Consider the following 57671-nt stretch of genomic DNA (forward strand, 5'->3'; position numbering starts at 1 on the left):
CGTGATGACGGTGACCGCGCCAAGGCCCGCACCACCGGCAACACCGATGATCCCGGGCTCTGCCAGGGGATTCCGCGCGACGGCCTGGATCAACGCGCCCGCGAGCGCGAGCGAGGCGCCGGCCACCAACGCGGCCACCACGCGGGGCGCCCGGTTCTCCATGACGTTCGTGACGATCGGGCCCGCCTGGCCGGTGACCCAGTTGAGCAGGTCACCCATCAGCAGCTTCGCGTCCCCGAGCAGGACCGAGCCGACGACCACGCCGGCCGCGACGACCACGAGTCCGCCCACCAGCAACCGGAACCGGGTGCCGGTCACGCCGCCGCGTACGGTGGCGGCGGGTGGCTCGGTTCCGGCGGACACACGGACGTTGCGTGCCAGCACGATGAGGAAGATCGCGCCGAGAATGGTCGTCACCACGCCCGTCGGCACCTCGAGCGCGCCCTGCGAGCCGATCACCGCACGCAGCAACACATCCGCGCCGAGCAGCAGCGCGACCCCGGTGGCGGCGGACACCGGGACGAGCGCCGCGTGCCGGTGCAGGCCGGGCACGTGACTGGCCAGCAGACGGACCAGCGCCGGCGCGGCGAGGCCGACGAAGCCGATCGGGCCGGCGAGCGTCACCGCCGACGCCGCCATCAGCACGGCCAGCGTGATCGCCGCGAAACGGATCCGTCCAACGTGGACACCGAGTGTGCGTGCGTGGTCGTCGCCCAGGTACACGAGGTCCAGCCGTCGCGACATGGCGAGCAGCAGCACGAGTGCCCCGCCGACGAGGGGCGCGAACGTGACCACGCCGCCGAGTCCGTTCTGCCCCAACGAACCCGCGCCCCATGCGAACAGGCCGCGGGTTTCGTTGGAGAACAGCAGGATCAGTATGTGGGTCAGCGCGATCATCGCGAGCGCGATCGCGGTGCCGGCCAGCACCAGCCGCACGACTCCCGTGCCGCCGGTGCCGGACAGCGTGAGCACCAGCACCGCCGCGCCGAGCCCACCGACGAACGCGACGCCGGCCGCCCCGAGCAGCGGGAGCGAGATCCCGAACGCGGCGACCGTGACCAGCGCGAGGTGTGCGCCCGCGTCGACGGCGAGCGTGTCCGGCGACGCCATGATGTTGCGGGACACCGACTGCAGCACCGCGCCCGCGACGCCGAGCGCGACGCCGACGAGCAGCGCGGCGAGCAGCCGGGGGAGCCGGGACTCGATGACGACCGCCGCGGTGCCGTCCGTGCCGGCGCCCGTGATCAGCCGCAGCACGTCCAGCGCGTTCGTGCTCGACGTGCCCTGCGTGAGGTGCACGGCCGAGCCGAGCGCGATCAGGACGCCGAGCCCGGTGACCAGCAGCGTGAGCCGGCCCGCGCGGGCCACCGGGCTCGCGGCGATCGTCGTGTCCACTCAGGCCTTCAGCGCGGCGACGGCGGCGTCGACGAACTGTGCCATCGAGAGCGGGCCGCCGAACATCCACAGCCCGTCGTCGAAGCGGTGGACCTTGCCGCTCTTGACGAACGGCAGGTTCTGCCAGATCGCGTTGCCCGCCAACTGGTCGGTGTACGGGTCACCGTCCACCTCGTTGGCGATGTACCAGAACCGCACGTCCGGCAGCGCCGTCAGGCCCTCGACGTCCGCCTGCGCGAGGCCGTACACCTCGTCGCCGGCCATCGGCCACGCGTTCTCAAGACCGATCCGCGCGAACACGTCGGACACGAGCGAACCCTTGGCGTACGGGCGGATGCTGACCGAACCGGCGTCCACATAGGCGTCGGAGAACGCGACCTGCTCGCCGGTCGCGCCCAGCTCGTCGACCGCCGCCTTGCCCTCGGCGAGTTTGGCGTCGAAGTCGTCCTTCAGCTGTGTCGCCTTGTCCTCGGTGCCGGTCGCCTTCGCCAGCATGTCGAGGCTGTCGAACATCGACCCGATGCTGTCCTCGCTGTCGCTGCCCACGAGCACGATCACCGGGATCTGCTCCTCGATCTGCTCCAGCGCGCCCTCGACGAGGCTGTCGGTGACCACCACGAGGTCGAGGTCGAGCGAGCTGAGCGTGTCGATGCTCGGTTCCCCCCGGGTACCGATGTCCTTCGGCGTGTCGTCGAGCGGCGCCGCGCTCGTCCACGCCTCGTAGCCCTTGATGTCCGACACGGCGACCGGCATGACCCCCAGCGACACCAGGTGCTCGACCCCGTTCCACTCGGTGGCGGCGATCCGCTTCGCCGGTCCGTCGAGCTTGACCTCCTTGCCACGGGAGTCGACGACCGTGATCTCCTCGCCGCTCGACGAGTTGGCCGCGGCCGGGTCCTCGGTCGTGCCGCAGCCGGCGAGGAGTAAGCCGGCGGCCGCGGACAGGCCGATGATCACACGTGTAGTGCGCATGGGTGGTGTTTCTTTCTTTTCAGGCGGTCCGGATGGCGGCTTCGTTGAAGCGGCCGACCGCGCGGGTGTGCATCCGGCCGTCGACCGGGTCGATATGGACGTCGACGCGGATCCCGTACGCCCGCGTGAGGTTCTCGCTGGTCAGCACGTCGGCGGGGGCGCCTTCCGCGGTGACCCGGCCGCCTTCGAGGAGAAGCAGCCGGTCCGCGACCGCGGCCGCCTGGTCGAGGTCGTGCAGGACCACGCCGACCCCGACGCCGTGCTCGTCGGCGAGGTCGCGGACGACGTCGAGGATCTCGACCTGGTAGCGCAGGTCGAGGAAGGTCGTCGGCTCGTCGAGCAGGAGCAGCGCGGTGTCCTGGGCGAGGCAGCTGGCCAGCCACACCCGCTGCGCCTGGCCGCCGGACAGGGCCTGCACCGGCCGGTCCGCGAGGGCGGTGAGCCCGGTGAGCGTCATGGCCCGCTCGACGGCCGAGGGTCCTTCGGGGTCCCGCCCGCCCCAGCGGGACCGGTGCGGGTGCCGGCCGAACTCGACGAGCTCACGCACGGCGAGCCCGCCAGGCGCGGTCCGCTGCTGTGACAGCAACGTGATGCGGCGGGCCAGGTCGCGTGCGGACAGCACCCGCAGGTCGGTGCCGTCGGCGAACGCGACATCCCCCGCGACGGGTGGGTGGAGGCGCGCCAGCGCGCGCAGCAGGGTGGACTTTCCGCTGCCGTTGGGGCCGATCAGCGCGGTGACGGTGCCGGCGGCCAGCGCGATCGAGGCGGCACGCACGACGACGTCCCGCCCGTAGGCGATGTCGATCTCTCTGGCGGAGACCCCGTTCACAGACACAGTCGAACAGTAAAGAAAGCCTAGCCTAACTTGCAAGCCGGGTCGTGTGCGTCACACTGTGCGCATGAGTTGCCGACTGTCCGAATTGGTCATCGACTGTGCCGACCCCGTCACGCTGTCCCGCTTCTGGTGCGAGGTGCTGGGGTACGTGGAGTTGGGCCGCGAGGAGCCCGACGACGGGGTGGAGATCGGCCCGGCGGGCGGCTTCGGCGGGGCGGCGCCGATTCTGGTGTTCGGCCGCACGACCGAGCCGAAGTCGGGGAAGCTGCGCCTGCACCTCGACGTGAACCCGGTCGACCGCGACCAGGACGCGGAGCTGGCTCGCCTGCTGGCCATCGGCGCCAAGCCGGTGGACGTCGGCCAGACCGGTGAGGAGTCGTGGCACGTCCTCCAGGACCCGGAGGGCAACGAGTTCTGCCTGCTGCGCCGCCAACTCCCGGAGCTGTAACCCTCGGGCTCCGCCGGAGCGATAGCCTCGGAAAGGGGTCAACCGGGGGAGTCGTCATGCGGGTGTTGTTCGTCGTGCTGCTGCTGGCCCTCGCCGGCTGCACGATGGTGTCCAGGAGTGAGCCGCCGTCGAACGAGCCGGTATCGGCCACGACCTCGACGGTGCCGTCCGCGCCGCCAGGGGAACTCGCCCTGTACGCGCCATGGGTCGACGCGGTCTGCCTGGCGTACAACAGGTGGACGCAGCTGCCGGCCGGCCCGCTGCCCTACGACCGGGACCCGATCGAGGAGGACCGGCCGGCGGTGATCGCGTACCTCACGGCCCATGTCGACCTGCTCACCGAGTTGCTCGGCATGTTCCAGAGCCTGCCGCTCGCGCCGACGTCACGGACGCAGGAACTCGTCGACAAGGAGATCGCCGGGATCAACGAGGCGCTGCCACCCATGCGGGACATCCTGAGCGCCATGGAGTTCATGCCCGTGGAGTCGTTCGAGGACGTGGTGTTCATGGCCGACGCACACCCGACGCTGCTGGACGAGCCGACGATGCAGACGTTGCTCAACGAGGACCAGGTGTTGGCGCAGGCGCACGACGAGGCGCCGAACTGCTAGACCCGTTGCAGGGCACGGAGAAGCACGCGCGGCCGGCCGCCGAAGCCCTCCGCCTCCATGGTCGCCAGCGCGATCCTCGGTAGCTCGCGCGCGGCGGGGAACGCGATGAACCTCGGCACCCACGCCGGCTGGAACTTGGCGTTGAACCGGTACAGGCTCTCGATCTGCCACCAGCGAGAGCCCAGCCGCAGCAGGGACGCCCACGCACGGGCCACCGGACCGGCGCCGATGCGTTCTCCTCGTTCCAGCGCGGCGCGGAAGACGGCGAAGTTCAGCGACACCTTGTGCACGCCGAGGTCCCGGCACGTGGCGAGCAGCGTCGTGATCATCAGTTCGTTCAGGCCGCCCTGCGCGGTGCGGTCGCGGCGCATCACGTCCAGCGACAGGCCGTCGTCGCCCCACGGGACGAACTGCAGCAGGCCATGGCACTCGCCGTCGCGTTCCGCGGTCACCAGCACGCACTCCGGGTCGTCGCCAGCGGCCGTGCGGCACAGTGCCATGGAGAAGCCGCGTTCCGGTTCCGTGCCACGCCATTCCTCCGCGAGCGCGGCCAGCCGCAGACGCTCCACTTCGGACACCTCAACCGTCCGCCGCACCCGGATCTCGTAACCCGCGCGCCTCGCGCGGGCCGCCAGCTGCCGCACGTCCCGCATCGCGCGACCCTCGACGGTGAACGTCGTCGCGTCCACCACCGCCTCGTCGCCCAGCTCCAGTGCGCGCAGGCCGTGCCGGGACCACACCGTCGCGCCGCGTTCCGAACAGCCGAGCACCGCCGGCACCCAGCCGTGCTGCGCGCACGTCTCCAGGAACGCGGTGATCGCGCCGGGCCACGCCTCCGGGTCGCCGAGCGGGTCGCCGGACGCCAGCGCCACGCCGGCCAGCACGCGGTAGCTCACCGCGGCCTTCTCGGTCGGCGAGAACACCACCGACTTGTCCGGGCGCAACGCGAAGTACGCGAGCGAGTCCCGCCCGTCGAGCAGCCGCCGCAGGGTGGCGTCCCCCCAGCCGGCCGGCGCCGGTTCGGCCGACCGCAGCAGGAAGTAGCCGCCCAGCAGCGCCGCCGTGACGCCGCTGACGATGCCGATCGCCGAGGTGAGGTCGTCGAGGAACACCACGCGGAACCCGACCGGACCGGACACGCCGACCAGCGACAGCGCCGCGTGCTCGAGTCGATCGGTGACCGACGGGCTGCCGATCAGCCGGTGACGCGCGAACAGCATGATCAGGAAGTTCACCAGCACGCCGCCGAGCGCGATCTGGGCGAACACCCGGACGCCGAGCCAGCGGCCGGTCGCCGGGTCGGGCCGTGCGGCGAACTCACGCCGGTACGCGAACAGGGCGGCGAACAGGCCGGCCGCCACGAGCGTCGCGGCCGGGGCGTGCCGGAACACCAGCTGCAGCACGGCGATCAGCCCGGTCAGCCCCATCGCCAGCTGCCACGCGCGCCGTTTGCGCCGGCGCAGCCCGGTCGCGAGCGTCAGCAGCCCGAGGCCCGCGACCGCGGTCACCACCAGTGCGCCGACGTGCGCCTGGTAGGGCAGCCCGAACCAGGTCGCGAGGGACGGACGGAACAGCCGCCTGCCGACGGGCAGCACGACCGCCAGGACGGCGAGCAGTCCCGCCACCCGGGCGGTGGTGGCCAGCACCCGAACCGCGCGTCCGTTGTAGACACACCAGGAGTTTCGCATGCCTCGCTCCTTCGCCGCCCTTATTGATACGCCCGGAAAAAGGTGATCGCCACCAGTTGGTCCGTATTTCAGGCAACTCTCAGGAATTACCTCCACAATGACGGGCGTGAGTGTGTCATTGCTCTCCGGATGGCTGCCGTGGACCCTCCGGATCGCCGCCGTGGCGGCTGTCGTACTCGCGGTCGGGCGACGGGATCGGCACTGGTGGACCCGGCGTGTGCCGGTCGCCGTCGCGATCGCCCTTGTCGTCGGGGCGGTCGTCGCGATCGTCGCCGACGACGTGCTCGCCCAGCCGGAGCCGCTGCCGGGCGAGGTGTGGTTCTGGATCGGCGCGTTGATGTTCGCGCTGGTCATTGGCCTGTGGCGAGCACCGGCGTGGCGGCGGGTGGTCGCACTCGGCGCGGTCGTGCTCACCGGGTTGTCGGCGGCGAGCGCGCTGAACGAGTTCGTCGGCTACTACCCGACGATCGGCGCCGCGTTCGGGGAGCTGACCGGTGAGCCGCTGCCGGCACAGGTCGGTGCCCGTCAGCTGACCTCGGTGGACCCGGCGACCCGGTCGGGACGTGTCGTGCCCGTTTCCATCCCGGACAATTACAGTCATTTTACTCACCGCGAAGAATACGTTTACCTACCGCCGGCGTGGTTCCGTTCCGGGCGAAAGGAACAATTCCCGGTGATCGAGATGATCGGCGCCGAGTTCTCGACGCCGGAGAACTGGGTCCGGTCCGGCGGCGCGGAGATCGCCGCCGACAAGTTCGCGCGCTACCACCACGGCCGTGCGCCGATCCTCGTTTTCGCGGACGCCTCCGGTGGGTTCACCGTCGACACCGAGTGTGTCGACGGCCCGCACGGCAACTCCGAGACCCACCTCGTCCGGGACATCCCGGCGTACATGGCCGCGCACTTCGGCGTCTCGCCCACCGGCTGGGGCGTGGCTGGCTGGTCGATGGGCGGCACCTGCGCGGTCGACCTGACCGTCGAGCACCCCGACGTCTTCCGTCACTTCATCGACATCTCGGGCGACCTCGGCCCCAACACCGGTGACGAGCAGTCCACAATAGACAGCCTCTATGGCGGCGACCGCGCCGCGTGGGCCGCGCACGACCCGCTCACGGTGCTGGCCCACCACCGGCACTACGCCGGCGTGACGGGCGTTTTCGCCGACGGCACAACAGAACACCGCACCACCCACGCGGCCTACACACTGGCCGCGGCCTGCCGGGCGGACGGGATAGACACGACGGTGCTCGTCCGCCCGGGCGGCCACAACTGGCAGTTCGGCGCCCAGGAGTTCGCGGAACTACTCCCAGAACTGGCGGAAACCCTACAGGGAACCCAAACCTAACCCAGGGACGGGACCACGGTTTTCGCCACTGCCACTGCCTTGTCGCACGCGGTGGCCGCGTCGAGGTCGGCTGGTTCGCCGCTGATCTCGACGGAAACCAGCTCGCCCCAGCCCGGGGCCTCGTCCTCGGACGGTGTCTCGATCTCGCGCCAGGACACGTCACAGCTGACGGTGCTGCTGTCCACTTCCTTCGCCTGGATGGCCGTCACGCCGCCGCCCAGGTCGACCGGCTCGCCGTCCTCGGCGTCCGGCGGCAGGCCCTTGAGAAGGCTCACCGACACCAGCGGGTAGTTGGTGCCGTCACCCGACCAGAAGTCGCACACGTGCAGGTTCTTGACTTCCATGAACGACTTCTGTCCCAGCGCGGTCTCGATGGCCTCCTTGTCGGCCACCGTGCACGGGTCGACGGTCAGGACCGAGCCTGGCACCTGCTGGTACTGCGGCGGGTTGTTGTGCACAGCCTGTACGACCTTGGTCAGTGCGGCCTTGCCCGCCGCGCAGCCGTCGCCGCCGACGTAGTCGACCTGGAACGTGATCGCCAGCGACAGTTCGTAGGACGTCACAACGGAAATCCAGCAGGACTCCTTGTCCTCGTCGTCGACGACGAGCGGCAGTCCTTCCAGCTCCTCGGTCGGGTCGTCCACCAGGATTATCTGGTCACCGACACGTAGTACGAACTCGACGGTCTTGCCGCTCGCGTCGGTGACGTCGACGCCGCACTCGCCCCAGTCCAACGTGGAGAGACTGTCCGGCACGAGGGTGCCGGTGTCGCCGAGTGTCGTCTCGTTCAGCAGTGCACACGGGTCCACGGTTCGCAGTGCCGCGGCTTCCACAGCGGGGTCCTTGATCTCCGGCGTCGCGCTACTGCTCGTCTCCGTCGTTTCCTTGGGAGAAGAGCCATTCGACGAGGTGGAGTCGTTTCCACAGCCGGCGATCAGCGCCAGCACAGCCACGCCGGCGGCCAGCATCATCCTGTTCTCGTTGATCACGGGGCAGGACAGTAGCGAAGTCGTCAGCCGGTTGGTCAAGGAATCGCAAAAAAGACCGACGACCTGCAAATTTCCACCATGACCGAAGTGGACTGACCTCAGTAGACAGGTAGATCGATCTTGGTGGCGAAGCGGTCGGTAAGCTTCATCATCGCCGTGAACAGCGTGGTGCGCTTGAACATCCAGTTGCGCATGCGGATACCACGTTGGGTTTCCGGGGCCAGGAACCGCCCCGCGTTACCGCTCTTGGCGACCTTCGCGTAGGGGCGAAGCAGGTCCGTGTACCGGCGAAAAGCGATCGCGTGGTCGCCGCCCGAGCGGTGCAGCTCACCGGCGAGCACGTACGCACCCACGACCGCGAGGCCCGTGCCGAAGCCGGCGAGCGTGTTGCCATAAGCCGCGTCGCCCAACAACACGACCCGGCCCTTCGCGTAGTCGGACATGTCCGTGCGACTGATCGAGTCGAGGTAGAACTCCTGCGCCGCAGGGACTTTCGCCATGAGCTCCGGGATCCGCCAGCCGCCACCACGGTAGGCGTCCATCAACAGCTTCCGCTGCTGCTCGGTGTCGTAGTGGTCATAGGAAAGCTCGTGTGACGCGAACACGAAGAACGACTGCGCCTTCGACCCACCGATCGCCGCCATACGGCCAGGTTCGTTGTACATCAGGCCATCGCCGTCGATGTCCAGTTTCGCGAGCGCGTAGTAGTGACCGAGGAAGCGGACGTAGTCCCTCTCGGGCCCGAACGCGAGGCGCCGGACGTTCGAGTGAATACCATCGGCGCCGACGACCAGGTCGAACGTGCGAGGCGCACTGGCGGCGAACGTTACGTGCACGCCACCGGCCGTCTCGGTGAGCGACGTGATCGAGTCGCCGAACACGTACTCGCAGCTGCTCTTCGTGCGTTCGTACAGCAACGCGGCGAGGTCACCGCGCCGGATCTCGACGTCCCCGCCGGTGAACTCCCCTGGCATGACGGTCAGTGTGCGACCTTGTCCGTCCACAATGGTCTGATCACGACCGCCGGTCTGACGCCGGTACACCTCGTCGAGGATGCCCATCCGTTCCAGGACCGTGCGGTGGGTCGCACCCTTGAAGTCGACGGCCTGTCCGCCAGGTCGTGGCGCGGGCGCCTTCTCGACGACGGTGACGGTCGCGCCGTAGCGAGCGAGCCAGAGAGCGAGCGACGGGCCGGCGATACTGGCACCGGAAATGAGAATCTTCATGCCGACAACGTCGCGCCACGCGCCGACGGTTCACCGACGGCCGACTGACAGCGCCTGAAGGTTCGCCGCGGTGCCGGGTCCCCCGGGTGCTCGTGCGAAGTCGGTTGGGGCGCACGAGTGTCCCATTCGCTCGGACTGGCCACCGAAAGTTGTCCACAGGGGCCCGCGACCTGGGGTTTTGTCTGTGTGGCTTGGTACGATGGCCTCGGGGTGGCCCCCCGGGTATGGGTGGGGGATGCCTACGCAACCATCTGTGTTGGCGTTGATCATGAAACCGCTCAGCCGATGCCGGGTGTTGAGCCTGTGGTGGTTTCGCGGTTGTGTGGTCCGATGGCGGGCAGTTCCCGTTCGCGGGCGGTTCGAGTCGGTGGTCGTGCGAGCGTCCTTCATCACGCCCACGGTGAGGAAGGCTCCCCTTCACCGCGCAGCACCGCCCTTGGCCAAGCCCGGATATCCTGAAGGGCCCCTCAGGACATCGGCCACCAGTGGGCTGCGCCACCCCATCTGCGTTGGCGTTGATCATGAACGGCTTGTTCGGAATGGGCACGCTCGGATCTGTCGTGTGGTCTTGGCGGTGGACAGGGACACCCTTCAGAGCACCGCGGTTGAGGCGTCGGCGCGGGACTGGCCGGCGCCCTGTGCGTAGGCGGCGGCGAAACCGTCGGCGCCCAGTTCCTTGGTCGCGCGTGCCGCTGTCGCGGCTACCAGAGGATCACCCGCGATGGCTGTGCCGCGCAGTGCCACCGCCGTGCCCAGCAGGAACGCCGCCCGTGCCGGGGGTGTCGCGCTTGCCAGACCTTCCACAGCGGACGCGAGCGTCGCGGCGAACGGTGATCTTCTGGCTGTCTCGACGGCCTCCTCGTGGCGGTCCATGGCGGTCAGGATCCGTGCCCGCGTAGGGAAGCCTCTGAAGTCGTCGCTTGTCGCGGCCAGTGCTGGGGTGAGCGAGGCGCCCGTGATCGTCGCCAGGCCGAGCAGGACGGTCGGGGACGGCGGCTGTCCTGCGCGCCGGTTCAACTCGCCCGCGTGGAGGACGTCCGCCTCGGCGCCGACCGTGTCTCCCTGCCGCAGCAGGCAGTCCGCTCGTCGGCACAGTACGTCGACGCATTCCTCCAGCGCGCCGAACCGCTCGTAGAGTGCCAGCGACTCCGCCCACAGCGACCGGGCCCGGTCCCACTCGCCGCGCCAGCCCGCCACCTCGCCGAGCCAGTCCAGCGCCTGTGCCATGCCCCATCGTTCGCCGAGGTCCCGGAACGTCGCCAGCACGTCCCGCAGTTCCGCCTCGCCGACCGAGGGTTGACCGTCCAGCACCCGCATGATCCCCATGCTCAACCGGCCGACCGCCTGGGTCCACGAGTCGGTCCCAATCTCGGCCTCCTCCGGTGGCCCCCACGGTCCGGCGGTCATGCCCCACAAGGTCCCGACGAACGGGTACCGCCACGACTTCAGACCCCGCATGACCTCCTGCGCCCTGGTCCGCGGCCCGCGCGCGTGCAGGACGGCGGCCACGTACCCCTCGCCAGAGCCGGGCGCCCGCTCCAGCAGCGCGGCGGCCGCTCCGCCAGCCTCACTGTGCCGCCCGGACAGCCACCAGTACGCGGTCAACGACGCCATCAGTTCGTACCCGAGCGCCGGGTCGCCATCGACCGACCAGCGCAGCGCGGCCATCAGGTTGTCGTGGTCCGCCGACAGCGTCGCGAGCCAGTCGAGTTGTTCGGCTCGCCGCAGGTGCGGGTCCGCCCGTTGTGCGAGCGCCAGGTAGTACGACGCGTGTGCCCGCCGGGCGTCGGCGGGGAGGTGCTCGGCGCAGAACAGCCTGATCGTGTCGAGCATGCGGTACCGCCGGCCGTCCGTCTCGATGAGAGACCGGTCGACGAGGTCGGCGAGCACGTCGTCGGTCGTGTCGCACACGGCCTCGACCGCGGCGAGTGACGCGCCGCCGGTGAACACCGCGAACCGCGCCGCCACCGTCTGTTCGGCTGGGGTTAGCAGATCCCAGCTCCACGCCACCACAGCCCGCAACGTCCGGTGCCGCGCGGCCGCCGTCCGGTCGCCCCGCGACAGCAACTGGAACGGGCCGTGCGACGCCAACCGGGCGGCCAGTTCCTCGACCGTGAACTGCCGCAGCCGCGCGGCGGCCAGCTCGATGGCCAGCGGCAACCCGTCGACCGCCGTGCAGATCGAGGCCACCGCGTCCGTCACCGCGAACCCCGGCCGGACGGCGGCGGCCCGGTCGGCGAACAGGCGCACCGCGTCCTCGGTGAGCGGGGCGAGCGGCAGCAGGGTTTCGCCGGTGAGCCCGAGCGGTTCCCTGCTGGTGGCGAGGATCGTCAGGGAAGGGCACTCGGCCAGCAATGTCCGGGCGAGGGTCGCGGCCGCGTTCACGACCTGCTCGCAGTTGTCGAGCACCAACAGCAGTGGCTCGTCGAGTGCCGCGACGAGCCGCCGGACCGGGTTGCCGCCCGACGGCAGGAAACCGGACTCCCGCAACCCGAGCGCGCCGAGCACCGCGTGCGGCACCAGGTCACCGTCCTCCACCGGTGACAGGTCGGCGAAGCAGACGTCCCGCCCGCGTGCGGCCTCGATCGCCAGTCGGGTCTTACCGGTGCCGCCCGGGCCGAGGATCGTCACGAGCCGGGTGTCACGCAGTTCCCGCAGCCGCGCCAGTTCGGCGCCGCGGCCGACGAAGCTGGTGAGCTGCGCGGGCAACCCCACCCGCCGCGGCGCCGGGTCGGCCCGCAGGATCGCCAGGTGGGTGGCGGACAGCTCGGGCGACGGGTCGGCGCCGAGCTCGTCGGCGAGCAGCCGGCGGGTGTCCTCGAACTCGGCGAGTGCCTCGGCCTGCCTGCCGGTCGCGTGCAGTGCCCGCATCAGCTGACCGCGCAGCCGTTCCCGCAGCGGGTTGGCGGCGACGAGCGCCTGAAGCTCCGCGACGGACGTGCCCTCCGGCAGAGCCAGCTCGGCGTCCACGAGGTCCTCGAGCGCCGCGAGCCGCAGTTCGTCGAGCCGGGCGACCTGCGGTTCGCCGTGTGGCAGGTCGACGAGCGCTGGCCCGCGCCAGAGACCGACCGCCTCCCGCAACACGGCCGCGGCCTTGTCGTGGGCACCGGCCGCGAGCAGCCGGCGCCCCTCTCCGGCCAGCCGCTCGAACCGGAGGGCGTCGACGTCGTCGCGGTCGACCACGAGCCGGTACCCTGCGCCGTCGAAGACCACCGCGTCGACCGCCTTGCGTAGGCGGGACACGTGGGCCTGCACGGCTCCTGCCGCGTCGGTGGGTGGGTCGTCCCCGTACTGAGCGGCAAGGATCGCGTCGATCGGGACCACTCGGTTGGGGTTGAGCGCGAGTAGCGCCAGTAGGGCGCGTGGTCGCGGTCCGCCGACGGCGACCGGCGTGCCATCGGCAGTTCGCACTTCGAGTGGTCCCAGGATCCCGATCCGCACTCGCGTGAACCTACGTGACGTGCCGTCGCCTACGCGTTCCGCCGTGGCTCGGCATCTACGGAGGACTGATCAGGCGGTGGCGCCGCCGTCCAGCACGAGGTCGTGGCCGACGGTGAAACCCGACTCCGGAGAGGCCAGCCACAGCACGGCCGACGCGATCTCCGCGAGCGTCCCGACCCGCCCGATCGGCAGCGCGGCACGCAGCCGGGTCGCGCGGTCGGCCGGCGTCTCGCCCGGAAGCAGCGACATCGCGGTGTCCGCCGGGCCGGGGCTGATGGCGTTGATCCGGATCCCGTCGGCGATGTGCTCCAGCGCCGCGTTGCGGGTCAGCGCGCTCACCGCGGCCTTCGTCGCCACGTAGGCGCTGGTGCCCGGGCGACGGCCGTGCGCGCCGAGGGTGGACGCGTTGTTCACGATCGCGCCGCCGCCGCGTGCGCGCATGTGCGCGATCTCGTGCTTCATCGACAGCCACACGCCGGTGAGGTTGACGTCGATGGCGCGGGTCCACTCGGGCACCGACAGGTCCACGACCCCGCCCGGCACGAACACGCCCGCGTTGTTGAACGCGACGTGCAGGCCATCGTGGCGGCGCACGACCGTCTCGACCATGGCGGCGACCTCGTCCTCGCGGGTCACGTCGGCGATCACCGCGCTGGCGGCGCCCCCGGCGGTCTCGATCAGCTTCACCGTCTGGGCCAGCGGCTCCGCCGCCCGCCCGGCCACCGAGACCGTCGCGCCCTCCGCCGCGAAGGCCAGCGCCGTCGCCCTGCCGATGCCGCCCCCGCCGCCGGTGACGAGCACGACCTTGTCCGAGAATCGCATATGAGACCAATCAGTCCAATATCGTCAATGCTGTGCGGACCGCGTCGGCAAGGCGTTCGGGGCTTGTGTCGTCCCGGCCGAGCACGCGGATGCCCTGCAGGAAGACGAGCAGGAACCGGGCCAGTGCCCGTGGCTGCGCGTCGGCGCGCAGCTCACCCTGCGCCCGCGCCCGCAGCAGCGCGGACGTGAGCGCCACCTCGACGGTGTCCCAGCTGGTCCGCACCCGCCGCGCGACCGCCGGGTCGGTCATCCGCTCCACGGCCGCGTTCACGACGAAACAGCCGCAGTCGTCGCGGCCTGCCTCGGTCGCGTACGCCTCGACGAGCGCTCGTACGGCGGGCAGCGCTGGCCCGGGCCGGGACAGTAGTTCGACGATCGTCGGGTCGCGCTCGGTCAGGTAGTGGTCCAGTGCGCGCAGGTAGAGCTCGTGCTTGCTGCCGAACGTGGCGTAGAGGCTCGCCCGCGCGATGCCCAGTTCCGCCACCAGGTCCGCGGTCGAGGTCGCCTCGTAGCCCCGGCGCCAGAACAGGTTCATGGCCGCCGCGAGCACCGCGTCCGGATCGAACTCCTTCACCCTCCCCATGGGACGGACGCTAGTCTTTATGAGACTGATCAGTCAAGAATTCGTTGTGGTGACCACACCGCGTCGAGCCGCCCGGGCAGACGCAGTCGCCAGCCGTGCGGGGCCGGAAGCCAGCCAAGAGCCGGCCGGACGTCCGGCATGCGGTCGAGCAGCACGTCGAGTGTGGTGCGGGCGATCGACAGGACCATCGGGTGCGCGGGGCAGTGATGCGCGCCGGCGCCGAAGCCGAGGTTGGATCGGACCACCCGGCGCACGTCGAACCGGTCCGGCTCGTCGAACACGGCCTCGTCCCGGTTGGCCGAGGCGATGGCGAGCGCGAGCCGGTCGCCGGCACGGATCTCCTGGCCGCCCAACGAAACCGCGGACACGGTGCGGCGGAACAGCACACCGACGGGCCCGCCCCACCGCAAGGCCTCGTACACGGCGGCGCCGAGCAGTTGCCGGTCCGCGAGCACGGTGTCGAGCTGTGTCCGGTCGGTCCACAGTGCCAGCAGGGTCCACGCGGCGAGCCAGCCCGGCTCGATCACACTCAGCGCGAGGTGGCGGAGTAGCGGCACGGGATCCGCTTCGGCGTTCACAAGCCGCCTGACCAGCGAGCCCCTCGGTCGGCGTCGCAACTGGTCGATGAGCGCGGTGACGTCCGGGGTCATCTCGACGGTCTCGACCCGAGCGAGCGTGTTTCCCCAGTACAGCAACGTGTCCGTGCAACCGAAGCCGAGACCGAGCAGGGTCGCGCCGGCGACCGCGGCGACCGGCTCGAAGTACTCGGTGGTCAGATCGCCGGCGCCGGCGGCGAACACGTCGTCGGCCGCCTTGCGGGCGATCGGCCGGGTGATCGTGTCCACCTCGGCCGGACTGAGGCCCGGTTGGTAGGCGGTGCGGAAGACGTCGTGGATGCCGGCGTAATCGCCGGCATAGCGCTTCGGGTCGGAGAGGACGGTGAGGACGTCGTGCCAGCCGGTCACGAGCCACAGTCCGGCCTCCGGCAACCAGCTCACCGGCTCCCGCGCGCGCAGGCGTGCGAACGCGGGATGCGGATCGGTGTCGAGCTCGGTGAGCGTGGTCATCACGTCGAAACTAAGAGTGACAGCCCCGCCTCAACCGGTCACGACCTCATTCGCCGCGGAGGAGATGCGATATCGAGACATGCGGCCCTATAAGGCGCCGCGCTCCACTCCGCCGGGTGGTGTCACGTTCAGGACCGTCGCGAGCGGGATGATGCTCACCGTGTGTTTGCGGCGTCCCTCGGACATGCGGATGCCCACCCACATCTCCCCGGTGATCGGGTCCGGCTCCACCGGTCCGGTGACCTCGCCGACCCGGAAGCGCTCGCCGTGCTCGTCACGCAGCAGGAACGTCACCATCGAGCCGCGGGCGGGACTCTCGTCTGCCTTTTTCGACACCGTCGCTCACCTCAAAAGCCGGGGGGACACCTGACTTCGGATTCCCAAAAGTTCGTCAGCTATTCCTGTCCCATCGAACTAACCGGTTGAGGCACACTTACCGGTGTGCGCTTGCTTCCTGTGCTGACCGCTGTCCTGCTGCTCGCCGGCTGTGGCGCCGAGGCGTCCGCCAAGGCCCCGTTCACGGCGGTCGTCCTGCCCTCCGGCGCCGTCCCCGTCCGCATCGCGGCGGCGGGAGACGTGCTGTACGTGGCCGTGAGCAAGGACGGGAAACCCGGCATGCTGCGGTACGAGAAGGGGCGTGCCACCGAGATCTCCCTCACCCCCGCGACGCCCTACGGCAGGATGGCGGAGTGGCAGTCGCTGGCCGCCGACGGCACCGAGATCGTCGCCGTCGGCAGCAAGACCGGCGGCGCGCACGGCAACCCCCGGTGGAGCCTGTGGCGCACCAAGGGCACGGGGCTCGCCGAGCAGCCGCAGAAGTTCTCCGCGTTCGGCGGGTACGGCGCCGGCTCGCTCGTCGACGTCGTCCTCCCCACCACCGGTCCACTGCTCGTCGGTGTGTGGCAGAGCGCCACGACCGGCTCGGACGTCGCGGTGTGGACGACCGACGGCACCTTGTGGAACAGGCAGAGCTCGGCTGGAACGCCACTGGAGAGCACTCAAGACTCGCTCAAGTTCCCGTTGGGCGCGACGGCCCACGGCGCGGACGCCCTGATCGCCGGCTGGCAGTTCGCGGAAGGGCGGCAGCAGCCTGTCGTGTGGACGCTGCGTGACGGTGTCGCGACCCTCACACCGCTCCCCGACGCGGGCAAGAACGGCATGGCCATCACCGTGAGCTGCACCGACACGTGTGCCGTCGCGGGCAGGGTGGACGGAAGTCTCGCGATCTGGCGGCAGAGCGGTAACGCGTGGCGACGGGTATCCGACGTACCGGACGTACCTGTCGGTGATCACGAACGGCCGGTGCCACCGGTCGGGGACACCCTCGTCTACTCCGATCGGAGCGTGGTGCGCGTTGCTACCCTCGGTGGCGACGCATCCGACGCGGCCGGCCCCACCGGCGTGGTCACCGCGATCACACGGGTCCACGACACCACGTACGTGCTGGCGGGACCCGACAAAGACAACCAAACCCTGTGGCGCGCCGGCCCGAGCTGACCGTTCGGCGGCGCGTAGGCTCGGACGCGGTACCTGACGTGTTCATCTCCCAGCATGTGGCCGGCATCGCGACGGTCGGGAGAGACTCGGTAAAGTCAATGTCCGGGCTGAGAGGCGCTGCAACGGACTGGGGTCCGCCACGCTCGGCCTGAACGATCTGTACGTAAGGGCGCCTCCCACACAACATGGGAGGTCGCATGAGCAAGGAACTAGCCCTTCGCGCGCTGTTCGACGAGCGTATCGCCGTGCTCGACGGGGCGTGGGGCACCATGCTCCAGAACGCCTCGCTCACGCCGGAGGACTTCCAGGGCGACCGGTTCGGCGACCACACCCACGACGTGACCGGCGACCCGGACCTGCTCAACATCACCCGGCCGGACCTCATCCTGGACGTGCACCGCCAGTACCTCGCGGCCGGCGCGGACATCACGACCACCAACACGTTCACCGCGACGTCCATCGCGCAGGCCGACTACGGCCTCCAGGACCACGTGCGCGAGATGAACCTGGCCGCCGCGCGCCTCGCTCGCCAGGCCGCGGACGAGGCGGGCGGCAAGTTCGTGGCCGGCTCGATCGGCCCGCTGAACGTGACACTGTCGCTGTCGCCGAAGGTCGAGGACCCCGCGTACCGCGCGGTCACGTTCGACCAGGTCAAGGCCGCCTACGCGGAGCAGATCAGCGCTCTCGCCGAGGGCGGCGTCGACATCCTGCTCATCGAGACGATCTTCGACACGCTCAACTGCAAGGCCGCCGTCGCCGCCGCCCGCGAGGTCGCGCCAGATCTGCCGCTGTGGATCTCGGTCACCATCGTCGACCTGTCCGGTCGCACGCTGTCCGGGCAGACGGTCGAGGCGTTCTGGCGCTCGGTCGCCCACGCCAAGCCGCTGGTCGTCGGCGTGAACTGCGCGCTGGGCGCCGAGCAGATGCGCCCGCACGTGGCCGACCTGGCCCGACTCGCGGACACCTACGTCGCGAGCCACCCGAACGCGGGCCTGCCCAACGCGTTCGGCGGCTACGACGAGACCCCAGAGGAGACCGGCGCGCTGCTCGGTGACTTCATCGGCGCCGGCATGGTCAACATCGTCGGCGGCTGCTGCGGCACGACGCCCGCGCACATCGCCAAGATCGCCGAGGCGGCGCACGGCCGTACGCGTCGCGCCATACCGGAGGTCGAACACCGGTCCCGGTTCGCCGGCCTGGAGCCGTTCGAGATCGGGCCGGACACCGGGTTCGTGATGATCGGCGAGCGGACCAACGTCACCGGTTCGGCCAAGTTCCGCAGGCTCATCGAGTCCGACGACTACCAGGCCGCGGTGGACGTCGCGCTCGACCAGGTGCGGGGCGGCGCGAACCTGCTGGACGTCAACATGGACGCCGACCTGCTCGACAGCGAGCAGGCGATGACCACGTTCCTGAACCTGATCGCGACCGAGCCCGAGGTGGCGAGGATCCCGGTCATGGTCGACAGTTCCAAGTGGACGGTGCTGGAGGCCGGGCTGAAGTGCCTGCAGGGCAAGGGGGTCGTCAACTCGATCTCCCTGAAGGAGGGCGAGGAGCAGTTCCTCGCGCAGGCCCGCAAGATCCGCGACTACGGCGCGGGCGTCGTCGTGATGGCGTTCGACGAGCAGGGCCAGGCCGACACCGCGGACCGCAAGGTCGAGATCTGCGCGCGTGCCTACGACCTGTTGACGCAGAAGATCGGCTTCCCGGCCGAGGACATCATCTTCGACCCGAACGTGCTCGCGGTCGCCACCGGCATCGCCGAGCACAACGGGTACGCCAAGGCGTTCATCGACGCGCTGCCGCGGATCAAGGAGCGCTGTCCCGGCGTGCGGACCAGCGGCGGCATCTCGAACCTGTCGTTCTCCTTCCGTGGCAACAACGTCGTGCGTGAGGCCATGCACTCGGCGTTCCTGCTGCACGCCGTCCGCGCCGGCCTGGACATGGGCATCGTGAACGCGGGTCAGCTGGCCGTGTACGAGGACATCCCCAAGGATCTGCTCGAACTGGTCGAGGACGTGCTGTTCGACCGTCGTGAGGACGCGACGGACCGGCTGGTTTCCTTTGCCGAGAACGTGAAGGGCAGTGGCACCAAGCGGGTCGTCGACCTGTCGTGGCGCGAGGGGACGGTCGCCGAACGACTGTCGCACGCGCTCGTGCACGGCATCGTGGACTTCATCGAGGACGACACCGAGGAGGCCCGGCAGCAGTTCGCGCGGCCGCTCCAGGTCATCGAGGGTCCGCTGATGGACGGCATGAAGATCGTCGGTGACCTGTTCGGGTCCGGCAAGATGTTCCTGCCGCAGGTGGTCAAGAGCGCACGCGTGATGAAGCGTTCCGTCGCCTACCTCGAGCCGTTCATGGAGGCCGAGAAGGAGAAGCTGCGGCTCGAGGGCAAGATCGACACGGGTCGCGGCCAGGGCAAGGTCGTCATGGCCACGGTCAAGGGCGACGTGCACGACATCGGCAAGAACATCGTCGGCGTCGTGTTGGGCTGCAACAACTACGAGGTGATCGACCTCGGCGTGATGGTGCCGGCGGCGACCATTCTGGACACCGCGGTCGCCGAAAGTGCCGACGTCATCGGGCTTTCCGGACTCATCACCCCGTCGCTCGACGAGATGGTGTCGGTGGCGGCCGAGATGGAGCGGCGCGGGCTGAAGCTGCCGCTGCTGATCGGCGGCGCGACGACGTCCCGGCAGCACACGGCCGTCCGGATCGCGCCGGCGTACTCGAACATCGTCGCGCACGTGCTGGACGCGTCGCGGGTCGTCGGCGTGGTGTCGGACCTGCTCGACGCCGACCGTGCCGAGGCGCTGGCCAAGCGGACCCGCGAGGAGCAGGAGGTGCTGCGGGAGCAGCACGAGCGCAAGCGCCGCCAGCCCTTGTTGACCCTGGACCGGGCGCGGGCGAACCGCGAGGTCGTGCCGTTCGACGACGTCCCGACGCCCTCGTTCACCGGCCTGCGGGTCATGACGCCGTCGATCGCCGAGCTGCGCGAGATGATCGACTGGCAGTTCCTGTTCCTGGCGTGGGAGCTCAAGGGCAAGTACCCGGCGATCCTGGACCAGCCGGTCGCGCGCGAGCTGTTCGACGACGCCAACACGATGATGGACGAGATCATCGCGGCCGGCTCGCTGACCGCGAAGGGCGTGTACGGGTTCTGGCCGGCCTTCGCCGAGGGCGACGACATCGTGCTGGCGTCGGGGGAGCGGTTCCCGATGCTGCGTCAGCAGACGCAGAAGCCGGAGGGCCGTCCCAACCGTTCACTGGCCGACTACGTGGCCCCGTCCGGTTCTGGCGACCACCTGGGCGGCTTCGCGGTGGCGATCCACGGCGCGGAGGACCTGGCGGCGTCGTACGAGGCGGCCAACGACGACTACCGCGCGATCATGGTGAAGGCGCTGGCCGACCGCCTGGCCGAGGCGTTCGCCGAGTACCTCCACCTGGAGGCCCGCCGCCAGTGGTTCGAGCCGGACGCCGCGCCGTCGCTGGCGGACCTGCACGCGGAGCGCTTCCGCGGCATCCGGCCGGCGCTGGGCTACCCGGCGAGCCCGGACCACAGCGAGAAGGCGCTCCTGTTCGAACTGCTGGACGCGTCCGCCCAGGGCATCGGCCTGACGGAGAACTTCGCGATGACCCCGGCCGCCGCGGTGAGCGGCCTGATCTTCCAGCACCCGGACTCGCGCTACTTCACGGTGGGCCGCATCGGCCGTGACCAGGTGGAAGACTACGCAACCCGCCTCAACGTCCCAGTGTCCGAAGTAGAACACTGGCTCCGCCCCAACCTGGCCTACGACCCCGACTAACCCCGCGAGTCCAACACCAGAGACCCGCGTGTCCAACACAGGAGACCGGTGAGTTCGACAATGGGAGTGGACTCCGATTGTCGAACTCACCAGTCCAGACTGTTGGACACGCGGGTCTGGAGCGTTGGACACGCGAGGTCAGGGCTGTAGGACTGCTTTGCCCTGGATCTGGCGGTTGCGTAGGGCCTTGGCCGCTGTCTCGTAGTCCGCCAGGTCGCCTTGCCAGCCCAGTTCCACCCGTAGGTGGCCCGCTGCCACGTGGGTGAGCAGTGCGGCGAGGTCGGGGCCCGCTGTCGTCGTGTCGATCAGGAACGATGTCAGGGTCTTGGGCGGTCCCACCGTCGCGTAGGGCGGGAACGTCGCCGGTTCGCCGGAGCTCCAGCCGACGCTCTGGATGCTCCCACCCGGCGCGAGGAGGCCCCACGCCTCGACGAGCTGCGGCCCGCCCACGTTGTCGATCACGATGTCCACGGGAGTGGTCAGGCCGGTCAGGCCGACGATCACCTCGTCGGCCTCCAGTCCCGCACCACGGGCCGGGGAACCGACCGACGCGATCACCGTCGCGCCCGCGTGCCTGGCCAGTTGCACCGCGAACCGACCGACGCCGCCGGACGCGCCCGTGACGAGCACCCGCTTCCCTGGCCCGGCGCCGGCCGCCCGCAACGACTGCAGTGCGGCGAGACCCGCCACCGGCAACGTGGCCGCCCGCGCCAGGTCCACCTCTTCGGGCACGACGGCGAGCGCGGACGGCTCCACGGCCACCCGTGACGCGAACGCACCGGCTGTCAGCGCGACCACACGGGCACCGACGGGCGGTCCGTCCTGGCTCGTCTGGACCACCACGCCGGCCAGGTCGGAGCCCAGCACCGCGCCGGCCGGCACGCGGCCGGACCGCGCGTCGTTGAGGTCGCCGAGGTTCAGTGAGACGTAGTGCACGTCGACCAGCACGCCGTCGACCGGCGCGGGGCGGTTGGTGAGCCGCACTCCGGCGGGTGCGGACGGGTCGACGACGAGTGCGCGGATCATGGTTCCCCTGTCGGTGCGACGAATTCCTGCGCACGGTAACCAGCGGCGGCCCGGTTCGATTCCCGAAAACGCGACTCGCAGGGGCCGAAAGCGCGACTCGCGACTGTTGGGTGCGAGTCGGCGCGTTGGAACGGCGGGGCGCCGGCCGGAGGCTGGGGGGAACATCCGGCCGGCGTTTCCGGTCGCGCGCAGGGGAACTGTCCACGTCAGCAGTGCCCTGGGGGTGTTGACACCGCCGGAAAGGCCCCAGTTCTTCCTGGTTCCGCGGCGACCAATCGATATAACGGCTTACCCCCCCTTGGCGTTCCGTGTCAGAAAGTGCGTTCCGTCACGTGGAAACCTGGAACAACAGCGAGTGGAGCCTTCTCGTACGCCGGCGTTTCGTCAGGTTCGGCATTGGTCGGGCCTCGAATTCCGGCGTCTCCCGTCGCAGGTAGTGCGGATACCTGGATAACCACACACTGGTTCCAGGTTCCTGGCTCACGTTCCCTGGTGTCGTGACCTCGCTTACCGAATTACCGGAGACGCGGACCGGGCTGACCGCCACCAGCCTCGCGACCCTGCTGGCCAGCTACGTGCTGGCCCCCATCGACCTGTTCATCGTCAACGTCGCGTTACCCACGATCCAGTCCGACCTGCACGCCTCCACCTCGACGTTGGAGTGGGTGCTCGCCGGTTACGGGGGCGCCTTCGCGTTGCTGCTCGTGATCGGCGGCCGGCTCGGGGACGCGCTGGGCAGGCGGCGGATGCTCATGTGGGGCCTCGCCGCGTTCACGATGACCTCGCTGATCTGCGGTCTCGCACCTAACGAAGCAGTGCTCGTCCTCGCCAGGGTCGCGCAGGGCGCGGCGGCCGCTTTGCTGGTGCCGCAGGTGTTCTCGATCATTCAGGCGACCAGCGTCGGGGAGCGGCGGGCACGCACCCTCGGCTACCTCGGCGCGGCCGCGGGGCTGGCGATGGTGCTCGGCCAGGTGCTCGGCGGAGTCCTCGTCGCCGTGGACCTCGCGGGCACCGGCTGGCGGCCGATCTTCCTGGTCAACGTGCCCATCGGGCTGTTCGTGCTGTTGTTGATCCGCCGGAAGCTGCCGGAGAGCAGGGCGCACGACCCGATCGGCGTCGACCGGTGGGGCACGCTGCTGCTGGCCGGCTCGCTGATCGCGTTGCTGGTGCCGCTCCTGGAAGGCAGGACGCTCGGCTGGCCCGCGTGGTGCTGGGCACTGCTGATCGCCGTCCCGATCCTCGCCACCGGGTACTTCACGGTCGCGAGGAGGCTGGAACGCGCCGGCGGCGTGCCACTGCTGCCGCCGGCACTGCTGCGGATGCCGACCATGCGAGTCGGCCTGCTGGTGGCGGTGCCGGTGTTCGCCGGGTTCGGTGGGTTCATGTTCGTGTTCGCGCTGGTCTTCCAGACCGGCCTGCACTTCAGCCCGTTCACGGCCGGCCTCGCGTTGACCCCTGCCGCGGTCGGCTTCCTCGTGATGTCACTGCAGACCAGCCGGCTCGTCGCCCGCTACGGCCGCCGCGTCCTGGTGATGGGCGCGGTCGTCCAGTTCGTCGGGCTGCTCATGCTGACGGTGACCACGCTGGCGATGTGGCCGAACATCACCGTGCTCGACCTGGCGCCCGGCGCGCTGCTGTACGGGGTGGGTCAGGCCGCGATCGCGCCGGTGCTGTTCCGGGTCATCCTGTCCGGCGTGCCGACCGAGGCGGCCGGTGTCGGCAGCGGTGTCCTGACCACGACACAGCAGATGTCGCTCGCCATCGGCGTCGCGACGCTCGGCTCGCTGTTCGTGGCGCTGGCCGGTTCGACGGGCATGCGGAACGCGCTGGTCTTCACCACCGCACTGCTGGCCGTCCTGTCGGTGATGATCGGCATGCTGATCACCCGTCTCCCGGACCCGCGCGCCTAGCGCGTCACCGCCTGCGGGAGATGGCCACACCCGTCAGGCAGACCGCACCGCCGATGAGCCCGTACACCGTCGGGATCTCGGCGAGCAGCAGCCACGACAGCAGCACGGACACGGCCGGCACGGCGTAGGTGGAGGCGGACAGGCGCCCGGCGTCCATACGGCGCAACGCGTACGCCCACGCGGTGAAGCCGATCGCGGTCGGGAACACTCCCATGTAGACGGTGCCGAGGATGGCGCCGACCGGTGCGACCCGCAGCTCGGTGACCAGCTGCGGCGCCCACGGCAGGAGCACCACGGTCGCGATGACGCAGCCCAGCCAGATCGCGGTGAGCCCGTCGACGTGCCGCAGCGAGACCTTCTGGATCAACACACCGGCGGCGTACAGCGCGGCCGCCAGGAGGCACAGCAGGACACCGGCGACGTTGCGCTGCGCGGTGGCGCCCATCGCGATGATCGCCGTCCCGCCCATGGCCACGAGGGAACCGGCGATCAGTGGGCGGGAGAAGCCCTCCTTCAGGAACCGCCCGGCGGCGAACGCCACCAGCAGCGGCGCGAGGTTCACGAGCAACGCGGCGGTCCCGGCGTCGACGTACCGCTCGCCCGCGTTGAGCGCGACGGTGTAGCCGGCGAGCCACAGCACGGCGTACGCCCCGACCAGCAGGAACGACGTGCGGGACAGCCGGACGCTGGCAGCGCCCTTGACCAGTACCAACACGGTGAGCGCCGCTGCGGCGACGCCGAGGCGCAGCAACGCCATCGGCGCGGGGGACAGGGAATGCCCGACGACGCGGATGGCGATGAACGCCGAACCCCAGAGCACGACGGCGAGCACGATGGCCGCCGCGGTCCGGCCGGTGTCCACCGGCCTGGCTGTCACGAGTTGATCGGTCACGGTCCTATCGTCAGCTCGACCGACTGTAAAGCACAAGCGACTAGTTCTATACAACCGTTAAGCCACTCTGTACGGTTGGGGGATGGACATCGCACGTCTCCGCGTCCTGCGTGCCGTCGTCGCGACCGGTTCGATCCGGGCCAGCGCGTCCGCTCTCGGGTACACGCCTTCCGCGTTGAGCCAGCAACTCGCGGCACTGCAACGGGAAACCGGCCTGCAGTTGTTCGAGCGGGTCGGGCGCGGCATCGAGCCCACGAGTGCCGGGCTGGCCCTCGCCGCCGAGGCGGAGGCGTTGTTCGAGGCTGTCGGGCGGGTCGAGCGCACGGTGGGGGACCTGCGGGAGGGACGGGTCGGCAGCCTGGCGATCGGCTACTTCGGGTCGGCGGGCGCGGCGTGGCTCGCCCCGACGGTCGCCGTCCTGCGTGCCGAGTTCCCCGAGCTTCGCCTGGACCTGCGGATGACCGAGTTCACGCCGGCGGACCCGGACGTCGACATCTTCGTGGAGGAGCAGGGCGGTGGGCACTCGCCACTCGTGGACGTGCGCCGGCTGACCGCCGACCCGTACCGCGTGGTCGTGCGCGTCGACGACCCGCTCGCCGAGGTGGCGGAGGTGCCGCTCGCGGACCTGGCCGGCCGGGACTGGGTGGACAACGACCTACGGGACGGGCCGTGCCGTCAGGTGCTGCTCTCGGCGTGCGCGCAGGCCGGCTTCGTGCCGCGCTTCGTGGTCGAGACCCATGACTACCGGACCGCGATCGCTTTCGTGGCAACGGGAATCGGGATCACGGTGGTGCCGGAGCTCGGCATCGGCGAGCTGCCAAAGGATCTGACGGCCGTCGCCGTGGTGTCCCCGACCCCGGTTCGCCACATCGGTGTGGCGGTCAAGAAATCCGTCGCACAGCACCCCGCCGCGCGACGTGTCGTGGAGTTGCTGGAAGGACTAGTTTGTAGCTGAGGCAACCGGGGGCGGCCGTTCTTCCTGTTGAGTCTACAAAGGACGGACAATGAGCGGTTTGGTTCTTGTCACGGGTGGCACCGGGCACGTCGGGAGCCACGCGGTCGTGCGTCTGCTCGCCGACGGGTACCGGGTGCGGGCCACGGTGCGGTCGCCGGAGCGGCAGTCGGACGTGTGGGCGTTCGTGGCCGCCAGCGGAGCGGACCCGGCCGGCCTGGAGGTCGTGGTCGCCGACCTGTCCGCCGACGACGGCTGGGACGCCGCGATGGTTGGCGTGCGCTACGTGCTGCACATCGCCTCGCCGTTGCCGGCACCCGTGGACGACGACGAGATCATCGTCCGGCCGGCTCGTGAAGGTGCGTTGCGGGTACTGGCCGCCGCGCGGCAGGCGGGCGTGGCGCGGGTGGTGATGACCTCCTCGTTCGTCGCCGTCGGCTACAGCGCCACGCCTCGCGACGAGTACACCGAGGAGGACTGGACGGATCCGGCCGACCCCAACACCGCCTACACCAGGTCCAAGGTGATCGCCGAGCGCGCGGCCTGGGACTTCGTCCGTGATGGGGCCCCGGAGTTGACCGTGATCAACCCGGTGGGGATCCTCGGGCCGGTGCTCGACGCGCACGTGTCCGTGTCGGTCGCGCTGGTGAAGGCGATGCTCGACGGGAAAGTGCCCGCCGTGCCGAGGATGTGCTTCGGGTTGGTGGACGTCCGCGACCTCGTCGACCTGCACGTACGCGCCATGACGCACCCTCGGGCGCCCGGCGAGCGGTTCCTGGCGGTGAGCGGGAAGTTCATCAGCATGCTCGAACTGGCCAGGATCCTCGCCGACAACCTCGGTGAGCGTGCCGCGCGCGTCCCCACCGTGGAGCTGGCCGATGACGTGGTGCGTGCGGCCGCGGCGCACGACCCGGTCATGCGGGCGGCCGCGTCGTGGCTCGGACGCGTCCCGGTCGTCAGCAACACCAAGGCCAGGACGCTTCTCGACTGGCGTCCTCGCGACGTCGAGACGACCATCGTCGACACGGCCGTCAGCCTCCTTGGATAACCGTTCATCACGAGTTAGGTCGGGATGGCTAGCCCTCGGGGTGCTGATTAGGCAGGATGCACCCGTCCGTGAGCTGCTTGGAGGCCGACTGTGTCCGGTGTTGGGTCATTACTTCGTGCTGGAGTGGCCGTAGGGGTCGTGACAGCGTTCGTCGTGGCGGCACCGCTGGTGTCGTCCCCGCCCACTCCGGAAGACCGGGACCTGTGGACGCCGATGACACCCGTGGCGGTCAGCTACGACATCGGCACGGCACAGCGCGGGGCCGCCAAGGGCCGGGTGCTGAGCTTCAACGACTTCCACGGCGCGCTCGAGCCACCGGTGGGCAGCGGCGGGCTGGTCAACGGCACCCCGGCCGGCGGGGTCGAGTTCCTTGCCACGCACGTCAAGCGGCTCCGCGCGGCGGGCGAGGCCGCCGGTGAAGAGGTGATCACCGCAGGCGCTGGTGACATGGTCGGCGCGACGCCGCTGATCAGCGCCGCGTTCCACGACGAGCCCAGCGTGGAGGCGCTGTCGCAGCTCGGGATGGACGTCACCTCGGTCGGCAACCACGAGTTCGACGAAGGCGTCACCGAGCTCCGGCGGCTCCAGTACGGCGGCTGTCACCCGACCGACGGCTGCCAGGACGGCGACGGTTTCGCCGGCGCGGACTACCGGTACCTGGCCGCCAACGTCGTGGACAAGAAGTCACGGCTGCCGATCCTCGCCCCGGTGGACATCCGGTTCGTGCGCGGCGTGCCGGTGGCGTTCGTCGGCATGACGCTGAAGGGCACTCCCAGCATCGTCAACCCGGCCGGGATCCAGAACGTCGAGTTCCTCGACGAGGTGAGCACGGCCAACCGCTACGCGGACATCCTGCGCCGGATCGGGATCAAGTCGATGGTGCTGCTGGTGCACGAGGGCGGGCAGCAGAACCCGCCGCCGACGCCGCAGAACCCGTCCGACTGCGCCAACTTCGCCGGCCCCATCACGAACATCGTGGCCGGGCTGCGGCCCGAGTACGGGTTGGTCGTCTCCGGCCACACCCACCGGTTCTACAGCTGCGCGCTGCCGAACTCCTCCGGCGCCAACACGGTCGTCACCAGCGCGGGCTCGAACGGCACCCTGGTCACCGACATCCAGTTCAGCCTCGACCGGAAGAGCAAGCGCTTCACCAGCATCGCCGCGCGCAACGTGATCGTCGAGAACGGCGTGCGGCTGCCGGACGGCACCTGGGCCAGGGACGCGGCCGGCAACTTCCTCCGCGACCCCGCGCTGGTCGACCCGGCGGCCAAGCGTCTGGTCGACAAGTACCGGACCGCCGTCGCGCCGATCGCCAACCGGGTGGTCGGCACGATCACCGGTGACATCACCAGGACCCAGAACGCGGCGGGCGAGAGCGCGCTCGGGGATGTGATCGCGGACGCCCAACTCGCGTACACGGCGTCCGCCGACGCGCAGATCGCGTTGATGAACCCCGGCGGTATCCGCGCGGATCTCAGCTTCGGGTTCTCCTCCGGCGGTGAGGCCCCCGGCGAGGTGACCTACGGCGAGGGCTTCACGGTGCAGCCGTTCAACAACCTGGTGGTCACGCAGACCCTCACCGGCGCGCAGCTGAAGGAGGTGCTGGAGCAGCAGTTCCCTGGCTTCGCGGGGCAGATCGCGCAACGCGTCCTGCAGGTCTCGGCCGGGTTCTCGTTCAGCTACGACAGCACGAGGGCACCCGGCGACAAGATCACCGCGATGTCGCTGGGCGGTGTGCCGATCGACCCGGCCGCGAGCTACCGCGTGACCAGCAACGACTTCCTGGCCAACGGCGGCGACGGGTTCACCAGGTTCACCGCGGGCACGTCGCGCGTCACCGCGCCCGGCTTCGACATCGACGCTCTGGTCAGCCACCTCGGCGCCGCCGCACCCGTCTCCCCCGGTCAGCAGAACCGCATCACCAAGATCGCCTGAGTGTGGGAAACGCACCCCGAGTCGTGCCACAGTGGAAGTGGAGGGTAAGCCACAGGAGGGACTCCGATGACGGGCACGAGCACACCCATCGCGTTGGACGCTGACTTCATCCAGGATCCGTACACGTTCTACCGGCGGCTACGCACCGAGGCGCCGGTGCGTGAGGTGGTGATGCCGCGTGGGCTGAAGGTCTGGGTGGTCACGCGGTACGCCGACGTGCGGGACGCGCTCGCCAACCCAGCCCTGCACAAGGACATGCGGCCGGTGCAGGAACTGTTCCAACGGCACCAGACGAAGTCGGCCACCAACGAGTTCGGCGCGGACCTGTCCGCGCACATGCTCAACAGTGACCCGCCCGACCACACCCGCCTGCGCAAGCTCGTCGCGAAGGCCTTCACGATGCGGCGGGTCGAGCTGCTGCGGCCCCGCATCGAGGAGATCACCGACAACCTGCTCGCCGGCCTGTCCGGCGAGGTCGACCTGGTCGACGAGTTCGCATTCCCGCTGCCGGTCACGGTGATCTGCGAACTGCTCGGTGTCCCACAGTCGGACCAGGACGACTTCCGCGGGTGGTCCGCGGCACTGGTGTCCGCGTCCGCCGAGTCCGTCGGTGCGGCCAGCATGGCGATGTCGGGGTACCTGCGTGCCCTCATCGACGCCAAGCGCGCGAACCCGGCAGACGACATGCTGAGCGCCCTGGTCCAAACCCAGGACGACGGCGACGAACTCACCGACGTCGAGCTGGTCTCGATGGCGTTCCTGCTGCTGGTGGCCGGGCACGAGACCACGGTGAACCTCATCGCCAACGGCGTGCTCGCGCTGCTGCGCAACCCCGACCAGCTGGCCGCCCTCCGCGGCGACCCCGGGCTGCTGCCCGGCGCGATCGAGGAGTTCCTGCGCTACGACAGCCCGGTCAACCACGCGACGCTGCGGTACACCGTGGAACCGACCGAGATCGGCGGCACGACCATCCCGGAGGGCGAGTTCGTGGTGGTGTCGGTGACCTCAGCCAACCGCGACGAAGCCCGTTTCGGTGGCGGCGCGGAAACTCTGGACGTCACCCGTCCGGCGGGCGGCCACATGGCCTTCGGCCACGGCATCCACTTCTGCCTCGGCGCACCACTCGCCCGCCTCGAGGGACAGATCGCGATCGGCCGGCTCCTGGACCGCTTCCCGAACATGACCCTGGCGACCAACGCCGACAACCTGCGCTGGCGCAACAGCACCCTGTTGCGCGGCCTGGAGAAGCTCCCGGTCCGCGTGGACTAGCGGCAAGGAAATACTGAGTCGGTGTGGCGAGTTGTGATCCACAATGATCAGCTGAACTCGTTGGCGGTCGTCGCGCACCTGCTGCACACGTTGTGCGCGATGGCTTTGCCCGATGCCGTGCAGTTGGCCGCCATGGTGCACTACCGCACCTCGGCGGAGGTGGCGGAGTTTCCCTCACAGGGCGAGGCCGAGCAGCTGGTGGTCGCCTTCCAGCGGCACGGGCTCGACGCGAGTGTCCGGCACGGATGATGGACGAGCACATCCAGTACGGGGTCACCGAGGACTACTTCGACGCGGTGCTGGCGAGTGACGGCATCGCCGTGCGGATGTCGGACAACGTCGCCCACGTCCTCACCCAGCTCGTGGCCAGGCTGATCCGCTTCCTGGAAACCGGTGAGGTTCACGAGGAGCGCAGAGGACCGCTCCGCCGGGCCAGGTCGGCGGACAAGGTGCTGCGTCACATGTTCCCCGAGGCCTATCGCGACCGCGCCGAGGCGCACTCCTTCCGTGAACGCCACGCGCCCGCACTGCGCGACAGTGCCGCCCCACGACGCGTGTACGCCAGATGCGCCACCGGCGCCGAGTACGTGATCGACCACGCCGAGGTGGACGACTGGCTGGTCACGCTGGGCCTGGCCCGCTTCCTGGTCCTGCCGCGTGACGCCGCGACCCACGACATGACCGTCGCCTGGCTCAACCACATGCAGGTGAGCCTGATCAGCACCGTCAACCCACAGTTGGCGAACCTGGTGGCCACCCACGCCCCGCGGACACGCACGATCCGGCGGAGCTAGCGGGCGTAGTCGCCGAGAGCGGGTTCGAGGAGGGGTCGCCTCCGGCCCGACGATGGCGGCGAACAGGAACAGGCGGCCGCGGACGGCTTCGCCTCCCTCACCCGCGTCACCGGCGTGGAATCCGCAGAGAAGCGCCTGCACGCCGAGGGCGTCGAGATCACGATGCCCCTACGCGAGGAGCCATGTCACCGATCCCAACGGTGTCATCGTCAACTGGTGGAGTGGACGACGAGCTGATCCCTGCCTTCACAACCGAAAGCGAGCCCTGACGGCGACGTCAAGATCTGGCTGTTCGAGCAGCAGCCGCGCGACGGAGATGCACCGCGCTGGGTGTCCGCGGTGCAACGTTCGCGTGAGTTCGAGCGACTGGACTGTCGGACGCGGTGGTGCCGCGTCGGACGTGGGCGTTGCGGACTGGAGGGGGTTGGTGTGGGTCGGATGCTGGGGAACGATCCTGACCAGCTTGACGGTCTCGGCGACCTGCTCACCAGGTCGGCGGAGCGGTTGGGCGCCATCGGTACAGAGGTCAGCGTGTTGCTCGCCGGTGCCGGCTGGGAGGGTTGCGACGCCGAGGAGTTCCGGTGGCAGTGGCACCATCAGCTGACCGGCATCCTCCATTCGACCGCGGCGCAGAACCATGAGGCCGCTCGTGTCCTGCACACCAACGCGCAGGAACAGCGGGCCGCGAGCAGCGACCACGCCGGGCTGTTCCCGGGTGGGTTCGGCGGAGCGGTGCCGGGCGACTGGTCGGTGTCGTGTGCGGAGACCGCACCCGACATCGGGTGGGAGCTGATTGGTCTACTCGGCACCGTCGTGGGCGCGAACTCGTTGCTCGCCGACACATTCAAAGCATTCGGCAAGCCGCCGCCACAGTTGGCTTCGTTCGCCGCCGGGGTGAAAGGGCTCGACAACATACTCAAAGGGCCGGGCATCGCGCTCAGCGCTCTTTCCCTTGTCGACGATATGAACACGTTCGCCACCGGGCTCGCGTGTGGGGGCAATCGCGCTGACACCGTCAATGCCGGGGTGGACACCGTGCTCGGTGTCGTCGAGCTTGGTCTCGGGGTTGGCGCGTTGGTGTTCCCACCACTTGGCGCGGCCGCGGTGGTCGCGACAGCCGCGCATTTCGCGTTCGATGCCGTTGTCGCGATCGATCCCGAGCTGCCCACCCGCATCGCGGACGGAATGAGCGACTTCGCCGACACCGTCGCCGACTCGGTCGGCGATGCGGTGACCGGTGGAGTCGACGCCGTCGCGAACCTCTTCGGTTTCTAGGAGGCCGGCCCATGTCCGCACAGCTCGTGCTCACGTACGCGGAGATCCAGTTCCTGCTGCGTTCCTACGAGCCGGAGCATGTCGCCGTTCGCGAGCAGCTCGGGCTTCCGGACGGACCGGACGCCGAGCGGAACGCCGCCGCCGGCCTCGCGTCGCTGCTCGCTCGCGGGTTGTGCGCGAGGGACGCGGACCGGGTGGTGCCGTCGAACGAACTGGTTGGTGTGATCGGCGCTCTGTCGGCCGCGACCAGGGGTACCGACGTGCTCGGCCGGCGAGCCGGTGGTCCCGTGCTGTTGCACCTGTTCACCGGGCCCAGGTTCGGGATCGCGGTGCAACCGGTCGGGCTCGGGCAGTACGCGGTGACGCCGTTGGACCCCGCACGTGACCTCTCGGACCAGGTGGTGGGGTTCGTCGACGCCTGCCTTGCTGGAACTCGCGACACGGCGGTCGTGGTTCGGTCCGGTGTGGTCCGTGCCGCGGTCGCGACCTCGGCGACCGGTGAGTGGTACATCTCGGACTCGGTGAACAACCCGAACCAGGGACATCCGTGCACGCCGGCGGATGCGGCCGCGCGGATCAGGGCTGTCCTGGCGGTGCCGGTGTGATCGGCGAGCCGGTGATCGTGGCAGGAGGCGGCACGGACGCCGGTCGCGTCCGTGTGTCCAATCAGGACAGTCACCTCATGGCCGGATGTGTGTTCGCGGTCGCGGACGGCATGGGCGGGCACGCCGCCGGTGAGGTCGCGAGCGCCCTCGTGGTCGCGCGACTCGCCGGGCTCGCGGAACGGCCAACGCTGCGACCGGATGACGTGCGAACCGTGCTGGCCGACGCCAACCAGGCGATCATCGACAGCGCCGCTCGCAATCCAGCGCAGTCCGACATGGGCACCACCGTGACGGGGTTGTGCCTCGTGCAGGTGGCGGGTTCCACCCACTGGTTGGTGTTCAACATCGGCGACTCCCGGGTCTACCGGTTCGCGGACGGAACGCTGACCCAGCTCACCGAGGACCATTCCCATGTCGCCGAACTCGTTGCGGCGGGCGAGATCACTCCTCGGGAAGCGCTGGATCATCCACTCGCGCATTTCGTCACCCGCGCGCTCGGCACGCAGGACTTCGTGGACCCCGACATCCGCGTTTTTCCGCCGACGCCGGGGGAGCGTTTCCTCATCTGTTCCGACGGCCTCACGCGCGAGCTGGCGGACGACCTGATCGCGCATGTGCTGGCCGACGAACCGGTGCCCCAGGCGGCCGCGGATCGGCTTGTCGGCCTGGCACTCGCCGCGGGAGGACGCGACAACGTCACCGTGCTGGTCGTCGACCACGTCGCTTCCCCGAGCGAACCGGTCGGCACGACCACACCTCGTGCTCGGGCAGGAGGCTGACGGTGTCGAACTCCTATGTCCCCGGTTCGTGGACGGTCCTGGCCGGGCCGGAGCTGACCCTGTTCACCGACGCGGCGCCGGACACCGCATGGGTGACCGAATGCTGGCGGTTGGTCGCGGCCGACGCGAGCCTGGACGACCTGCTCGGTGCGATCGTCCACGAAGGACTGCGCGGGGTCGGGGCGTTCGCGCTGTGGTCTGGAGACCGGGTGCTGGTCAGAGGCGCGGTGACGGTCGAGTTGGTCGACTCGGCAGGAGATCGGTCGCCGGTCGAATCTCCTGCCACGCCGACGTGGCACGAACTCACGATCCCGGCCGGTACCGCCCGCCTCGCCCTTCTCGCTGCTGGTCGTGCCACGGACGAACCGGCCTTGCCCCTACGGTGCGGCATGGCTCTTGCCTCGGCGGTGCACATCCCCCGGAACACCGAGGCGACGCCCGCTCCCGTCGTGGTGGAACCCCGCGCGCCGCAGCGAAGCCAAGCCGTCGAACCTGGCGAAGCGAGCATGCACTACGACGACCTGTTCGCCATGAGCCGGACACCAGGTACACCCCCGCGGGCGCAGTCGGTCGCCGAGTCGACGACCCGCTTGGAAAACCTCGCCCCCGTAGCGCCCTGGCCCGAGAAACCGCCCGCGCCGGCGCATGTCCAGCCGTCCGGCACCGGCGTGATCGAGCATCTACCGTGGGCACCGGCGGGACGTGGTACGCCGTGGGTCGAGGCGTCCGTGCCGGAGAAGCAACCTGACCTCAGCGCCACTGTCCAGCGGCCACGTCGCGCGGGCGGCGGCGCGGTGGTCAGCGCGGTCCGGTGTGCGACGGGACACCTGAACGCGGTCGGCGCGGACAGGTGCCGGGTGTGCGGCGACGCGGTGGTCAGCCAGGAGCCGTTCCAGACGACCAGGCCTCGCCTCGGACTGCTTGTGTTGTCAACGGATCCGGAGCCGATACCGCTCGACCGCGGCGTCGTGTTCGGCCGTGCGCCCACCGGACAGGGCGACGTGGACCGCATCGCGCTCCACCGGCCGGACATCTCCGCCAACCACGTGGAAGTGCGGCTCAGCGGCTGGCAGGTGCTGGTCGTCGACCTCGGCTCGACCAACGGCACTCTCATGGCCACGCCGGACGGTCACACGTCGGCACTCGTGCCGCGGGTTCCCGTGGAGATCCAGCACGGCACGGAGATCCTGCTGTCCGAGGACATTCGCTTCCGCTTCGAGGCGACGTCGTGACCGCCGCGCCACCACCGGAGATTCCCGGCTACCGCTTCGTACGGCATGTCGGGTCCGGTGGCTACGCGGATGTGTACCAGTACCTCGAGCTTCGCCTGACGCGCCCGGTCGCGGTCAAGGTGCTCAAGGACGGGCTCGGCGAGCAGGTGCGCAGGCAGTTCACCGACGAGGCGAACGCGATCGCGCTGTTGGGTGACCACCCGCACATCGTGACGGTGTATACCGCTGCGGTCACCCCGGATGGCCGGCCGTATCTCGTGATGTCCTACTGCCCTGGCGAGAACTACGCGCAGCGGGCGCGGCGTCGGCAGTTCACGGTGAACGAGGTCCTCACGGTCGGCATCCAGCTGGCGAGCGCCGTCGCCGCCGCGCACCAGGCCTCGATCCTCCACCGGGACATCAAGCCGGCCAACATCCTGACCGATCAGTGGGGCCAACCGCGGCTCGCCGACTTCGGTATCGCCGGGCGCATGGCGAGCGAGCAGACCACGGACGAGGTCGCGATGTCGGTGCCGTGGTCGCCGCCGGAGGTGGTCCGAGGGGGCACCGCGGGTGTGCTGTCCGATGTGTACTCGCTCGGTGCGACGCTGTGGCACCTCCTCGTCGGGCACTCGCCGTTCTGGGTACCGAACGGCGACACGATCGAGGCGATGATCGAGCGGATCGTGGCCATGCCGTTGCCGCCCCTCGGCCGGCAGGAGGTGCCGGGAGAACTCGAGGAGATCCTGCGGCGGGCGTTGGCGCCGCATGCCTCGAACCGGCAGCGCACCGCGAGCGCACTCGGCAGTGAACTGCAGGAGCTGAAGCGTCGTCGTGGACTCGACCACGACGAGGTGGAGTTCCGTACCAGCCTGCCAACCGCGCCGACGCCTGTTTCCCCGGTACAGGAACCGGAACACGGTGCCACGCAGGTCCGTCCGCGGCGTCCACCCGACCGTCGGCCGGCACCGGAACCACCCGCGGCCACTGTCCTGCCGGGACATACCGTTGCGCGCGAGATACCGAGGGACGAGGCGCCTGTCGCGCAAACCCAGCACCGGCCACGCGATCCCGAGCCGGTTGAATCACCACCACGCAAACGCTGGCCCGTATTCGCCCTTGCGGGTGTACTGGCGGCAGTGGTCGGGTTTGGCGCACTGATGTTCGCCAACGACCCGACAGGCACCGAGACCGACGACAACGCCCAGGTCGACGATCCGGGCGGGGCGATGCAGGACGCGGGTCTTCCTGGTGCGGACTCACCTCCTGGCATGCCCGCCATCACCGCGACCCGCACCGGCGACGGTTCGGTTCGGTTCACCTGGAATTACTCGGCGCAGCTCGCGACCGACACGTTCGCATGGCAGACACCCGACGGCGGGCAGCACGGCACCGCCGACTCCGCTGAGCTCGTTCTGCCCGGCACGGCGGGCACGGAGTTGTGTGTGCAGGTGAAGGTGGTTCGTGCGGACGGAAGCCACGGCGCCACCGACTGGTCCGATCCCGGATGCGCGGGTTGAGCGTGCCGGGAATTTCTGGACAAAAAGTGGACGAACCCGCCGCGGGTGAATTTGGGATTCGATCAGATAACGGCCGGTAACGCCCACGTGTCACCAAGATTGATTGTTTCGGTCCGTCCGGTTGCAACATTGCCGCCAGTCGCAGCGATACCCGACGTTGACGGCAGGTAATTCCGCGCGGTGTTTCAAGCCGCTACTGTGGGGACCAACGGACGGAACAGATGACATTTCTGCGTCGGCACCGGACAGCTGTCGCGTCGGCTGTGGTGCTCGTGGTCGCCGCCGGGTTGCTCGTGGCGTATGCCTTGTCCAGCAACGGGTATCCGGTCCGGCAGGTCGACCTCAACGATGGTGGCGTCTGGGTCACCAGCGACGCCGACGGACTCTTCGGCAGGTTGAACAAGCCAGCCGGTTCACTCGACGCCGCGTTCTACCCGCCGGGTGGTGCACAGCAGACCTACCAGTTGGACGTCGCGCAGGACGCGGCCGCCGTGGTGGCACGCGACCGTGCCGCCGGCACCTTGCTCCCCGTCGACGTCACCCGAGGTGTCTCACTCGCCGACCAGGCCGTTCCCTTGCCGGCCAACGCACAGGTACAACTGGCCGGCGGCACGGTCGCACTGCTCGACCCGGTCAGGGGTGCGGTGTGGGCGACCCGTGTGGACACGACCGCCGGTGTCACCGGGCTCGGTCAGCTGGACACCTCGAACGCGCCACTGGCCAGTGTGGACGGTGGTAAGGAGCCGGGCGCGGTCGCGCTCGCGGTCGGTGTGGACGGTTCCGTCTTCGTCGCGTCCGCGACCGGTAAGACCGCGCTGCTGCGTCCCGATGGCATCGGATTCACCCAGGCGGAGTACGGTTCGCTCGGCCTCAGGCTCTCGTCCGTGCGTGCCACCATGGTGGGTGGGAGCCCGGTCGTACTGGCTCCGGGCGACGGCAAGGTCGTCCTACCCGATCACACGGTCGCCGGTCTCGCCGAACATGACGACGCGGCGGTGCCCCAGCAGTCCGGCCCGGACGCGGACGCGGTGCTCGTCGCGACGTCCACCACGCTGTACTCGATCGCTCTCGACGGTGGCGCCGTCGCCGCGATGTCCAAGGCCGGCAAAGGAAGACCGGCCGCACCGGTGCGCCTCGCCACCTGTGTGCACGCGGCATGGGCCGGCACCGCGAAGGGCTACGTGCGGTCCTGCGACGGTGGTCCGGCGACCCCCGGCAACCTCAAGGACCTGCGTGTCCTGACGGACCCGGTGTTCCGCGTGAACCGGTCCGCGATCGTGCTGAACGACCTCGCGACCGGCGCCGTGTGGGATCTCACCAACCAGCGCAAGGTCGACGACTGGTCCTCGGTCAAGCCGCCACCCGTGCAGCAGCAGAACGACAAGAACAAAGACGACGACACCACCGACCAGGCGCAGAACAAGCCACCGAAGGCCGTCGACGACACGCTCGGTGCGCGTACCGGCCGCACGACCGTGTTGCACGTGCTGGACAACGACTCCGACCCGGCCGGCAACATCCTGTCGGTGTCCGGCGTGACGGCGCCGGACAACCCCGCTGCCACCGTGGCTGTCGCACCGAACGGGCAGACCGTGCAGGTGACGGTGCCTGCGGAGAGCCCGGACATCCACTTCAAGTACACAGTGGACGACGGCAAGGGGCTCAACGCGACCGCCGCCGTGACCGTGCAGATCCGTGGGCAGGAGGACAACAAGCCACCGGAGCAGCGGGCCGGCCGCACTGCCCGCACCTGGAACGTGTCAGCGGGCGGCCAGATGTCGTTGCCCGCGCTCGCCGACTGGCGTGACTTCGACGGCGACCCCGTGCTCCTGGTCGACGCGACCGCGAAGGCCGGCTCGGCCAGCACGACTCCCGACGGCTTCGTCGAGTACGTCGCACCGCTGGAGGCAGGCCCGCAGGCCGTCGACTACCGCGTCACCGACAACGTGGCGGATCCCGTTCCGGGCAGTGAGACCGTGCAGGTGCAGCCGGTCGACGCCACCGTCGGCACCCCCGCGACGGCCGAGCCGGACGTCGCGCGCGGCCAGGTCGGCCAGCCGATCGTGATCCGGCCGCTGGACAACGATCTGCCCGGCTCCGACCCGACCGACCCGGCCGCGCGCATGCAGCTCGCCGCGGACGTCGCGAGCCCAGCCGACGCGGTGGTGGTCACCGACGTGCGGTCCGGCCAGGTGACCGCGACCGCGTCGCGCCCTGGCACGTTCCTGCTCGACTACACCGTCGCGTTCGGCAACGCGCCGTTCGCGAAAGGCGGCATCCGCGTCGACGTGACCGCGGCGCCGACCTCACCGCAGCCGCCCGTGGCCATGCCGGACGTCGCCGTCGTGCGTGGCCAGCAGCCCGCGACGGTGGACGTTCTCGTCAACGACTTCGCCTCCTCCGGTGGGATGCTGGCGCTGCAGCAGGCCGAGGTGGTCGGTCCGGACGCGCCGGTGCGGGTGGCGATCGTCCGTGGCCGCTGGCTGCGGGTGAACGCGCTCGCCCCGTCGATCTCACCGAACCCGCAACTGGTGCGCTACACGGTGACCGACGGCGTGACCGCCCCGGTGACCGGCGAGGTCACGGTGACCCAGCTGGCCGCGCCGGAGCACGACGTCCCGGTGCCCAAGGACGACTACGCGGTCGTGCGCGCGGGTGACTCGGTGACGATCCCGGTGCTGGACAACGACACCACGCCCGGCGGCTCGCCGATCAGCCTGCTGGCCAACGTGCCGGACGCCCCGGAACGTGGCCGGCTCACGGTGACGGCGCTGCAGGACGGCGCCGACCCCGGCGCTGCCTACGTGCACGGCAACGCGGTGCGGTTCGTGCCGTCGAGGGATGTCACGGTGCCGAAGACCGTCGAGGTCGCCTACGTGGCGCAGAACCCGGCGGGCGAGTCCGCCGTTGGGCACGCACACGTCACGATCAACCCGCGGCCGAGCAACGAAAACCCTGACGTGCCACCGATTCCGCGGCAGGTGGAGGCCCGCGTCGTCGCCGGCGACACGGCGACGATCCCCGTGCCGACGAGCGGGGTCGACCCGGACGGCGACACCGTGACCGTGACCGCTGTCGGTTCAGCACCCGTCAACGGTCGGGTGCTGGCCATCGGCGCCACCTCGATCACCTACCAGGCCTACCCGACGAGCGCGGGCACGGACACGTTCTCCTACCTCGTCACCGATCCCTTCGGCCGCACGGGTGTCGCCGCCGTGCGGGTGGCGGTCGTGCCGCCCGGCCAGCCGCAGCCGCCGGTCGCCGTGGACGACGTGCTCACCGCCGCGCCCGGCGCGACGTTGACCTTCGACGTCACCGCGAACGATCTCGTGGCGGCCGACGACACCGTCACCGTGTCCGACCTGGGCGACCTGCCCGATGGTGTGTCCATGAAGGACGGTGACGGTGTCGTCGACCTCGTCGCGCCCGACCTGACGGGCAAGCCGCTCGTGGTGTCCTACGCGCTCACCAACGGCATCGGCGACCCGTCGCCTGCCACGCTGACCGTGCGCGGCCAGGACGGCTGGAACTCCCCGCCCACCGCGGGTGACGTGTTCGCGAAGCCGGATCCGGACGACCGCGAGGTCGAGGTCGACGTGCTCGCCAAGGTCGGCGACCTGGACGGCCCCGCACGCGACCTGAAGATCACGACGGTCCATGACCCGAAGGCCGAGATCGACGGCGGGACGGTCACGCTGCCCGTCGGCGAGCAGCCGAGGACCGTGCCCTACGAGGTGCGGGACAAGGGCGGCGCCACCTCGGTCGGCCTCATCCACCTGCCCGCTCCTGGCAACGGCGTGCCGTACGCGAAGCCGGACCAGACGATCGAGGTCCCGCAGGACGGCACGAAGACCGTCGACATCGCCGACTACGTCGTGAACCCGGCCGGAAAGTACCTGCGGCTCACCCAGACCGACCGGATCTGGGCGTCGCCCGCCGCCGGACTGACCGCGCAGGTCAAGGGCGAGCAGCAGATCGTGCTGACGGCAGGCCCTGGCTACCGGGGGCCCGCGGCGGTCACCTTCGAGGTGGTCACCGACAGGCGCCTGGACGCTGGCGCGCCGACGGCGATCATCACCGTGCCGGTCCAGGTCGGCCCGGACACGCCGGTGCTGCGCTGCCCGGACACACCTCTGTCGGTGATCGAGGGCGGCGTGACGGTCACGGTCAACGTCACCTCCGTCTGCCACGTGTGGGTCGCCGACCGGAAGAACCTCGACGCACTGCGGTACACGGCGTCGTGGCGGCAGCAGCCGGACGCGGTGGAACTGGATGGCTCCGGGGAGCACCGGCTACGGCTGACGGCCGACACGGACGCACAACCCGGTGCCACCGGCACCATCGAGATCGGCGTCGACGGGATGGACGTCACCCCCGCGACCCTCGGCGTCCGAGTCGTCGCGCCGGCCGCGCCGTCGGTGTCACCGGTCACTGTGGACGGTGTCAAGGCGGGCGACACCGCGACCGTCGATCTCACGCAGTACTTCCGTTCACAGCTGCGCGAGCCGAAGGTGTCGGTCGTCAGCGTCCGCCAGTCCGCCGGGATGCCGGCGAGGGCGTCCGCGGACGGCTCACGCGTGAAGCTCGAGCCGGGCGCCGACTCCCACGGCGCGATCACCTTCGACGTGGTGGCGACCGACGTGTCCGACAAGGCCCGCGCCGACCGGCAGGCCACCGGGCGGATCACGCTGAACGTCCTCGGTGTGCCGGACGCGCCGGGCACACCGGCGCCGGGACGCACGGTGCTGAGCAGGGTCGTCGAACTGTCGTGGTCCGCGCCGCGGGGCAACGGCGCGCCGATCGACTCCTACGAGGTCGACTACGGCAGCGGAACGCAGACCTGCCCGGCCTCGCCGTGCACGATCACCGGACTCACCAACGGGACCAGCTACACGTTCACCGTCCGCGCGCACAACCTCGTCGGCTGGGGCAAGCCGAGCGGCCGCTCCGCGCAGGCGAAACCGAACACCGTGCCAGGCGCGGTGACCGGACTGTCCACATCGGAGCCGCAGGACCACGCGCTGAGACTGTCGTGGGGCGCGGCACCCAACGAGGGCACCCCCGTGCAGCGCTACGAGGTCAGCTGGACGGGCGGTGGCAGGATGACCGTCGACGGCGGCACGACCACCGCGACGGCGACCGGGCTGGACAACGACGTGCACTACACGTTCACGGTCATCGCGGTGAACGAGCAGGGGCCTGGTCCCGCCGCGACGGTGGCCGGCCAGTCGGCGAGCGCACCGGAAGCACCCGGGGCACCCACGTTCACCGCGGGCAACTCGGCGAACGCGTCGTCCCGGTCGGTCAACATCTCCTGGAACCCGGTGGGCGCCAACGGACCGACGCCGACGACCTACACACTCACCCGCACCGGCGGCGGGACGAAGACGGTGTGCGCCAACGTGGCCGCCACGTCCTGCACGGACGACGGGCTGCCCAACGACGGCACGATCTACACCTACACGGTCACCGCGGCCAATGCCGCGGCACAGGCCGATCCCGGTCCGCACACGTCCGCGCCGAGCCCCGGCGCGGACATGGAGGCGACCGCGACGCCCGACCCGATCACGGGACTGTCCGCGACGCCGACCGGCAACGACGGCCAGGCGACGGTCAGGTTCGACGCACCGGCCACGCACGGGAAGACGTCGACGGTGACGTGCACGTGGAGCGGCGGCAGCTGCGGCACGTGGACCTACGACCCGAACGGACAGCCGGGCGTGCAGGAGACGGTGAACGGCCTGCCCAACGGACAGAACGTGACGCTGTCGCTCCAGGCGTGCAACGGCAGCGCCGGCGGCGCGTACGCGGGCGACCCGTGCGACAGCCCGGCGAGCACCGGCGTCACGACCTACGGACCGATTCGCGACCTCGCCATCAACACCTCGGCGAACGGCACCGTCGTGAACTTCACGGTGTCGGTCAACCCGAACGGCAAGCCGGCGACCGTGAACATCCAGACCAGCAGGCAGAACCAGACCTTCACCACCGGTGTCGGGGCGTGGAGCTGGAGCGGCGCGGACGACGTCGGCTACAGCAGCAGCGACACGATCAACGTGACGGTCAGCGACGCGGGCCGTGCGTCGGTGACAGGGTCCCGGACCCAGAACACGCCCGCGGCTCCGCCGCCTCCGGCGAGCGTCACCGTCTCCAAGGGCGCGCTCTGCGGTCAGTCCTGCGTCAACCAGGGCTGTGTCAGTAGCTGCCGCTACATCCACGTGCAGACCGCGAACTTCGGCGGGAACGTCACGTGCACGTTCAACAGCCGGGAAGGCAACGGCGGGTTCGTGAACCAGACGTTCGGCGCCAACGACAACAAGGACTCGTGGAACTTCTACGGCTATGCGGGCGGATGGGTCGAGGTGACCTGCGGCGGGGTCACCGGACGGGCCAACTGGTAGCCAGGGAAACGTTGTGAGGAAAGGAAAACGATGACCGCGCTCACCCAGCAGCAGGCGGCCTACTTCGCGCAGACCTTCGAGCGGATGGTGGTCAACGTCTCCGGCGCGATCATGGGCAAGGAGCACGTGGTGCGCCTCGCGCTGACCTGCCTGATCGCGGAGGGGCACCTGCTCCTCGAGGACAATCCCGGCACGGGCAAGACCGTGCTGGCCAAGGCGATCGCGAACACCGTGCAGGGCAGCCACGCCCGCATCCAGTTCACCCCCGACCTGCTGCCCTCCGACGTCACCGGCGTGAACATCTACGACCAGAAACGCCAGGAGTTCGAGTTCCACGAGGGCCCGATCTTCCGGTCCATCGTGCTCGCCGACGAGATCAACCGTGCCTCGCCGAAGACGCAGTCCGCTTTGCTGGAGGCGATGGAGGAACGCCAGGTCACGATCGACGGTGTGACCAGGTCACTCGGCAGCCCGTTCATGGTGATCGCCACGCAGAACCCGATCGAGCAGGCCGGCACCTACCGGCTGCCGGAGGCCCAGCTGGACCGCTTCCTGATGAAGACGAGCGTCGGCTACCCCGACCACAACGCCACGGTCGCCCTGCTCGCGGACGCGGCGAACCGCGACCGCGCCGCCGGAGTGCCGGCCGCGATCGGCGCCAGCGCCGTGTCGCAGCTGAGCGCCGCCGCCGACCAGGTCTACGCCGACCCCGCGATCCTCGGGTACATCAGCCGGATCGCCGAGGCCACCCGCGAGCACCCGGACGTCCGGCTCGGACTGTCCGTCCGCGGCTGTCTCGCGTACGTGCGGGGCGCCAAGGCGTGGGCCGTGGCGAAGGGCAGACCGATGGTGCTCCCGGACGACGTGAAGGAGCTGGCACAGCCCGTGCTCGGGCATCGTCTGGTGCTGCGGGCCGAGGCACAGTTCGACGGCACGCGGGTCGAGGACGTCGTCGAGAAGATTCTCGTGGACGTACCGCCGCCGCAGCAGCGGGGGCAGTTCTGATGGCGTTCCTGTCGACCGTGCGGGCAGCGGTTGTCCGGTTTCGCGTGACCGCGACCGACGCGCTGGCGCGTGGCCGAGCCGCGTGGGGCGTTCACGCGCCGGCGCTGCGGCGTGTGCCGGTGACCCCGTCCGGCTGGCTCGTGCTCGCCGCCAGCCTCGCCGCGTGGTACGCGGGTGCGCGGCTCGGCTGGCTGGAGCTGGTCCTCGTCGCCGCGACCGGGCTGATCGCTCTGCTGTTGTGCACCGGTCTCGTGGTGGGCCGCATGGCCCTGTCGGTGACGGCGGCACCCGAGCGGGATCGGGTCGTCGTGGGCCGAAGCACCCGTTGCCATGTCGTGGTGACGAACCGGGCCCGGCGGCGGATGCTGCCGATCGAGGTGGAGCTGCCGATCGGCGGTCGCGCGCCCGCCACGTTCGACGTGCCGGCGCTGGCCGCCGGTGGCACGTTCGCCGCGGACGTCGAGCTGCTGACCGACCGTCGTGCGGTCATCCCTGTCGGTCCGGCCACCACCGTGCGTGGCGACCCACTGGGCCTGTTGCGTCGATCGGTGTCGTGGAGCGAGGTGTGCGAGGTGTTCGTGCACCCGGTGACCACACCGCTCGAACCGCTCGGCGCCGGGCTGCTGCGCGACCTCGATGGCTACACGACGAACGACATGTCCATGAGCGACCTGGCGTTCCACACCCTGCGCGACTACGCGCCGGGGGACGACCGCAGGCACATCCACTGGCGCTCGTCGGCGAAGCTGGGCGCCGCCCGACCCGCCGGCACCTTCCTGGTCCGGCAGTTCCTCGACACTCGGCGCGCCCACCTGACCGTCCTGGTCGACGGCGACGGAGGCGCCTACGGCGACGTCGATGACTTCGAGACCGCCGTGTCCGTCGGCGCCTCCGTCGTCCTGCGGGCGGTCGAGGACGAGATCGACACGACCTTGCTCGTCGCCGACCAGCTCGTGCACAAGGGCGGCGCGCGTCGTTCGCTCGACGCGTGCTCGCGTGCCGGGCAGACCACGGCGTCGCTCGCGGATCTCGCCACTCGCGGTGTCCTGGTGGCACCGGATGCCACGATCGCGCTGTTCGTCACCGGGTCCGCGCCGTCGTTCGCGGCGCTGACGCGGGTCGCGGCGCGGTTCCAGCCCGAGGTCCGTACCTTCGCGGTGCGCGTCGACCCCACCGCACCGACCGCTTCGGTGGCCGGCAGTGCCGCGCTGACGGTGTTGACACTGCGTTCGCTCACCGACCTGCCCGCCCTGCTCAGCGGGGGAACGCTGCGGTGACCAGCAACACTTCCGCCAGAGCACGCGGACAGTCGATGCCTCGGCGCGGTGACCTCGTCGACGCGGGTTTTCTGGTGGTGCTCTCGGCCATCGCGTTGTCGGGGTTCGCCACCACCTACAGCGGGTGGAGCTACCTCGTCGTAGGGCTGAGCGGAGTCGTGCTCGGGGTGCTAGTCGGGCACCTCGCGAACATGCTCAACCAACCGGTGATCACCTTGGCCGCGTTGACCGTGGCCACGTTCTTCCTCGCGGGTGGTGCGGTCGTGCTCCGCGCGCAGGCCATCGGCGGGGTACTGCCCAGCGCCGCCACGATGCGTGGACTCGCCGACGGCAGTGTGAACGGGTGGAAGCAGTTGCTCACCACCCTTCCGCCCGTCGACGGTCGCGGCCCGCTCCTCGTCCTTCCATACCTGCTCGGGTTGCTGGTTGGCGCGGCGGGTTTCGCTGTCGCGAGCAGGATGCGGCCAGCCGTCGCGCCGGTCGGGGCGCCGTTGCTGCTGCTCGTCGCGACGATCCTGCTCGGCACCACCGAGCAGCCTGCCCCGGTGCTGCGAGGTGGTGTGTTCGCCGCGCTGGCACTCGCGTGGTCGGCGGTGCGTGCGCGCAGGCTGCGCCCGCAGGCCCGCGACGGGTCGCGGCATCTCGTGCGCCTGGGCGTGGCTGCCGCGATCCTCGGTGTGGCAACAGGTATCGCCACCCTCGTCGGGCCTGTCCTGCCCGGTACCGGCGGCGATCGTGTCGTGCTCCGCGACCTCGTCACTCCGCCGTTCGAGATCGGCGCCTACCCGAGCCCGCTCGTCGGCTTCCGCAAGTACACCAAGGACGCCAGACAGCTGTGGGACCAGACGCTGTTCACGGTCTCCGGCCTGCCGTCCGGCGCGACCGTGCGGATCGCGACGCTGGACGACTACAACGGCTCGGTCTGGGGTGCCGCGGACCAGCCGGCGACCGCCGGGCCGCGTAACAGCTTCCAGCGGGTCGGTGACCGCATCCCCACCGCGGCGACCGGCCGTGCCGCGACGCTGACGTTCACCGTGTCGCCGGCGTACGCCACCGCCACCGACGTCAGCGCGTGGTTGCCCACCGCGGGCGTCGCCACCTCGGTCGCGTTCACCGGTCCCGCCTCGGCGGGGCACACCGAGAACCTGCGCTACAACCTCGCGACCTCCTCGGGCATCGTGGCCGACCGGCTCCGCGCCGGTGACACCTACACGGTCGACACGATCCTCGAACCCGTCGGGATCCCCGACGACGCACAGCCTTTCGGACCGTCCACAGCAGACCCGGCGGCCCGCGCCCTCGTGAGCTCGAAGGCACAGAAATGGGCCGGGGACGCGACGAGCGTCGCCGGCCGGTTGCGTGCCGCCGCCGCGTATCTGCGTGAGCACGGCGCCTACAGCGACGGAGGGCCCGGCGAGTCCGAGTACCTGCCAGGACACAGCCTCGGCAGGCTCACCACGTTCTTCAACGCGCCGCGCCCCGTCGGCGACGACGAGCAGTACGCGGCCGCGTTCGCGCTCGTCGCGAACGAGCTCGGCATGCCGGCCAGGGTCGTGCTCGGTGCCACACCGAAGAACGACGGCGCGGTGCGCGGCAAGGACGTGCACGCCTGGGTCGAACTGCACCTCGCGGACGGGCGCTGGGTGCCGGTGCCGCACACCGAGTTCATGCCGGACACGTCGAAGAAGCCCGACAAGCAGCCGCCCCAGGAGTTCGAGAACACCGACGCGTCGATCGTGCCCCCGCCGAACACCTCCCACCCGCCGAGCACGCTCGACGACCTCGCACAGACCGACCCGAGCACCAACCGCGCCGCCACCTCGCCGGAACCCGGCACCGGCGGACTGCCCGCGATCATCGGCGTGCTCCTGCGCTGGGTCGGCCTCCCGCTGCTGGTGCTCGGCACGCTGTGCGGCGCGATCATCGGCGCGAAGACCGTACGCCGCAACCGAAGGCGTACCCGTGGTCACCCCGCCGCCCGCGTCGCGGCTGGCTGGCGCGAGGTTCTCGACCACGTGCGCGACCTCGGCATGCCCGCGCCACGCGGCGGCACCCGATGGGAACAGGCACGGTCCGTCGCCGACCAACGCGTCACCGGGCTCGCCTCGCACGCCGACACCGTCGTGTTCGGGGCCGCCGAACCCGGTGGGGTAGCGGCCGACGAGTTCTGGACAGCCGTGGCCACACTGCGCGCGCAGCTCGGCAGGGAAGCCGGACGCTGGCGTCGTTTCCGCGCCGCCATCAGCCTCCGCTCGATCCGCCCAGGGACGACATGAAGATCAAGTTCACGTTCCAGCGTCCCGGCGGAGCCGTCGTCGACCTGCAGGCCACCGTCGACGCCGCGACGACCGTCGGCGACCTCGCCGCACAACTCGTGCGCGCCGACCCACACGGCCAGGGCGCGGCCGCCGACGGCACCACGCTGAGCGTCGTCAGCACGGACCGGCGTGCGCTCGATCCCGCGCTGCGGGTCGCCGACAGCGGGCTGCACTCGGGCGCCACCGTCGCGCTCGCCCGCGGCGGCCGCGCGTTCGCCGATCCACAGGCCCCGCCAGCCGCCACGGTCCGGATCACCGCCGGCCCGGACCGTGGCCGCGAGTTCGGTCTGGCGTGGGGGACCGCGGTGATCGGCCGCGACGCGGGCTGCGAGGTGCGGCTCGCCGACCCGCTGGTGTCCCGGCGACACGCCCGCCTCAACATCACCGACGTCGCCGAGATCGTCGACCTCGGCTCCGCCAACGGCACACAGCTCGGCGGATCCGTCGTCGCGCGAACCGCGCTGCGCGCCGGTGACGTGGTTCGTGTCGGGGACACCGAGCTGACTGTCCACATCGCACCGGCACACCCCGGCGCCGGCAACCCCGGCGCGTTCGTGCGCTCACCACGGCTCGACCCGCGCTATGCCGGTGTCGAGCTGACCGCGCCGGAACCGCCGCAGCGCGGGCAGCACACGCGTTTCCCGATCGTGTCCCTGCTCGCGCCACTGCTGATGGGCGGCGTGCTCTACCTGATGACCCGGTCGCTGGTGTCGCTCGTGTTCGTGGCACTGACCCCGCTGATGCTCGTCGGCAACACCGTGGAGGCCAAGCTCGCCGGCCGCTCGTCGTTCCGCAAGGCCGTCCGCCAGTTCCGCGCCGACCTCGACGACCTGGCGGGCCAGGCGCGGAGCGCGGCCACCGACGAGGTCACCGCACGGCAACGTGAACACCCGTCGCTGACCGACTGCGCGGACGCCGTGCGTGGGCGTGGTTCGCTGCTGTGGACCCGACGGCCAGGCGAGCACGGTTTCCTGGAGCTGCGACTCGGCCTTGGCAGGCGTCCGTCACGCAACACGATCGAGCTGCCGGACGGCCGCAGGTCGCCGCGCAACCTCACGGCCGAGCTCCGCGCCGTCACCGACGAGTTCACCACGGTCGACCAGGTCCCCGTCGTGGCACAGCCCGCCGAGCACGGTGCGGTGGGCGTCGCCGGACCCCGCGCCGCGCTTCTCGACACCGCCCGCGCGCTGGTGATGCAGCTGGTTTCGCTGCACTCGCCGGCCGAGATGGTGCTCGCCGGGTTCGCGTCGGCGCAGAGCTCGGCGGCGTGGGACTGGCTGAAGTGGCTGCCGCACACCACGTCCCCGCACAGCCCGCTTCCCGTGCGGCACCTGGCGGACAACGGCGCCAGCGCGGGCGTACTGGTCGCCGAGCTCGAAGGCCTCCTCGTCGCACGCGAGAGCGGGGACGCCGCGCTCCTGCCCGCCGTGTTCGTGCTCGTCGAGGACGACGCGCCGGTCGAGCGCAGCAGGCTCGTCGACCTGGCCGAACGCGGTGCGGGGCACGGCGTCCACGTGCTGTGGCTCGCACCTGAGGTGGCACGGCTGCCCGCCGCGTGCCGGCACTTCGTGTCGGTGGACCACGGTCCGACCGGTGAGGTCGGCCTCGCGCACGTCGGCGAGCGGGTCGAACCGGTCCTCCTGGAAACGCTCGATGCCACCGCGGCGTTGGAACTGGCCCGCCGGCTCGCGCCCCTGGTCGACACCGGCGCCCGAGTCGACGACGACAGCGACCTTCCCAGGACCGTGTCCCTCCTCGCCGTGCCGGAACGGCCGATCGTCGCCGCACCGGAAGCCGTGATCGAGCAGTGGGCGGCGAACCGGTCGATCGTCACCGGCCCGTACGCCCCGGAGCGGCCGGACCGGCGCCCCGGCACGTTGCGCGCGGTCGTCGGTGCCTCCGCGTCCGGTGTGCTCGCGCTCGACCTGCGCGCCGACGGCCCGCACGCACTCGTCGGTGGCACAACGGGTTCCGGCAAGAGCGAGCTGCTGCAGGCGTGGATCCTCGCGATGGCACTGGCACACAGTCCACAGCGGCTGACGTTCCTGCTCGTCGACTACAAGGGTGGCGCGGCGTTCAAGGAGTTCACGACGCTGCCGCACAACGTCGGCATGGTCACCGACCTCGACCCGCACCTGGTGCGCCGCGTGCTCGCGTCGTTGCACGCGGAACTGCTCCGGCGCGAACACCTGTTCCACCAGCACAACGTCAAGGACCTCGCCGAGCTGGAACGCAAGGCGCCGACCGACGCGCCACCCAGTCTCGTCATCGTCGTCGACGAGTTCGCCGCACTGGTTTCCGAGCTACCGGAGTTCGTGGACGGTGTCGTGAACGTGGCACAGCGCGGCCGGTCGCTCGGTGTGCACCTGATACTCGCCACCCAGCGGCCCGCCGGGGTGATCCGGGAGAACCTGCGCGCCAACACGAACCTGCGGATCGCGCTGCGGACCGCGGACGAGTCGGACAGCACCGACGTGCTCGGCACGCCGCAGGCGGCGTTCATCGACGTGGCCACGCCGGGACGCGCGATCGCGAAGACCGGCCCCGGCAGGCTCGTGCCGTTCCAGGCCGGCTATGCGGGTGGCTGGACCAGCGAGCAGGCGCCGCCACCGGAGATCGTGCTCGAGGAGCTGCGTTTCGGTGCGGGCCGGGCATGGGAGTTCGAGGTGAGCGAGGAGGTCGGCGCCGACCCGGGGCCGACCGACATCACCCGGCTCGTCACCGCGATCGCGGGAGCGACGAGGAAGGCCGCGATCCCGCCGCCGCGTCGGCCGTGGCTCCCCGAGCTGTGCGGGAGCTACGACCTGTCCGACCGGTCACTTGTCCGGACCGGCCGCCGCGACGACGCGCTCGTGTTCGGCATCCGCGACGACCCGAAGTCCCAGACGCAGCCGCCGGTCGAGTTCGTCCCGGACACCGACGGCAACCTCGCCGTGTACGGCACCGGCGGGTCGGGCAAGAGCACACTGCTGCGCACACTAGCGATCACCGCGGGCTTCACCGTCCACGGTGGACCCTGCCACGTGTACGGCATGGACTTCGGCGCGCGAGGGCTGGACATGCTGTCGGGACTACCGCACGTGGGCAGTGTCGTCGCTGGCGCGGACCACGAGCGGATCATCCGGCTCATCACCCGGTTGCGTGACCTCGTGGACGAGCGGGCACTGCGCTACTCGCAGGTGAACGCGGGAACCATCGGCGAGTACCGCGAGAAGGCCGGCGCGCCAGACGAGCCGAGGGTGCTGTTGCTCCTCGACGGCGTCGCGGCGTTCCGGCAGGCGTACGAGGCAAGCGACCGCAGCCGCTGGTTCGACATTCTCGTCGGCGTCGCCAACGATGGCCGGCCGGTCGGCGTGCACCTGCTGTTGTCGGCCGACCGCCCCACGGCCGTGCCGTCCGCGCTGGCGTCGGCGATCCAGACCAGGGTGACGTTGCGGATGGCGGACACGAACGACTACGCACTCCTGGGCGTGCCGACCGATGTGCTGCGTGCCTCGTCCCCACCCGGCCGCGGCCTGTTGCGTGGCGCGGAGATCCAGGTGGCCATGCTGGGCAGCCAACCGGACGTGGGCTCGCAGGCGGTGGCCATCCGCCGCTTCGGCGCGGCGATGGAACGCGCGGGCGGCACCGTGGCGCCGCCGGTGCTGCGGCTCGAGGACAAGATCCGGCAGTGCTCCCTGCCCGACGAGATCGACGGCTTGCCCGTTCTGGGCGTGGGTTCCGCGGAACTGGCACCACACACCTTCGACCCACGCGGCGCGTTCCTCGTGATGGGTCCACCGGTGTCGGGCCGCACCACGGCGTTGCACGCGCTGGCCGTGGCACTGCGCCGATGGCGTCCGGACATGCCCCTGCACTACTTCGGCAGCAAGCGTTCCCGCCTGGCTACTCTTCCACTGTGGACATCCCCGGCGTGCGGCATCGACGAGATCGCGGACCACGCCCGTGAACTGACGGAGAAGCTCGCCGGTCCCGCGGCGTTGTTCGTGGAGAATCTCGCGAACCTCCACACCACGGCCGCGGACCTGCCACTGGCGACGTTGGTGCGGCAATGCCTGGAACAAGACCTGTTCGTAGTAGGCGAGGGCGAGACAAGCACCTTGGGTGTGGGCGGCCAGGGCCTGATAGGCACCCTCCGCGCCGGCAGACAAGGCCTGGCACTGGCCCCGGCGACAGACGACGGCCTGACCGTCATGCGCACGCCGTTCCCCCCACGCCTCAACCGCGCGGACTTCCCACCGGGCCGAGCACTGCATGTTGTCGCCGGCCGCACAGCCGTGGTGCAGATAGCACTGCCAGAAGAAGACCACCGACCGGCCGCCCCCGGACCGGCGAGAGCGGGCGTCGCGCCCCTGAGGAAAGGATGAACCCGATGGCCTTCATCGGAATGGACGTCGAAGCGGTCCGCACACTGGCGGGCCAACTGAACTCCAAAGCAGACGAGATCGACACCATCACCTCGACACTCACGAGCCAGCTGAGCACCACACAATGGGAAGGCACCGACGCAGGCACATTCCGCGCCAACTGGACCAGCACCCACGTAACCCAACTAATGACAGTAGCCAACGCCCTCCGCGACGCGGCCACAAACGCCATCCGCAACGCCGACGAACAGTCGACCGCGTCTTCTGCATGACATAGCCAGTCGGGGAGTGTGGGCCTGCCACTTAAGGCAGGCCCACGATTCCCCGACGCTGACAAATGGTTGTTCCTTCGGTCCGCTGACTGCGTCTATGCCGGTGCCCCAGCCGCCCGACAGCCGGTTTTGGCCCGGAACTATCGGTCCGCACCTCCTGGATCAGCGAGCTGATTTCGAGTAATGGTCGAAGGAGTCATCTTCACTGCAGCTCGGCCGCGTTTCGCGTTTCCGGCGGTTGTTCGAGATTCTGCTGACGTTTGCGCTGTTCGGATTTGAGGCGATGAACCTCCTCAACGAACTCTTTGAGAGCGATTTCCTCGGTATCGCAGTACTTGTAGCGACCGACGCCGACTTCGAACGCCTCCCACTCATGCTCGATCGCGTCAGCTGTCTGCTGGAGGTAGAAACTTCGTTCCTTGTACTTGTAGTAGCCCATAAAGCCGCTAGAGATACCGACAGCGAGGGAAACGCCGAGCACCACCCAGCGAATAGGGCCGCCGCCAGTTGAGATGCCGGATGCACCTGTGGCGCTGATCGAACCAATAATGAGAATTCCTTGGAGAATATTGTTGACGTTGCGATATTTTCTACTGTCGTTGCGGAGTTTTTCTATCTCGCTATAGGCTTCGTCTTTGTATATGAGGCGCCGAGTCTTCTGGTCGAAAGTGCCCGCAGTGACCTTCAGCTTCCTCGCGTCGCGCATGGTCGCGATGATGAGTTCCAGCTCACCTTCGGTGCGTCGCCGTTCAATCGGGCGACCTGCCCCGTCTTTTTCTCCTTCGATGGTTGCTTTCGGGCCAGCGCCGGGATTGCGTGCGAACCTTATTGCGGCGATACATAATCCAACCACTAAGGCGATTCCAGGGACGCTGATCGCAATGAACGCAGAGCGACTAAGCCACGGTAGCCAGAACATTGCATACAGACCTAGTACCAGTGTTGGCGTGAAAACATAGGCTAATGCCGCAAGTCGTCTCCGCCGCCTTGCGACCCTGGCCCAATGCTCGAACTTGCGAATTTCTGCGGTGAGACCCAAGAGTTCCTGGTTCGCCGCAAGAACCGCTTCTCGCTGTCGCTCGGTCAACACGGTTTCCTGTGAAGACGCATGAGAGCTGCTTGTTTTCGTGCGCGCCTGACCTTGGTCACGGGGACCGGCCATTGATGTTGTTTTCCCTTCGTCGCTCTTATGTGCAAGCTCTAGTCGGAGTGTGGCGTGAGCAATAGGACCGTGCTGGACAGTTGTTGTATGACGCCATTCAAGGCCAGTGTGATGGCGCTGCAGAAGTCGATGAGCCGAACTGCAGTGTCCTCGTCGGCACCAGCGAGGTCCAGGAGGACCACATGTCCGCGCTGCAGGCTCTCTCGGACCTGTCTGGCGGATTCCCGGTAGTTAGTCGGATTTATCCGGGCTGCTTGCTGGAGATGGACCGCTGGGTTCGGTGGCGGGTTGCCGGCCAGCGATGCCAGCCATTCTGCATCCTCAAGCGCCGCAGTGAGCCGACTGGTGCCGTCGCGGCTCACCCACGGCACGTTCACATGCAATGAAGGTTGCTCAAGGCGGTGCCGAAATGCGCGCGTCACGAGGCTTGCTGCAACCAGCGACATAGTGATCAACAACAGGGGCTAGATCAGGACTTTGACATAGTCGAGCACGAGGTCTGCTTCTCCCACAACCGCATCTTAGGGTGAAGAGTCACCTCGTGTTCGTGCGATCGCAATTCATTTGTACTGGTTCAACCCAGTTACAGCCGGCAGGGATCAAGTCAGCGCGTAAGCGCGCCGAACGGCCTGCCGTCGCTCGTCGCTCTACGCTCACACCAACGCCTCGGCGCTAACTGCGGCAATGACAAGGGAAGCGGCTCCAAGCAAGGGTGCGCTGTACCAATTCCAGAAGGTCGCGATGGCGGGCATACACCCCGTCAGCTCGAACCAGATCCCGCTCTGGGCCGACCACGATCTCGCCCCGGAATGGGAGTCGCTGGCCCTCGAACTCCTCCCGGGAGTTGTGGGACTGTCGGCCCCGCACCACGATTGGCACAGGCCACGGCCTCGTCGAGAGCAAGGAGCGGACCAAGGATCCGGCTGGCCGGGCCCGGCTGCGGACCGTTCAGTGTCTGGTCTGGTCTGTCCTCAACCGTCCTGATCTTGGTAATCCGCCGCGAGGACATGCCGGCTACAGGCAACCCGTACGGCGCCACGCCCGGAAGATCTCGCGGCTCGACGGACTTGTGTGACGCAGAGCGAGGGCCGATCACGCTTGGGCACGCACTGGGCACAGGTGGCCGTAGATAGAGTGGCACCCGGACAGGCCATGATCAATAATGGAGTGCATTTAGCCTGGTCAGAGACCGGAATCCGCAGATGGAGATGAGGGCGCCCACGGCAGGATTTGAACCTGCGACACCTGCCTCCGGAGGGCAGTGCTCTATCCCCTGAGCTACGTGGGCTCGTCTGGTGACTGACGGAAGCTTAGCGCATGCCGTCTCGGGGGTTGCGGCTACCGTCGTCTTCATGGGTCGTCGGTGGGTTTGGGCTGGTGGGGTGCGGCTTGCGGTGTACGAGGAGGGGGTCGAGGGCGGGCCCACGGTGCTTCTGGTGCACGGGTATCCGGACAATGCGTCCGTTTGGGATGGGGTTGTGGGTCATCTGGGGGAGCGGTTTCGGGTGGTTCGGTATGACGTGCGGGGGTGCGGTGGGTCGGGGGCGCCTCGGGGCCGGGACGGCTACCACCTCTCTCGGCTGGTTGATGACCTCGTGAGTGTGGTGCGGGCTGTCGGTGGGCCCGTGCATCTTGTGGGGCATGACTGGGGGTCTATTCAGGGCTGGGCAGCCATCGCGAAGCATTCCGAGTCTTTTGCGTCTTTTACTTCCATCTCTGGGCCGGATTTGGGGCACCTGAAGGTTTGGGTGCGGCGGGGACCATTGCTGGACGTTGTTCGGCAGATGCCGCATACCTGGTACATCGCGGCTTTTCAGGTTCCACTCCTGCCTGAGCTGGTGTGGCGACTGCCTGCGCTGAGGAGGAGGTTTCAGGCCGAGTACCGGGACGCTCGCGCGGGGCTTGGGCTCTATCGGGCCAACATGTTCTCACCGCGGGGAAATCCTCGGCGCGTTTCCGTTCCGGTTCAGCAGATTGCTCTTACTCGGGATCCCTATGTCTCCGGCGCCATGCTTACCGCCGCTGATCCTTGGTGTGAACGGCTTTTGCGGCGGCCCCTTGACGGCGGGCATTGGGCTGTTCGGGATCGGTCCGGCGCTGTTGCTCGGCTCGTTGCCGAGTTTGTCGACGCCGTTACGACGGAATCAGGGTCGCGGCGCCTGTGACCGTTACCCGAGCATCGGCCGGGTCGATGTCCACCGTCAGGTCGCTGCGGCGGCCCATGTCCTCGCCCTGCACGATCAGCAGCCTGCGTGGCGCGGTGACCTTGCCCAAGGCCCGCAGGTAACCGCCGTATGCGGCGGCTGCCGCGCCTGTGGCTGGGTCCTCCACCACGCCGCCCACCGGGAACGGGTCGCGGGCGTGCACGACGTCCTCGTTTTCCGGCCAGACGAGTTGCAGGGTGGTCCAGCCGCGCTCGAGCATCAACTGCTGGAGCGGTTCGAAGTCGTAGTCCAGGGCCGCCAGGCGGTCGCGGGTGGCGGTTGTCAGCACCAGGTGTTCGTTGCCGGCGAACGACACGTGTGCCGGCCACGCCGGGTCCAGGTCAGCCCTTGTCCAGTGCAGGGCGGCCAACGTTCGTTCGACCTCCTCGTCCGTTGCCGGGCGGGAGCGGGTCGGGACGCTGGTCAGGCTCGCGATGACCGTTTCTCGGCTGGCCGTGCGGACTGGCACCTCGCCGGCCTTCGTGTCGAACAGTAGGTCGCCTGGGCCGTCGCGTTCTGCCAGGGCCACTGCCGCGGCGATCGTCGCGTGGCCGCAGAACGCTACCTCGGCCAGCGGGCTGAAGTAGCGCACGGCGAAGCGCCGGTCGCCCGCTGGCACGGCGAACGCCGTCTCCGAATAGCCGATCTCCGCGGCGATGCGCTGCATCTCCACGTCGGTCATGCCGGACGCGTCGAGTACGACACCTGCTGGGTTGCCGGTGGTCGGGTCGGTGGTGAAGGCGGCATAGCGGAGACCGGTCATGGTGAGCATTGTGTCCCACGTGTGGTGGGTGGAGGGTTACCCACCACACGCGGAACAGCCGACAGCCTCAGTACGGGAACTGCCGGCGGCCGCGGTGGACCGAGATCCACTTCAGCGTGGTGAACTCGTTCAGGCTCCACTCGCCGTTCAGCCTGCCCAGGCCGGACTGCTTGTCGCCGCCGAACGCGATGATCGGCTCGTCGTGGATCGTGGTGTCGTTGATGTGGATCATGCCGGTGTTGATGCGTTTGGCCAGTTCCACGCCGTGGTCGAGGTTTCTCGTGTGGACCGCGCCGCTCAGGCCGAACCGGGTGTCGTTCGCGATCGCCACCGCCTCGTCCTCGGTATCGAACACCATCAGGCACGCCACCGGGCCGAACAGCTCCTCCTGCGCCACCGACATCTCCGGAGTGACGTCGGCCAGCACGGTCGGGTGGAACAACGTGCCGTTGACCTCGCCCCGCAGCAGTGGCCGGGCGCCCTCCGCGATGCCCCGCTCGACCTGGCTCGCCAGTGTGTCCGCCTGGCGCTGGTTGATCAGCGGGCCCAGGATCGTGTCCGGGTCGCGGGGGTCGCCGACCGGCAGGGACGCGGCCTTGGCCACATAGCGCTCCGCGAACTCGTCGTACACGCTGCGATGGACGAGCACCCGGTTGGCCGACATGCAGATCTGACCCTGGTGGGTGAACCGGGAGAACACGGCCGCGTCGACCGCGAGGTCGAGGTCCGCGTCCGCCAGGACGATGAGTGCCGAGTTGCCGCCCAGCTCCAGGATCGGCTTCTTGAAGCTGCCGGCAGCGACCGACGCGACGTGCGCGCCAACCTGCGCCGAACCGGTGAAGGCGATCACGCTCGGTACCGGGTGTTCCACAAAGGCGTCACCGATCGCGGGGATCTCGGTGATCACCACGTTGAGCAGCCCGGGTGGGAGGCCGGCGGCCTCGAAGATCTCGCCGAACAGCGTGCCGCCGGTGATCGGTGAGTCCTCGTGTGGCTTGAGCACCACACCGTTGCCCGCGGCGAGTGCGGGGGCGACGCACTTCATGCCGAGGAAGAACGGGAAGTTGAACGGGGAGATCACCCCGACCACCCCGACCGGCTCCCGGTACAGCCGGTTTTCCTTGTCGTCGATGGGGGAGGGCAGGATCCGGCCCTCCATGCGCAGCGGGAAGGTCGCGGCTTCCCTCAGCATGTCCAGCACCAGGCCGATCTCGAAACCGGCCTTCAAGCGGGTGCCGCCGAGCTCGTCGATGATGATCTCGGTGATGTCCGCCATGTGGTCTTCCACATAGCGTAAGGCCCGCTCGAACACAGCTCGCTTGGCATAGGGGTTCACCCTGTCCCACTCGAGCTTCGCGCGCTCCGCCGCCCGATACGCGTCGTCGATATCCGAGATGCCGGCGATCGGGAACTCGGCAATGGTCTTACCATTGAACGGGTTTCGATCAACCAGCACCTTGTCCATCGAACCAGTGCGCCACTCGCCGGCGATGAATTGCTTGCTGTGCATGGCCACCATGGTCCCGCCGCGGTTGTCCCGCGTACATGTTCGTAACCTATGAGTGGTGTTATCGAGTCGGTATAGGTGCCGAAATTGTTGCCGCTAAGGGTTGACTCCACTGTGGGCGGCAATTGCCAGCCGATTTTCCTGGTGTTTATGGCCACCTTTTTCCTGGCTGGCAATTGGCACGGGAGGAGGCGGCTATTGCCCCGATTGGACGGTCTGTGCGTGCAGCCAGCGGTCCGCCGCTCGGGCGGCTCGTTTCAGCGCCGAGCGTTCGCCCAGGTAGTCGCCTGCCATCCCGACGACCGGCAGCATGCCGAGTGCCCGGTGGTACACGCGGCCGTGTGGCCGTTTCTCCAGCTCGTCCCGTATCGCCAGCAGCAGCCTTCCCTGACGCCACAACCACTTCGCCGCGGGCCGCACACGCAGGCGCCGGTTCGACGGCGGTGCCGGG

Annotated in this window: 42 protein-coding genes and 1 tRNA gene (1 of these 43 running past the window's edge); 24 read left to right on the forward strand and 19 right to left on the reverse strand. The window is 69.6% G+C overall.

Annotated elements, in window-relative coordinates; genetic code table 11:
* The 3 genes from VF106_RS39940 to VF106_RS39950 form a co-directional block, all read right to left on the reverse strand.
* Positions 1-1395: iron chelate uptake ABC transporter family permease subunit (locus VF106_RS39940; protein ID WP_330845208.1), on the reverse strand; the 1395-nt coding region annotated here is incomplete at its 3' end.
* Positions 1396-2367, reverse strand: coding sequence for an ABC transporter substrate-binding protein (locus tag VF106_RS39945; RefSeq protein ID WP_330845209.1), 972 nt, complete (start codon positions 2365-2367; stop codon positions 1396-1398). It lies immediately after the preceding gene.
* 19 nt (positions 2368-2386) lie between these two features.
* The gene (locus tag VF106_RS39950) at positions 2387-3202 is read right to left on the reverse strand and encodes an ABC transporter ATP-binding protein (protein ID WP_330845210.1); all 816 of its coding nucleotides are present in this window, start codon (positions 3200-3202) and stop codon (positions 2387-2389) included.
* Positions 3203-3266: 64 nt separating this feature from the next.
* On the opposite strand from VF106_RS39950, the gene VF106_RS39955 reads away from it, so the two are divergent.
* On the forward strand, positions 3267-3650 hold the full coding sequence (locus tag VF106_RS39955; protein ID WP_330845211.1) for a VOC family protein: 384 nt from the start codon (positions 3267-3269) through the stop codon (positions 3648-3650).
* A gap of 56 nt (positions 3651-3706) precedes the next feature.
* Complete coding sequence (locus VF106_RS39960; RefSeq protein WP_330845212.1) at positions 3707-4261, forward strand: hypothetical protein; 555 nt, start codon at positions 3707-3709, stop codon at positions 4259-4261.
* Here the strand turns inward: VF106_RS39960 and VF106_RS39965 are convergent.
* A complete protein-coding gene (locus VF106_RS39965; protein ID WP_330845213.1) occupies positions 4258-5949 on the reverse strand; it encodes a phosphatidylglycerol lysyltransferase domain-containing protein in 1692 nt (563 codons plus the stop codon). The genes VF106_RS39960 and VF106_RS39965 overlap by 4 nt on opposite strands.
* Positions 5950-6055: 106 nt before the next feature.
* Here VF106_RS39965 and VF106_RS39970 point away from each other — a divergent pair, with 106 nt between their 5' ends.
* A complete protein-coding gene (locus VF106_RS39970; protein WP_330845214.1) occupies positions 6056-7294 on the forward strand; it encodes an alpha/beta hydrolase in 1239 nt (412 codons plus the stop codon).
* Here VF106_RS39970 and VF106_RS39975 read toward each other — a convergent pair.
* The 7 genes from VF106_RS39975 to VF106_RS40005 form a co-directional block, all read right to left on the reverse strand.
* Positions 7291-8283, reverse strand: coding sequence for a DUF3558 family protein (locus VF106_RS39975; RefSeq protein ID WP_330845215.1), 993 nt, complete (start codon positions 8281-8283; stop codon positions 7291-7293). The two genes, VF106_RS39970 and VF106_RS39975, sit on opposite strands and share 4 nt — an antisense overlap.
* Before the next feature lie 98 nt (positions 8284-8381).
* Positions 8382-9509, reverse strand: a complete 1128-nt coding sequence (locus VF106_RS39980) for an FAD-dependent monooxygenase (RefSeq protein ID WP_330845216.1) — start codon at positions 9507-9509, stop codon at positions 8382-8384.
* Between the two features lie 591 nt (positions 9510-10100).
* Positions 10101-12920, reverse strand: coding sequence for an AfsR/SARP family transcriptional regulator (locus VF106_RS39985; protein WP_330845217.1), 2820 nt, complete (start codon positions 12918-12920; stop codon positions 10101-10103).
* Between the two features lie 99 nt (positions 12921-13019).
* The gene (locus tag VF106_RS39990) at positions 13020-13772 is read right to left on the reverse strand and encodes an SDR family NAD(P)-dependent oxidoreductase (RefSeq protein ID WP_330845218.1); all 753 of its coding nucleotides are present in this window, start codon (positions 13770-13772) and stop codon (positions 13020-13022) included.
* Positions 13773-13782: 10 nt separating this feature from the next.
* Positions 13783-14355 (reverse strand): TetR/AcrR family transcriptional regulator, encoded by a 573-nt coding sequence (locus VF106_RS39995; protein WP_330845219.1) that lies wholly within the window; start codon positions 14353-14355, stop codon positions 13783-13785.
* A gap of 29 nt (positions 14356-14384) precedes the next feature.
* The gene (locus tag VF106_RS40000; protein ID WP_330845220.1) at positions 14385-15422 is read right to left on the reverse strand and encodes a cytochrome P450; all 1038 of its coding nucleotides are present in this window, start codon (positions 15420-15422) and stop codon (positions 14385-14387) included.
* A gap of 87 nt (positions 15423-15509) precedes the next feature.
* Positions 15510-15758, reverse strand: a complete 249-nt coding sequence (locus tag VF106_RS40005) for a hypothetical protein (protein ID WP_330845221.1) — start codon at positions 15756-15758, stop codon at positions 15510-15512.
* A 105-nt stretch (positions 15759-15863) separates the two neighbouring features.
* Between VF106_RS40005 and VF106_RS40010 the strand changes: the two genes are divergently transcribed.
* Both VF106_RS40010 and metH read left to right on the forward strand, forming a co-directional pair.
* On the forward strand, positions 15864-16919 hold the full coding sequence (locus tag VF106_RS40010) for a hypothetical protein (protein ID WP_330845222.1): 1056 nt from the start codon (positions 15864-15866) through the stop codon (positions 16917-16919).
* Between the two features lie 197 nt (positions 16920-17116).
* The gene (gene metH, locus VF106_RS40015) at positions 17117-20728 is read left to right on the forward strand and encodes a methionine synthase (RefSeq protein WP_330845223.1); all 3612 of its coding nucleotides are present in this window, start codon (positions 17117-17119) and stop codon (positions 20726-20728) included.
* Positions 20729-20866: 138 nt separating this feature from the next.
* Here the strand turns inward: metH and VF106_RS40020 are convergent, their stop codons facing one another.
* On the reverse strand, positions 20867-21754 hold the full coding sequence (locus VF106_RS40020; RefSeq protein WP_330845224.1) for a zinc-binding dehydrogenase: 888 nt from the start codon (positions 21752-21754) through the stop codon (positions 20867-20869).
* A gap of 497 nt (positions 21755-22251) precedes the next feature.
* Between VF106_RS40020 and VF106_RS40025 the strand changes: the two genes are divergently transcribed.
* Positions 22252-23664, forward strand: coding sequence for an MFS transporter (locus VF106_RS40025; protein ID WP_330845225.1), 1413 nt, complete (start codon positions 22252-22254; stop codon positions 23662-23664).
* A 4-nt stretch (positions 23665-23668) separates the two neighbouring features.
* Here the strand turns inward: VF106_RS40025 and VF106_RS40030 are convergent, their stop codons facing one another.
* On the reverse strand, positions 23669-24556 hold the full coding sequence (locus tag VF106_RS40030) for a DMT family transporter (protein WP_330845226.1): 888 nt from the start codon (positions 24554-24556) through the stop codon (positions 23669-23671).
* Between the two features lie 82 nt (positions 24557-24638).
* On the opposite strand from VF106_RS40030, the gene VF106_RS40035 reads away from it, so the two are divergent.
* From VF106_RS40035 to VF106_RS40115, 17 genes are all read left to right on the forward strand, one after another.
* A complete protein-coding gene (locus tag VF106_RS40035) occupies positions 24639-25511 on the forward strand; it encodes a LysR family transcriptional regulator (protein WP_330845227.1) in 873 nt (290 codons plus the stop codon).
* 49 nt (positions 25512-25560) lie between these two features.
* On the forward strand, positions 25561-26556 hold the full coding sequence (locus tag VF106_RS40040; RefSeq protein WP_330845228.1) for an NAD-dependent epimerase/dehydratase family protein: 996 nt from the start codon (positions 25561-25563) through the stop codon (positions 26554-26556).
* A gap of 138 nt (positions 26557-26694) precedes the next feature.
* Entirely contained in the window at positions 26695-28491 is a 1797-nt protein-coding gene (locus VF106_RS40045) for a bifunctional metallophosphatase/5'-nucleotidase (protein WP_330845229.1), read from the forward strand.
* Positions 28492-28557: 66 nt separating this feature from the next.
* Positions 28558-29760, forward strand: a complete 1203-nt coding sequence (locus tag VF106_RS40050) for a cytochrome P450 family protein (RefSeq protein ID WP_330845230.1) — start codon at positions 28558-28560, stop codon at positions 29758-29760.
* Positions 29761-29781: 21 nt separating this feature from the next.
* Complete coding sequence (locus tag VF106_RS40055) at positions 29782-30009, forward strand: ATP-dependent Clp protease adaptor ClpS (protein WP_330845231.1); 228 nt, start codon at positions 29782-29784, stop codon at positions 30007-30009.
* The gene (locus tag VF106_RS40060) at positions 30006-30554 is read left to right on the forward strand and encodes a DUF2017 family protein (protein ID WP_330845232.1); all 549 of its coding nucleotides are present in this window, start codon (positions 30006-30008) and stop codon (positions 30552-30554) included. The genes VF106_RS40055 and VF106_RS40060 overlap by 4 nt, the downstream gene beginning before the upstream one ends.
* 438 nt (positions 30555-30992) lie before the next feature.
* Complete coding sequence (locus VF106_RS40065) at positions 30993-31829, forward strand: hypothetical protein (RefSeq protein ID WP_330845233.1); 837 nt, start codon at positions 30993-30995, stop codon at positions 31827-31829.
* Between the two features lie 11 nt (positions 31830-31840).
* A complete protein-coding gene (locus tag VF106_RS40070) occupies positions 31841-32434 on the forward strand; it encodes a hypothetical protein (protein ID WP_330845234.1) in 594 nt (197 codons plus the stop codon).
* Positions 32431-33213 (forward strand): PP2C family protein-serine/threonine phosphatase, encoded by a 783-nt coding sequence (locus tag VF106_RS40075; protein ID WP_330845235.1) that lies wholly within the window; start codon positions 32431-32433, stop codon positions 33211-33213. The genes VF106_RS40070 and VF106_RS40075 overlap by 4 nt, the downstream gene beginning before the upstream one ends.
* Positions 33214-33215: 2 nt before the next feature.
* A complete protein-coding gene (locus tag VF106_RS40080) occupies positions 33216-34445 on the forward strand; it encodes an FHA domain-containing protein (protein WP_330845236.1) in 1230 nt (409 codons plus the stop codon).
* A complete protein-coding gene (locus VF106_RS40085; RefSeq protein WP_330845237.1) occupies positions 34442-35944 on the forward strand; it encodes a serine/threonine protein kinase in 1503 nt (500 codons plus the stop codon). Before VF106_RS40080 ends, VF106_RS40085 begins: the two co-directional genes overlap by 4 nt.
* A gap of 221 nt (positions 35945-36165) precedes the next feature.
* Positions 36166-42345 (forward strand): Ig-like domain-containing protein, encoded by a 6180-nt coding sequence (locus VF106_RS40090; protein ID WP_330845238.1) that lies wholly within the window; start codon positions 36166-36168, stop codon positions 42343-42345.
* A gap of 30 nt (positions 42346-42375) precedes the next feature.
* Positions 42376-43350, forward strand: a complete 975-nt coding sequence (locus tag VF106_RS40095; protein WP_330845239.1) for an AAA family ATPase — start codon at positions 42376-42378, stop codon at positions 43348-43350.
* Entirely contained in the window at positions 43350-44627 is a 1278-nt protein-coding gene (locus VF106_RS40100; protein ID WP_330845240.1) for a DUF58 domain-containing protein, read from the forward strand. The genes VF106_RS40095 and VF106_RS40100 overlap by 1 nt, the downstream gene beginning before the upstream one ends.
* Positions 44624-46903 (forward strand): transglutaminase TgpA family protein, encoded by a 2280-nt coding sequence (locus VF106_RS40105; protein WP_330845241.1) that lies wholly within the window; start codon positions 44624-44626, stop codon positions 46901-46903. The genes VF106_RS40100 and VF106_RS40105 overlap by 4 nt, the downstream gene beginning before the upstream one ends.
* On the forward strand, positions 46900-51312 hold the full coding sequence (locus tag VF106_RS40110; RefSeq protein WP_330845242.1) for a type VII secretion EssC family protein: 4413 nt from the start codon (positions 46900-46902) through the stop codon (positions 51310-51312). Before VF106_RS40105 ends, VF106_RS40110 begins: the two co-directional genes overlap by 4 nt.
* 5 nt (positions 51313-51317) lie before the next feature.
* Positions 51318-51584, forward strand: a complete 267-nt coding sequence (locus VF106_RS40115) for a WXG100 family type VII secretion target (RefSeq protein ID WP_330845243.1) — start codon at positions 51318-51320, stop codon at positions 51582-51584.
* 202 nt (positions 51585-51786) lie between these two features.
* Here VF106_RS40115 and VF106_RS40120 read toward each other — a convergent pair whose 3' ends face one another.
* The 3 genes from VF106_RS40120 to VF106_RS40130 all read right to left on the reverse strand — a co-directional run bounded on the left by VF106_RS40120 (position 51787) and on the right by VF106_RS40130 (position 54034).
* The gene (locus tag VF106_RS40120; protein WP_330845244.1) at positions 51787-52671 is read right to left on the reverse strand and encodes a DUF4231 domain-containing protein; all 885 of its coding nucleotides are present in this window, start codon (positions 52669-52671) and stop codon (positions 51787-51789) included.
* A 113-nt stretch (positions 52672-52784) separates the two neighbouring features.
* Positions 52785-53192, reverse strand: coding sequence for a cell division protein SepF (gene sepF / locus VF106_RS40125; RefSeq protein ID WP_330845245.1), 408 nt, complete (start codon positions 53190-53192; stop codon positions 52785-52787).
* A gap of 769 nt (positions 53193-53961) precedes the next feature.
* Positions 53962-54034: transfer RNA gene (locus tag VF106_RS40130), tRNA-Arg, on the reverse strand.
* Positions 54035-54098: 64 nt separating this feature from the next.
* On the opposite strand from VF106_RS40130, the gene VF106_RS51050 reads away from it, so the two are divergent.
* Positions 54099-54911 carry an alpha/beta fold hydrolase gene (locus VF106_RS51050; protein ID WP_414639165.1) on the forward strand — a complete coding sequence of 271 codons (813 nt, stop codon included), beginning with the start codon at positions 54099-54101 and terminating at the stop codon, positions 54909-54911.
* Here the strand turns inward: VF106_RS51050 and VF106_RS40135 are convergent.
* The 3 genes from VF106_RS40135 to VF106_RS40145 all read right to left on the reverse strand — a co-directional run.
* Positions 54880-55713 (reverse strand): PhzF family phenazine biosynthesis isomerase, encoded by an 834-nt coding sequence (locus VF106_RS40135; RefSeq protein ID WP_330845246.1) that lies wholly within the window; start codon positions 55711-55713, stop codon positions 54880-54882. The two genes, VF106_RS51050 and VF106_RS40135, sit on opposite strands and share 32 nt — an antisense overlap.
* Positions 55714-55780: 67 nt before the next feature.
* The gene (locus VF106_RS40140; protein WP_330845247.1) at positions 55781-57223 is read right to left on the reverse strand and encodes an aldehyde dehydrogenase family protein; all 1443 of its coding nucleotides are present in this window, start codon (positions 57221-57223) and stop codon (positions 55781-55783) included.
* A gap of 192 nt (positions 57224-57415) precedes the next feature.
* Positions 57416-57671, reverse strand: partial view of a hypothetical protein gene (locus VF106_RS40145; protein WP_330845248.1) — the 3' portion only. The gene runs 386 nt beyond the window's last position; the window shows 256 of its 642 coding nt (coding positions 387-642); its start codon lies off the right edge, out of view — the gene reads right to left on this strand; it ends in the stop codon at positions 57416-57418.

It is taken from the genome of Actinophytocola sp. (assembly GCF_036378875.1).
GTDB lineage: Bacteria > Actinomycetota > Actinomycetes > Mycobacteriales > Pseudonocardiaceae > Actinophytocola.

Coding starts and splice junctions, on each gene's coding strand:
- VF106_RS40040 (WP_330845228.1), top strand. CDS start 25,561: ATGAGCGGTTTGGTTCTTGTCACGGGTGGCACCGGGCACGTCGGGAGC.
- VF106_RS39995 (WP_330845219.1), bottom strand. CDS start 14,355: ATGGGGAGGGTGAAGGAGTTCGATCCGGACGCGGTGCTCGCGGCGGCC.
- VF106_RS40070 (WP_330845234.1), top strand. CDS start 31,841: ATGTCCGCACAGCTCGTGCTCACGTACGCGGAGATCCAGTTCCTGCTG.
- VF106_RS40100 (WP_330845240.1), top strand. CDS start 43,350: ATGGCGTTCCTGTCGACCGTGCGGGCAGCGGTTGTCCGGTTTCGCGTG.
- VF106_RS39955 (WP_330845211.1), top strand. CDS start 3,267: ATGAGTTGCCGACTGTCCGAATTGGTCATCGACTGTGCCGACCCCGTC.
- VF106_RS39990 (WP_330845218.1), bottom strand. CDS start 13,772: ATGCGATTCTCGGACAAGGTCGTGCTCGTCACCGGCGGCGGGGGCGGC.
- VF106_RS51050 (WP_414639165.1), top strand. CDS start 54,099: ATGGGTCGTCGGTGGGTTTGGGCTGGTGGGGTGCGGCTTGCGGTGTAC.
- VF106_RS39965 (WP_330845213.1), bottom strand. CDS start 5,949: ATGCGAAACTCCTGGTGTGTCTACAACGGACGCGCGGTTCGGGTGCTG.
- VF106_RS40035 (WP_330845227.1), top strand. CDS start 24,639: ATGGACATCGCACGTCTCCGCGTCCTGCGTGCCGTCGTCGCGACCGGT.
- VF106_RS40065 (WP_330845233.1), top strand. CDS start 30,993: ATGCTGGGGAACGATCCTGACCAGCTTGACGGTCTCGGCGACCTGCTC.
- metH (WP_330845223.1), top strand. CDS start 17,117: ATGAGCAAGGAACTAGCCCTTCGCGCGCTGTTCGACGAGCGTATCGCC.
- VF106_RS40060 (WP_330845232.1), top strand. CDS start 30,006: ATGATGGACGAGCACATCCAGTACGGGGTCACCGAGGACTACTTCGAC.
- VF106_RS39945 (WP_330845209.1), bottom strand. CDS start 2,367: ATGCGCACTACACGTGTGATCATCGGCCTGTCCGCGGCCGCCGGCTTA.
- VF106_RS39980 (WP_330845216.1), bottom strand. CDS start 9,509: ATGAAGATTCTCATTTCCGGTGCCAGTATCGCCGGCCCGTCGCTCGCT.
- VF106_RS40135 (WP_330845246.1), bottom strand. CDS start 55,713: ATGACCGGTCTCCGCTATGCCGCCTTCACCACCGACCCGACCACCGGC.
- sepF (WP_330845245.1), bottom strand. CDS start 53,192: ATGTCGCTGGTTGCAGCAAGCCTCGTGACGCGCGCATTTCGGCACCGC.
- VF106_RS40020 (WP_330845224.1), bottom strand. CDS start 21,754: ATGATCCGCGCACTCGTCGTCGACCCGTCCGCACCCGCCGGAGTGCGG.
- VF106_RS40095 (WP_330845239.1), top strand. CDS start 42,376: ATGACCGCGCTCACCCAGCAGCAGGCGGCCTACTTCGCGCAGACCTTC.
- VF106_RS40050 (WP_330845230.1), top strand. CDS start 28,558: ATGACGGGCACGAGCACACCCATCGCGTTGGACGCTGACTTCATCCAG.
- VF106_RS40140 (WP_330845247.1), bottom strand. CDS start 57,223: ATGCACAGCAAGCAATTCATCGCCGGCGAGTGGCGCACTGGTTCGATG.
- VF106_RS40115 (WP_330845243.1), top strand. CDS start 51,318: ATGGCCTTCATCGGAATGGACGTCGAAGCGGTCCGCACACTGGCGGGC.
- VF106_RS40090 (WP_330845238.1), top strand. CDS start 36,166: ATGACATTTCTGCGTCGGCACCGGACAGCTGTCGCGTCGGCTGTGGTG.
- VF106_RS40000 (WP_330845220.1), bottom strand. CDS start 15,422: ATGACCACGCTCACCGAGCTCGACACCGATCCGCATCCCGCGTTCGCA.
- VF106_RS39960 (WP_330845212.1), top strand. CDS start 3,707: ATGCGGGTGTTGTTCGTCGTGCTGCTGCTGGCCCTCGCCGGCTGCACG.
- VF106_RS40110 (WP_330845242.1), top strand. CDS start 46,900: ATGAAGATCAAGTTCACGTTCCAGCGTCCCGGCGGAGCCGTCGTCGAC.